Below are 57,671 nucleotides of genomic sequence, written 5' to 3'. Positions count from 1 at the left end.
TCGCGCCCAACGGCTTCCTTGCCGAGCTGATCGCTAGCGCGATCCGCTTCATCGCCGTCGTCGGCGGGCTGGTAATCGCGCTCGACATGATCGGGGCGACGGCCTTGCTCGGCGCGGTTCTGGGCGGTGCGGGCGTCATCGGCCTCGCGCTGGGCTTCGCCATGCGCGAGACGGTCGAGAACTACGTCGCCTCGCTGATGCTGAGCCTGCGCCAGCCGTTCCGCGCCAACGACCACGTGCTGATCGACGATCTGGAAGGCCGGGTCATCCGCCTGACCAGCCGCGCGACCGTGTTGATGACGCTCGACGGCAATCACCTGCGCATTCCCAACGGTCAGGTCTTCAAGGCGGTCATCACCAATTACACCCGCAATCCGCAGCGCCGCTTTGAGTTCGACCTGGGCGTCGATGCGGATGACGATGCACGGGCCGCGCGAAAGCTCGGCCGCGATACGCTAGCGGGGCTGGACTTCGTGCTCGCCGACCCGCCGCCCGAAGCGCGGATCATCGAAGTTGGCGATTCCAACGTGGTCATCCGCTTTCTCGGCTGGATCGACCAAAGCCGGACGGATTGGTGGAAAGCGAAGACCAATGCCATCCCGGCGGTCAAGACGGCGCTCGAAGATGCCGGATTCGGCCTCCCCGAGCCGATCTATCGCCTCCGCTTCGACCCGCGCTCGGCCAGTGTGCCGTTCGACAGCGGCACGGCAGCGGCTGACGCGAAGCCGCGCGACGAGCAGCCCAGCCAGCCCGTCCGGCAGATCACAGTCACCGAAGAGGACGAGGACGTCCGCCCGACCGACGAGATCGCGCAGATGGTCGATGCGGAGCGGCGCCAGGGCGGCAGCGAGCAGGAAAAAGACCTGCTCGATCACAGCCGCCCGGTCGAGTAGCTCCTACTTGTCGTTTTCGTATCGCTCGATGCTTTCGAGCACGATCCGGCGTGCTTCGGCGGCATCGCCCCAGGCACCGACGCGGACCCACTTCTCTTTTTCGAGATCCTTGTAATGGGTGAAGAAGTGCTCGATCTGCTGGAAGATGATGCTCGGCAGGTCCTTGGTCTCGCCGACATCGGAATAATAGGGGAAGGTCGTGTCGACCGGCACGCAGATCAGCTTCTCGTCGCCGCCATGTTCGTCTTCCAGGTTCAGCACGCCGATCGGCCGGGCACGCACGACGCAGCCAGCGATGAAAGGCGAACGGGCAATGACCAGCGCATCGAGCGGGTCGCCATCGGGGCTGAGCGTGTGGGGCACGAAGCCGTAGTTCGCCGGATAGCGCATCGGGGTATGCAGAATCCGGTCGACGAACAGCGCGCCGCTGTCTTTGTCGAACTCGTACTTCACCGGCTCGCCGCCGGTCGGCACTTCGATGATGACATTGAGGCTTTCGGGCGGATTGTCGCCCACGGGGATCATGTCGATGCGCATTGATGCTCACTCTTTGTAGGTTGCCGCACCGGCCCTCTCCCCAGAAAGACTTCGCGGGGGCCTCTAGCCTTGTGTGTATATTGCGGCAACCGCCTTCCTCGCCTAAGCGCGCGCCATGTCGAAAACACCTCAAGCTATCCGCGGAACGCAAGATATTTTCGGACCCGACGCCGAGGCTTTTGCCTTCGTGGTCGAGACCTTCGAGCGCGTGCGCAAGCTCTACCGCTTCCGCCGGGTCGAAATGCCCGTGCTCGAAATGACCGAGGTGTTTGCCCGCTCGATCGGTGAGACGACAGATGTCGTCGGTAAGGAAATGTATTCATTCGAAGATCGAGGTCGTGACCAAGTGACGATGAGGCCTGAGTTCACCGCGGGCATTGCGCGGGCCTATCTTTCGAACGGTTGGATGCAGTACGCCCCGATAAGGGTAGCCACACACGGGCCACTGTTTCGTTTTGAGCGCCCGCAAAAGGGGCGCTACCGACAATTTCACCAAATTGACGCTGAAATCCTTGGCGCTTCCGAACCGCAAGCCGACGTCGAACTGCTTGCGATGGCGTATCAACTGCTGAACGAACTCGGGATCGAGGGAGTTACCTTGCACCTCAATACCTTAGGTGACGGTGACAGCCGCGAAGCCTGGCGCGCCGCATTGGTCGAGCACTTTCGCGCGGTGAAGGACGAGTTGAGCGAGGATTCGCGGGAGCGGCTCGAAAAGAATCCGCTGCGAATACTCGACAGTAAGGACCGCCGGGATCAACGCTTCGTCGATGACGCGCCGAAGATCGATCAATTCCTCTCCGACGACGCTCGGGCATTTTTCAATGCCGTCACAGAGGGTCTTGATGCGGCAAACGTGAAGTGGGTTCGCGCAGAAAGCCTTGTGCGAGGCCTTGATTATTACCGTCATACCGCTTTCGAATTCATTCCTGACGAGGGAAGTGCAGCGGCGAGCAAACTTGGTAGTCAGAGCACCATTCTGGGTGGGGGGCGTTACGACGGATTGGTCGAGAGCCTCGGCGGCCCGTCAACTCCAGCGGTCGGATGGGCCGCGGGCATCGAGCGATTGGCGATGCTCGTCGAAACGAAAGAAGAACCCAAATCGGACGCAGTCGTCGTTCTGGAAAACGAAGCCTACATGGAGCAGGCGCTTCAAGTTATCTCGCGACTGCGTGCGGCGGGTTTTTCTGCAGAACTCTTTGCCAGCGGCTCGCCACGGAAGCGTTTCGATAAAGCAAAGAAGATCCCATCGCACAGCCTCGTGTCTTTTCCGGTTTCGGAAAGTGGCGTGACCGTGCGCGTAATGGGCGACGGAGGAGATGTCGCGACGGCGGTCGAGAACTTGGTCTTGGGGGCTGAATGACCATCCCACGCGAACGCCTCGACCAGATTGCCCATCGCTTCGCCGAGCTCGAGGCGCGCATGGCGTCGGGCCAGCTTGAGGGCGAGGAATTCGTCCAGGCGAGCCGCGACTATGCCGAGCTAGAGCCGGTGGCCAGGGTCGCCGCCGAGGTGAAGGCTGCGCGCGAGGAGATTGCGAGCCTCGAGGACATGCTCGCCGATCCTGAGATGAAGGCGATGGCGGAGGAAGAGCTCGGCACCTTGCGAAAGCGCCTGCCCGAAGCCGAGCGCGAGCTGGCCGTCGCCATGCTGCCGCGCGACTCCGCCGACAACAAGCCCGCCATGCTCGAAATCCGTGCCGGTACGGGCGGGGACGAAGCGGCGCTGTTCGCCGGCGATCTTTTCCGCATGTACGAACGCTTCGCCGCCGAGCAGGGCTGGAAGGTGGAGCCGGTCAGCATGAGCGCCAGCGAAGTCGGCGGCTTCAAGGAAATCGTCGCCAACGTCACCGGCAGCGGCGTGTTCGCCAAGCTCAAGTTCGAAAGCGGCGTCCATCGCGTGCAGCGCGTGCCCGAGACAGAGAGTGGCGGGCGTATCCACACCTCCGCCGCAACCGTGGCGGTGCTGCCGGAACCGGACGAAGTCGATGTGCAGATCGATCCGGGCGATCTCAAGATCGACACCTATCGCGCCAGCGGGGCGGGCGGCCAGCACGTCAACACCACCGATTCCGCCATTCGCATCACGCATGAGCCGACCGGCCTGGTGGTCACCTGCCAGGACGGGCGCAGCCAGCACAAGAACAAGGAAAAAGCGATGCAAGTCTTGCGCGCGCGGCTCTACGAGCAGCAGCGCGAGGCGACGCAAGGGGCCGAGGCCGAAGCGCGCAAGGCCATGGTCGGCAGCGGCGACCGCTCAGAACGCATCCGCACCTATAACTTCCCGCAGGGGCGCGTGACCGACCACCGCATCGGCCTGACGCTGCAGAAGCTGCCGCAGATCATTGCGGGTCCTGGCTTAAGCGAACTGGTCGACGCGCTAATCGCCGAGGACGAGGCCAAGCGCCTCGCGGCGATGGCGGAGTGACCGTCGGCGACGCTGTTCGCGAAGCCGCACAGCGCCTCTCTGCCACCAGCGATACCGCACGGCTGGATGCCGAACTGCTGATGGCACATGCAACCGGCACAACGCGCTCGGACTTGCTGATGCGGCACATGCGCGAGCCGGCGCCTACCGGCTTCGCTGCCTTGGTCGAGCGGCGTTCGGCAAACGAGCCCGTGGCGCATATTCTAGGGCGGCAGGAGTTTTTCGGACTCGACTTCGCCGTTACGAAGGACACGCTGATCCCGCGCGGTGACAGCGAGACGATCGTGCAGGCCGCGCTCGATCATGCGAGGCTCGACGCGCGTGCGCTGGACATGGGCACGGGGAGCGGCGCGTTGCTGCTGGCGTTCCTCTCTGCGCGCCCGGTCGCGACGGGTATCGGGATCGATATTTCAAGTGCGGCGCTGGCTGTGGCGCAAGGGAACAGCGAAACGCTCGGGCTTCAAGATCGAGCGGACTTCCGCGTCACAAGCTGGCTGGACGATGGCTGGGCCGACGATCTCGGCAAGTTCGACCTGATCCTGTGCAACCCGCCTTATGTCGAGGACGATGCCAAGCTCGATCCCGATGTGCGCAATTTCGAGCCAGCCTCCGCCTTGTTCGCCGGTCCCGAGGGGCTTGACGACTATCGGGCGATCGCCCCGCAGCTTGGCAAGCTACTTTTGCCGGGCGGCATCGCAGTGCTGGAAATCGGCTGGAAACAGGCAGGCGCAGTGTCGGCAATCGCCCGCGAATCGGGGTTCGAAACCGAGCTTCGCCACGACCTCGCGGGCCGCCCCCGGGCATTGATTCTCAGATAAGGGTTGGCAAAGCCGATTCGACCCTTTACCTCTGGCCACAGGCCAGTGGTGCGCGGCATGTCCGACCCGGTGGCCTAAGCCCCGACATATGCAGTTCCGGTGCGCGGCCCTTAAAGCCTCGCATACCATGCAGGAAAACGGGGCACGCGCCATGCGACAAGCGCGGGCGCGCAAGGGGCAAGCGGCCATAGGCGGACCGGGGGTCCGCGCCGCGCCATGAATGAGGATTACCTACCCTTGAACAACAATCGCAATAACCGCCGTCGCGGTCGCAACAACCGCAATCAGGGCGGCGGCAACTCGGCCAACCGGATCGACAGTCGCGCGCGGGGCAATGCGCCCCAGCTGCTCGACAAGTACAAGAAGCTTGCCCAGGACGCCCAGCACAATGGCGACCGGGTGCAGGCGGAATATTATCTCCAGTTCGCCGACCATTATTTCCGCGTGATCGCCGACAACAAGGCACGGCAGGACGAGCAGAAGGCCAAGCGCCAGGACGATCGCGGCCAGAACCAGTCGGACGATGACGACGGCGACGACAATGACGATCGCCGCGACAACAACCGCCGCCAGCGCTCGCGTCGTGACGATCAGGACGAAGGCGGCCGGAAGGATCGCGGGGACAAGCCCCCCAAGCGCTCGCGCAAGAAGGACGCCCAGGACGACTCCAACTCCTACGAGCCCGACGAGAATCCCTTCGTTCGCCGCGACGAGGACGACCAGCCCAAGAAGCGCCGGGCTCCGCGCAAGGCCAAGAAGAACGAAGAAGGTCAGGCCGGTAGCGAAGGCGAGATCGACGCGACCGTGCTGCCGCCCTCGATAAGCGCCGCCGACGAGGGCGAGGCCAAGCCCGCTCCGCGCCGTCGCCGCAAGAAAGATGCCGACGAAGAGGCCAACGCAGCCTGATCGCGCTTGATCGGCGGGACCGATGGAATAGGGCGAGACCGATGGATTCGCTTCTCGGTTTCGCCCGCCGTCATCCCAATGTGACGCTGCTGCTGCTCGGCGCGCTGGCCGCGCTCGGCTACCCGCCGCTCGGCCTGTGGCTCGTCGCTATTGTCGCTACGGGGGCCTTCGCGCTGATTGTTGCCGACAGCGCGACTATCGGCATCGCCGCAAAGCGCGGCTGGCTGTTCGGCGTTGCGCATTTCACCGTCACCAACAACTGGATCGCGACGGCCTTCACCTATCAGGCCGAAATGCCGCCCGCGCTCGGGTGGCTCGCAGTGCCGCTGCTGTCGCTTTACCTCGCGGTCTATCCTGCGCTCGCAGCCGGTCTGGCGAAGGCGTTGGTTCGCAATGGTTCGGGTCCAGCCTTCGCGCTGGCACTGGGTGCCAGCTGGATCCTCGGCGAATGGCTGCGCAGCTGGGTCTTCACCGGCTATTCCTGGGGGCCGTTCTCGCTTGCACTGATGGGGCCGTGGGACCGCCCGGGATTTGGCGCGCTGTTGCCCTTTGCGGGAACTTACGCCCTTTCGGGCATGGCGGTCTGTGCTGCCGCTCTGCTGGCGATGCTGGTGGTCGCGAAGCGCTGGGTCCCGCTCGCCGCGGCGGCTGCGGCGTTGGTCGCCGGCATGTATTTGCCTGCCGGTGCGGGCCGCGAGGGCTATTTTCCTCTGACGCTCGTCCAGCCCAACCTGCGGCAGGAAGAAATCGACGACGCGTCGAAATATGAGAGCCAGTTTCAGACTATCGCCGGTCTCAGCACGCCGCAGCGACCGGTCAGCCAGCGGCTTGTCCTGTGGCCCGAAAGCGGCGTGCCGGACTATCTGCGCGACGGCTATCCGCAGCGCTATTATGACCGTATGACCGCTGGCGCGAACCCGGCTTTCGCCCGTGCCCGCATCGGCAGCACCATCGGCGAGGGATCGCTTTTGCTGACCGGCGCGCAAGATCTCGAACTCGAGGAGGTCGATGGCCTGCGGCGGGCCACCGGCGCCTACAATGTCGTGCTGGCAATAGATGGGCAGGGAGAGATCATCGACAGCGCAGCCAAGTCGCACCTCGTGCCCTATGGCGAATACCTTCCCATGCGCGCCCTGCTGGAGCCTCTCGGTGCAAGCCGGCTGGTCGCAGGTACGATCGACTTCCTGCCGGGGCCCGGGCCGCAGAGCCTCGACCTCGGCAGCTATGGCAAGGCAGGTATCCAGATCTGCTACGAGATCGTCTTCTCCGGCGAAGTGACAGATCGCGACAACCGGCCCGACTATATCTTCAACCCGTCGAACGACGGATGGTTCGGCGCCTGGGGCCCGCCCCAGCATCTCGGCCAAGCGCGGATGCGTGCGGCGGAGGAGGGGTTGCCCGTTCTCCGCTCCACCACCACCGGGATCAGCGCGGTGATCGACGCGCGCGGGGTGGTGCGCGAGCATATCGGGCGCAATATCGCAGCGCGGGTCGATACGCTGGTGCCGCCCGCGCACGAACCTACCTGGTTTGCGCGGCTCGGCCATTGGTTGACGCTCGCGTGGGGGCTGCTGCTGTGTGCCGGATCGCTGGTTGTAATGCGGCACCGGCGCGGCTAGGCCGACGCAAGCACATAAAGACATCTTTATATCGGGACGATCGGCTGCATGCGTAAAAGTTATCTCTTTACTTCGGAAAGCGTTTCGGAAGGTCATCCCGACAAGGTTTCCGACCAGATTTCCGACGCCATCGTCGATCTCATGCTCGGCAAGGATCCCGAGGCGCGCGTGGCTTGCGAAACGATGACGACGACCCAGCGCGTGATCCTGTCCGGCGAAATCCGTTGCGCTCCGATGTATGACAACAACAATCCAGACTGGGCCGACAATGGCGGCTGGGCACCGGGCGCGAAGGACGAGATCGAACAGGCCGTTCGCCAGACCGTCCGCGAGATCGGCTACGAGCAGGACGGGTTTCACTGGAAAACGCTGACGTTCGAAAACCACCTTCACGGCCAGTCTTCGGAGATCGCCCAAGGCGTCGATTCCAGTGGCAACAAGGACGAGGGCGCGGGCGATCAGGGCATCATGTTCGGCTTTGCCTGCGACGAGACGCCCGATCTCATGCCGGCGACGCTAGACTACAGCCACAAGATCCTCGAGCGGCTCGCCGCCGACCGCAAGAGCGGCGCGGCACCCTTCCTCGAGCCCGATGCCAAGAGCCAGCTCTCGCTGCGCTATGAAGGCGGTAAGCCGGTCGCCTGCACCGCGATCGTCGTCTCGACGCAGCACGGCAAGGGTTATCATGAGGGCGAGAAAGAGGCCGAGCTCAAGGCCTATGTCCAGAAAGTCGTCACCGAGATCCTGCCGGATGGCTGGATTTCTGGCGATACCGAATGGCACATCAATCCGACCGGCGCCTTCGAGATCGGCGGCCCCGACGGCGACGCAGGCCTGACCGGTCGAAAGATCATCGTCGATACCTATGGCGGCGCGGCCCCGCATGGCGGTGGCGCGTTCAGCGGCAAGGACCCGACCAAGGTCGACCGCTCGGCCGCCTATATCACGCGCTACCTGGCCAAGAACATCGTCGCCGCCGGCCTCGCCACGCGCTGCACGATCCAGCTCAGCTATGCGATCGGCGTATCCAAGCCGTTGTCGCTTTACGTCGATACCCACGGCACTGCCGCCGATGGTGTGTCCGACGAAGCTCTCGAGAACGCAATCCGCGGGATCGAAAAGCTCGGCGGCCTGACCCCGCGCGGCATTCGCACGCATCTGGGGCTCAACAAACCGATCTACCGCGAAAGCGCAGCCTACGGCCACTTCGGACGGCAGGCCGACGGCGACCGCTTCCCGTGGGAGCGCACCGATCTCGTAGAAGATCTGAAGGCGGCTCTAGGCTGAGCTAGACGTCGTGCTCTCCCTTGCGTGGGCTGGGGGCGTCTAAGGCCAGTTCGGCCTCGGAGAAGGTGAAGGGGCTACGCACGCCCGGGATCCCGCCGAGCTCGATCTGCATCTGCCGCGCCTGCACCTGCGGGTCTGCGAAGACCGCATCGATGGCGTTGATCGGGCCAGCCGGAATGCCATCCTCCGCGCAATCGCTTAGCAATTCGGCGCTTTCCCACTTGGCCGTTTCCGCCGCGATGATTTCGTCGAGTTCCGTGCGATTGGCGAGCCGGGCTTCGTTCGTTGCGAAGCGCAAGTCACCCAGCAGGTCGTCCCGCCCGAGCAGGGTGAGCAGCTTGCGGAACAGTCCGTCGTTCGCGGGCGCGAGCACGACCTCGCCATCGGCGGTCGGGAAGACCCCGTAGGCGCTCACCTGCGCATGTTCGTTGCCCATGCGCGGCGGGTTTTCCCCGGTGCTGAGGAAATGCGTCGCCTGACTGGCAAGCAAGCCGACCGAACAATCGAGCAGGGCCATGTCGACATGCTGGCCGCGCCCCGTCCGCTCCCGCATGGCGAGGGCAGCCTGAATGCCGATCACCGAATAAAGGCCACAAGTCAGGTCCGAGATCGAGATTCCCATTTTCATCGGCTGGCCCTGCGGTTCTCCGGTCAACGCCATGAAGCCGCCCATCGCCTGAATGACGAAATCGTAGCCCGCTTCATGCGCGCGCGGGCCAGTCTGGCCGAACCCAGTAATGGAGCAGTAGACCAGCCGCGGATTGGCCTTCGCCAGCTTATCGTAATCGAGCCCGAATTTGGCCAGCGCGCCGGTCTTGAAATTTTCCAGCACCACGTCGGCGTTGCCTGCCAATTCCCTCACTCGATCGAGATCGCTCTCGTCACGAAAGTCCGCAACGATGCTACGCTTGCCGCGATTGGTCGCATGATAATAGGCCGCTTCGCGATCGCCATTCTCCCGCTCGATCCACGGCGGCCCCCATTTGCGGGTGCCATCGCCATCGGGGCTTTCCACCTTGATGACGTCCGCGCCGAGATCGGCGAGAATCTGTCCGGCCCATGGCCCCGCCAGCACGCGGGCGAGTTCGAGGACCTTCAGCCCGGCGAGCGGTGCCTTCGGATTGCGCGGGGTATCGAGCCACATGGGCGTGCCGTGCGGGGCGGAGCGCGCCCGGTCAAGTCACTCCATGCCGACGCTGGCAGCGAGCGAGCCGACGGCATCAAGGAATTCCTCGCGGAAATCCTGCACCACCTGCCTGCTCGACCGCACCTGCTCGACCAGGCCGACGCCCTGTCCGACGAAATAGCTCACCAGCTCTCGCGCCTCCGCATTTCCGGCCGCCGCCTCGCGTTCGATGCGGGCGAAGGCGGGTTCGGATACCATGCCCATGAGCGGCATCGGCAGCGTGCCGGGGCCGTCGTTCGCGTCCCAGGCATCGTGCCATGCGGTCTTGAGCTGGCGCGCGGGCTTGCCGGTGCGGCTGCGCGAGCGGACCGTATCGCGGCTGCGCGCAGCGACCATCTTGTCGCGGAAGGCCTCGCTGGTTTCGGCTTCCGGCGTCGCCAACCAGACCGAGCCGGTCCATGCGCCCTGCGCGCCCGCGGCCATCATCCCGGCCATCTGCCCCCCGGTCATGATGCCGCCTGCCGCCAGCACGGGGATGTCGTGGCCTGCCCGCGAAAGCGCGCGGACGACCTCGGGGATCAGAACCAGCGTCGAGACTTCGCCGCAATGCCCGCCGGCCTCGCCGCCCTGTGCGACGATGATGTCGACGCCGGCCTCGGCCTGCCGGATCGCGTGTTCTTTCGCGCCCACCAGCGCCGCGACCGGCACACCGCGCGCCTTGCCCTCTTCGATCATCGCGGGTGGGGCGATGCCGAGCGCGTTGGCAATCAGCTTGATCGGATGCCGGAAGGCGACCTCCATCAGCGCCAGGCCGTTCTCGGGTGTGATCCCCATCCGCTCCTTCAGGATCGGCATTTCGGCTTCCGGCGAGATGCCATATTGGCCCAGCATCTGGTTGACGAAGCCCTGGTAGGACGGATCGATCGCTGCCGCACGGCTCTTGTTGTCGGCCAGTTCGCGCACGCTGGCATCGACGACCTCCGGCACCAGCACATCGACGCCGTAAGGGGCGCCATCGACATGCGCGTCGATCCAGGCGAGTTCTTCCTCCAGCTGGTCGGGGCTGAACCGCGTCGCGCCGAACACGCCGAACCCGCCCGCCTTGCTGACCGCCGCCACGACATCGCGGCAATGGCTGAAAGCGAATAGCGGAAACTCCGCCCCGGTCATTTCGCATACGCGGTTCATCGGCATATCTCTCTCCCTATTTCTCGGGAGCGAGAGTGCGAGATTGGACCGGGGCTGGCAAGTCCCGTTGCGTTACGAAACGTATTCCGCCGTCGTCTTCGCCGCGACTTCCTCTGCCGTCACACCCGGTGCCAGCTCGATCAGCTTGAAAGGGCTGTCGTGATCGGGGCGCTGGAACACGGCGAGATTGGTCACGATCATGTCGACCACGTTGGTACCGGTCAGCGGCAGGGTGCATTCGGGAATGAACTTCGGGCTGCCGTCCTTGGCGGTGTGATCCATCACCACGATAATCTTCTTCACTCCGGCGACGAGGTCCATCGCGCCGCCCATGCCCTTGATCATCTTGCCCGGGATCATCCAGTTGGCGATGTCGCCGTTCTGGGCCACCTCCATCGCGCCGAGCACGGTAAGGTCGATGTGACCGCCGCGGATCATGGCGAAGCTTGCCGCGCTGTCGAAATAGGCGCTATGGTCGAGTTCGCTGATGGTCTGCTTGCCGGCATTGATGAGGTCGGCGTCTTCCTCGCCTTCATAGGGGAAAGGTCCGATGCCGAGCATGCCGTTCTCGCTCTGCAGCGTCACATGCATGCCGTCGGGAATATGGTTGGCGACCAGCGTCGGGATACCGATGCCGAGATTGACGTAATAGCCGTCTTCCAGCTCCTGCGCGGCGCGGGCGGCCATCTGGTTGCGGTCCCAGCCGATTGTTTCTGCGGTCTCGCTCATGCTTATTCGCTTTCGTTCATGATATTCGGTGCGGTGCTCGCGTCGGACGGCATCCAACGCGTTTCCGGCGGGAAGACCTCGTCCAACGAGCCTTTCTGCCATGCCCCGTAAACGGGGTTGGGCATGAGGAACCAGCCATTGCCCCAGAGCTGTGCATATTCTCCGCGCGCGACCATGGCGCGGCGGGCTTGGATCGCATCCTCGTCGGCATTGAAGACGTCGGCGAAGTCGCCGAGATTGTCGCCAGCGAGCGCGATGACGCAGAACCGCTCGGCGATGGTCGCGCGGCGGCCGTCCTTGCGGCTGCCCATGGCGTCGTCACCGCGCAGGAAGAGGTTGTCGAGATGGACGGCAGGTCCGGCACCGACGGCCTCGATCGCGGCGGCGGTCCCGGCAGCATTCTCGCTGTTGCGGTTGGTATTGAAAATCACCGTGATCCCGGCTTCGCGCAGGCGGCGAAGGCCGGTGACGGCACCCGGCACCGGCGCGGCGATCCCGGCACCGCCATCGGCCCATTGCGCCCATTCCTCGGGCACGAAGGGTTTGCCCGAATAGGCCGCCCAGTACTCGTAGCCATTGTTGAGCAGCACGGTCTCGTCGACATCGAAGACGGCGGCGAAGGGCTTCATCGTGCCATCGGCAGCGACGCAGGACGGGGTGCCGATGCCCCCTTGCACATCGGGCAGGCCCATCGGAACCGATTGCGGGACCTTGCGCTGGCGGCTCACGGCGATCGCATAATCGGCCAGTTGGCGCCACGTCTGGATCGACGCACCGGCCGCTTCGCCCGAGGCATAGAGCCAGCGCATCCCGTCCGGTGCGGCGCGTTCTCCTGCCGGGAGAGAGGGCGGGACATCCGCCGCGACTTGCGGCGCGACCGGTTCCGCGACCGTCGTGGCGCAGGCCGATAGCGCCAGCGCCGCAACCGTGACGAGCAGGCTCCGCATCATGCCGTCTCCCGCTCGCGCGTGGTGACGAATTCGATCTTCTTGTCGTAGGGCGCGCCCACGATCATGCGCTGGACGTAGACGCCCGGGAGATGGATGCAGTCCGGATCGAGGCTGCCGGTCGGCACGATTTCTTCGACTTCGACGACGCAGGCCTTCCCGCAGGTCGCGGCGGGCAGGTTGAAGTTGCGCGCGGTCTTGCGGAAGACGAGGTTGCCGGTTTCGTCCGCCTTCCATGCCTTGACGATGGCGAGATCGGCGAAGATGCCGTGCTCGAGGATATACTCTTCCATCTGCCCGTCCCGGTTGGCGAATTTCTTCACCTCCTTGCCCTCGGCCACCTGCGTGCCGACGCCGGTCTTGGTGTAGAAGCCGGGGATGCCCGCACCGCCGGCGCGCATGCGTTCGGCGAGAGTGCCTTGGGGGCAGAATTCGACTTCCAGCTCGCCGGAGAGGAATTGCCGTTCGAACTCCTTGTTCTCGCCGACATAGCTGGAGATCATTTTCTTCACCTGCTGCGTGCGCAGCAGCATGCCGATGCCTTCATTGTCGATGCCGGCATTGTTGCTGGCGAAGGTCAGGTTCTTCACGCCCGAATCGCGAATAGCCTCCAGCAACCGTTCGGGGATGCCGCAGAGGCCGAATCCTCCGCTGGCGATCAGCATGTCGTCCTTCAGAAGCCCGTCGAGGGCGGCGGCGGCGTCGGGATAGAGCTTGTTCATGAGCCGAGCGCTTAACCGCTTCGCGAAGCCCTGTCACCTGCATGCCGTAGGGTCGTCGATTGCGAGTAAGCTGACATTGAAGATTCGTTCGAGGCACCTGTTGCGATCCGCGCAACACAGCTTGTTCTTTTCGCATTTGCACAATCCGATGGTGCAGTGCACATAGAGCGTGCCTTTTAGGCATCCTCTCCCAAGACTTTCATAGCCCGACTGGTTTTCCAGTCGGGCTTTTTTCTGTCTGCTGCGGACCTCTCGCAGGGGCTCGTTCATTGCATCGAAGAGGTCCAGTTCCCAGCTAGGCCCGGTTACGACAATGGACGAAGGGAAATCGCCCACATGGCAGATGCGGACGCCGCACTAGCGGACAAGACGGTCAGGTTGCAGGTAGCAGCCGCGCGGAACGAGGAAAGCGGACAGGGCATCGCCCGCATGCCGCGCACCACCTTCCAGGCGCTCGGCATCACCGAAGGCGATGTCGTCGAGATTACCGGCAAGCGTTCGACCGCCGCCGTCGCCATGCCCGCATATGACGAGGACCAGAGCCTCGAGGTTATCCGCCTCGACGGCCTGCAGCGGGGCAATGCCGAAGTCGGCTCCGGCGAGCATGTGAAGGTTGCTGTGGCCGAATCGCGCCCCGCCACCCGCGTGGTATTCGCACCGGCCCAGCGCGAGATGCGGCTGCAGGGCCCGGCCCAGGCGCTCAAACGCAATTTCTTCCGCAAGCCGCTGGTTGCAGGCGATCTCGTCGCCACCACTGGCCAGCAGCCGGTGCAGAACATGCCGCAGGAAGTGCGCCGTATGTTCAACGCGCCTGCCTACGCGCTCACCCAGATCCGCCTTAGCGTCGTCTCCACCACACCCAAGGGCATCGTCCATATCGACGAGAATACCGAGGTCGAGCTGCGCGCCGAATTCGAGCAGCCGCGCGATGCGCGCGCGATCATCAATTACGACGACGTCGGCGGCATGGGCGAGACGATCCAGCAGCTGCGCGAGATGGTTGAGCTGCCGCTGCGCTATCCCGAACTGTTCACCCGCCTCGGCGTCGATCCGCCCAAGGGCGTATTGCTGCATGGCCCGCCGGGAACCGGCAAGACGCGGCTGGCGCAGGCGGTCGCGAATGAGAGCGACGCCAACTTCTTCACCATCAACGGCCCCGAAATCATGGGCTCGGGCTATGGCGAAAGCGAGAAGGCGCTGCGCGAAGTGTTCGAGCAGGCGAGCAAGTCCGCCCCCGCCATCGTCTTCATCGACGAGATCGATTCGATCGCGCCCAAGCGCGACCGCGTGCCGGGTGAGGCGGAAAAGCGCCTTGTAGCCCAGCTGCTCACGCTGATGGACGGGCTGGAGGCGCGCTCCAATCTCGTGGTCATCGCGGCGACCAACCGCCCGGATGCCATCGACGAGGCGCTCCGCCGCCCGGGCCGCTTCGACCGCGAGATCATCATCGGCGTACCCGACGAAAAAGGTCGCCGCGAAATTCTCGGCATCCACACGCGCGGCATGCCGCTGGGCGACAAGGTCGACCTCAACGAGCTGGCAAAGGGCACTTACGGCTTTGTCGGCGCGGATATCGCTGCTCTGGCGCGCGAGGCGGCGATCGATGCCGTGCGCCGGATCATGCCCAAGATCGACCTCGACGAGCGGACCATACCGCCCGAAGTCCTCGACGAGCTCTACGTCGGCCGCGAGGATTTCCTTTCCGCGCTGAAGCGCATCCAGCCCAGCGCCATGCGCGAGGTGATGGTCCAGGTTCCCAATGTCGGCTGGTCCGACATCGGCGGCGTCGGCGAATCGATCGAGAAGCTGAAGGAAGGTATCGAGCTTCCGATGAAGAACCCGGATGCCTTCCACAGGCTCGGGATCCGTCCCGCCAAGGGGTTCCTGCTCTATGGCCCTCCCGGCACCGGCAAGACGCTGCTGGCCAAGGCCGTCGCCAAGGAAGCGGAAGCGAACTTCATTTCGATGAAGAGCTCCGACCTGCTGAGCAAATGGTATGGCGAAAGCGAGCAGCAGATCGCCCGCATGTTCAAACGCGCGCGTGCCGTCGCCCCGTGCGTCGTATTCATCGATGAGATCGACAGCCTCGTGCCCGCCCGCGGGTCGGGGCAGGGCGAACCGCAGGTCACCGGCCGTGTCGTCAACACCATCCTCGCCGAAATGGACGGGTTGGAAGAGCTGCAATCGGTCGTCGTCATCGGCGCGACCAATCGCCCGACGCTGGTCGATCCGGCGCTGCTACGCCCGGGTCGCTTCGACGAGCTGGTCTATGTCGGTACGCCGGACAAGGCTGGGCGCGAGCAGATCCTCGGCATCCATACCAAGGACATGCCGCTGGCAGAGGATGTCAGCCTCGCCGATGTCGCAGGCGAGACGGCGCGCTTTACCGGAGCCGATCTCGAAGATGTCGTGCGTCGTGCGGGCCTTAACGCGCTCCAGCGGGCGGGCGGGGACGTGCAGAACGTCACCGCCGCCGACTTCACCGAGGCGCTGAAAGACAGCCGTGCGACCGTCACCAGCAAGATGGAGGCGGAGTACAAGAAGATGCGCGGCGAGCTGAAGAAACGCGCCGCCGACATCCAGCCTATCGGCTTCATCCACGAAGGGATGGTCGAGCCGACGCGCGACCGGAAGCATGGCGTCGAGGTCGATGCCGACGGCAGCGAAAACGCTGCAGACTAACCGCCCGTAACGCGCTGGTTCGCCGCCTCGACTTCGAGCCGGTGGCGGATCAGCGCTTCGGGCTGGTTTTCCTTGAGCCAGCCGAGCATGTGCTCGCGCACGTCGCAGCGCAGCGTCCACAGATCGCCGATCGTCGCCGAACTCATTGCCAGGCGCAATTCGATGCTCTCGGGGTAAGCTTCGGTCATCTGCAAAGCGAGATTGCGCCCGTCCCATAGCGGATGATTGGTCACGAACCGCTCGAATTCCTCGCGGATCGGCGTGATCTCCGTAATCGGATCGAGATGCAGCATCACCGGAGCCGTGAGTTTTTCGCTCACGCGCGACCAGTTCTCGAAGCTCTGGTCGAGAAAGCGGCTGGTCGGCACGACGAGGACCCGTTCGTCCCAGGTTCTGACAGTCACGAAGCTCATGCGGATTTCCTCCACTCGCCCTGCCTGTCCGTCGACCTTGACGAGGTCGCCGATCCGCAGCGGCTGGGTCAGCGCCATTTGCAAGCCCGCGATCAGCGATTTGAGCGCGGGCTGGGCAGCTGCGCCGACCGCGAGGGCGGCGAGACCGGCGGAGGCCAGCATGGTCGTCCCCACATCGCGCACGCCGGGGATGTTGAGCATGATCAGCGAGATCGTGATGATGATGATCGCGACGCGCAGGGTGCGCGACAGTATCGCGATGCGCGTCATCCGCCCGCGCTGGGCAACCGGGTCCTCGCTTTCGAGCGACTGTTTTTCGTAGCCGAGCGCCGCGCCCTTTACGGCGGCAAACGCGAGCCACCCGACCAGCGCCGGAACGATGAAGGATGCGAAGATGTCCCACCCGCGCCCGACCAGCGCATCGTTCTCCGCGGCGACGGATATCGCGAAGCCAACCATAGCCCAGCGCAGCGGGCGGCGGACTGTATCGAAAACGATGTCGTCCACTTGGCTTGACGATTTGCGAACTATCCGCCGAAGCAGGGCGAACACGACCCAGTGCACGATCAGCGCAATCGCCACCGACCCGCCGAGCACGATCAGATGCTCGAGCATGGCCTCGTAGGAAATCGGCCAGTTGCGTGGGTCGAAGCGTTCAAGCATTGGGCGACCGCTTATGACCCGCCGCGCGGGCTGACAACCCCGACCGGTCAGGCGTCGTCGAGCGGGAGGTCGATATCGACGACAAGCCCGTCGGCTCCGAACTCGCGCTCGACACAGCCGCCGAACTGGCGCGCCGCGCTGTTCATCAGCATGCTGCCGAAGCCGCGTCGATCGGGCTCGCCGTCGATGGCTTTGCCCGTCTCTCGCCAGGTAATGAAGACGCGCCCGTCGCGCTCCTCCCAGCTGACCCGCACCGTCCCCTTGCCGCTCCAGGCGCCGTATTTGACGGCATTGGTGGTCAGTTCGTGCAGCACCAGGCCGAGCGGGGTGACGTGCTTGGCCGGCAGCAGAACTTCGTTCCCCTCGATCTCCGCAACCTGAGACGACGAACGATAGGGCGCGAGCGAGGTTTCGACGAGCTGGTAAAGCGATGCCACCGGCCGCTCCAGCTCGCCTTGGCTTACTTCGTGTGCGGTCAGCAATGCGCGAATACGCTGGGCGATGCTGTCGGTGACCTCTTTCGCTTCCGGCTTGTCGCGCGCGCTCATCTGCACGATCGCGAGGACCACTGCGAACAGGTTCTTGACCCGGTGGTTGAGTTCGCGCGCCAGGAGATCGGCCCGGTCGCGCGCTTCGCCGATGGCGGCGGCCTGGGCAGCCTGGGCTTCGGCCAGGGCAGCGCGCGACACCACCCGCATGCCGAACAGGATGGCGACGAGGATCAACAAGATCAGCCCGGCAAGCAACGGCAGCACGCGGGCCTCCAGCCTTGCGGTGTCCGCAGCCTGTTCGCCAAGGATCTGCCGTTCGATCTCCCGCATCTCGTCGAGCGAGCGGCGCAGGCGCTCCATCGCTTCCTGCCCCTCGTCGGACAACACAGCGCGGCGAGCGTCCAGCAGTCGGCCCTCCTGCACCAGCCCGACCGTCTCTTCCATCTCGTCGAATTTCAGGCGGGCAAGCATGTCGATCTGGTCGACCAGCTCTTCCTGGCGCGGTGTGATCTCGGTCCCGAGCAGACGCCGCAATTCATCGAGCGCCGGATCGATTTCCTCGCTGCCTTCCTCGTAGGAAGATCGGTATCGCCGATCGAGCGTGATGATATAGCCGCGCTGGCCGGTTTCGGCGCGCAATGCGGCGCGGTCGATCTCTTCGAGAACCCGCACGACGGCGGCAGTCTGCGTCGCCTGCTCGCGTTGGCGGCGTTCCGCCTCCAAGGTCTGGTAGACGAGGTAGATTAGCCCGACCATCGCCCCGAAGAGGACCAGAAGAATGATCGCATTCGGCCAGCGCCGCGTGCGCTTGAGGGCCTTGGCAAGCTGTCTCAATGCGCTGCGCCCCAGCTCTTGCCGGTGCCTATCTCGACGCCCAGCGGCACGGTAAGTTCGACCGCAGGCTGCGCGGCCTCTGCCATGACGCGTTCTATCACCGGTTTGGCCTGGTCGAGATCGCTTTCGGGCAGTTCGAAGACCAGTTCGTCATGCACTTGCAGCAGCATGCGGACATTGCCGAGGCCTGCCTCTTCCAGCGCGGGCATCATGCGGGCCATCGCGCGCTTGATGATATCGGCGCTGGTCCCCTGGATCGGCGCATTGATCGCCGCGCGTTCGCTGCCTTGCCGCTCGTTCGGGTTTTTGGAATTGATTCGCGGAAACCATGTCTTGCGGCCGAAGAGCGTCTCCGAATAGCCGCGCTCGCGCACCCGCTCGGTGGTTTCGAGGATGTAGCGCTGGATGCCGGGAAAGCGCTGGAAATAGGTGTCGATCATGTCCTGCGCCTCGTCCGCCTCCACGCCGAGCCGACCCGCAAGGCCCCAGCGGGAAATTCCGTAGAGGATGGCGAAGTTGATCGTCTTGGCCCGCCCGCGCGTGTCGCGATTGACCTCGCCGAACATCTCCTTCGCCGTGCGCGAGTGGATGTCCTCGCCCTCTTCGAAGGCTTCCTTCAGGCTCGGGACGTCCGCCATGTGGGCGGCAAGGCGCAGCTCGATCTGCGAATAGTCGGCTGCGAGCAGGACGTTGCCCTCTTCGGCCACGAAAGCCTCGCGGATCTGGCGGCCGATCTCGGTACGGATCGGGATGTTCTGGAGGTTCGGATCGGTCGAGGACAATCGCCCGGTCTGCGCGCCCACCAGGCTGTAGCTGGTGTGCACGCGGCTGGTTTCGGGATTGATCGCTTCCTGCAGCGCGTCGGTATAGGTCGATTTGAGCTTCGCCAACTGGCGCCATTCGAGCACCTTCTCGGCGATCTCCGCCCCTTCGCCGGACAGGCGCTCCAGCACGCTCTGGTCGGTCGAATATTGGCCGCTTTTGCCCTTCTTGCCGCCCTTGTAGCCGAGCGTATCGAACAACACCTCGCCGAGCTGCTTGGGGCTGCCGACGGTGAATTCGGTCCCGGCGATCTCGTGGATTTCGCCTTCGAGCCGGCCGATTTCCTTCGCGAACTCCTCGGACAGCTTGGCCAGCCGCGCGCGGTCGACCTTGATGCCATAGCGCTCCATCTGCGCGACGACCGGGACGAGCGGGCGATCGACCCGCTCATAAACCCGCGTCCCGCCTTCGGTCGCCAGCCGGGGCTTGAGTATGGTGTGCAACCGCCAGGTCACGTCGGCATCCTCGGCGGCATATTCGGTCGCCTTGTCGAGCGGGACTTCGCCGAAGGGGATCGCCTTCTTGCCGGTGCCGCACAGCTCCTTGAAGGTCAGGCATTTGTGGCCGAGGTGTCTTTCGGCCAGCTCGTCCATGCCGTGCCCGCCGCCGATCCCGTCGAGCGCGCGGCCGGCGTCGAGATCGAAGCTGATGACCATGGTGTCGTCGATCGGATGAACCGCGACGCCATTTCGCGCGAGGACATTGAGGTCGTATTTCCCGTTGTGGAACACCTTGAGCACGGCATCGTCCGAGAGCAACGGGCGTAGGGCATCCAGCGCTGCCGACACCTCGATCTGCTCCGGCTTGTCGGCGAACATGTCGCTCCCGCCGTGCCGCAGCGGGATGTAGCAGGCATCGTTCGGACCGAGCGCGAGGCTGACGCCGACGAGATCGCATTGCATGCAGTCGAGCGAACTGGTTTCCGTGTCCACCGCCACCAGCCGCGCAGCCCTGGCGCGCTCGATCCAGTGCTCCAGCCGCTCCATCGTCTGCACGCATTCATAGGCGGACCGGTCGACCTCCGGCATGGCCGGCAGCGGCTGGCGATTGCCGTCGCTGCTCGCTTCCGCGCCCTTCGTGTCCTGCTTCGCCGGATTGAGATCGTTGGCACGCGTCGGGCTGCCGGTGCCTGCTTCGAGGCGCTTCAGCAGGCTGGTAAAGCCATGCTTTTCGAGGAAAGCGGCCAGAGGTTCGCTCGGTACGCCATCCAGCTTCATGTCGTCGAGCGCGACAGGCAGTTCGCAATCCTCCTTCAGCGTCACGAGCACCCGGCTGAGTTCGGCATCCTCGCGATGCTCGATCAGGCGCTCCTTCAGCTTGGACTTCTTCATGCTTTCCGCGGAATCGAGTGCAGCCGAGAGGTCGCCATGTTCCGCGATCAACTTGCTCGCAGTCTTCGGGCCGACGCCGAAGATGCCGGGAATGTTGTCGACCGAATCGCCCATCAGCGCGAGGACGTCGCCCACCTTCTCGGGTGGCACGCCGAACTTCTCCTCGACCTCCTCGATATAGATGCGCGCGCTCTTCATCGTGTCGAGCATGTCGATTTTCGCACCGTCTTTATCGCCGACGAGCTGCATCAGATCCTTGTCGGAACTGACGATCGTTACATTCCAGCCCTGCTCCTGCGCGGCGCGGGCGTAGGAGGCGATCATGTCGTCTGCCTCGACATCCGGTTCCTCGATGCAGGGCAGGCTGAAGGCGCGGGTGGCATCGCGGATCAGCGGGAATTGCGGGACGAGGTCCTCCGGTGGATCGGGGCGATTGGCCTTGTACTGGTCGTAAATCTCGTTGCGAAAGGAATAACTCGATTTATCGAGGACCACCGCCAGATGCGTCGGGCCGTCGGCCTTGTCGAGATCCTCGGCCAGCTTCCACAACATTGTCGTGTAGCCGTATACAGCGCCGACCGGAGTGCCTTCCGGGTCGGTCAGCGGCGGCAGCCGATGGTAGGCTCGAAAGATGTAGGCGGAGCCATCGACGAGATAGAGGTGCGGTTGAGCGGCCATTGGGGCGACTTAGCAGCGTGACTGCGGCATGGGGAGAAATTTCACGCCTACCAAAATATGGCAGAAATTCGGCATTTTCGACAAAATAAGGCAGAAAAAAGGCGAAACTGGTCGCTAATCGCTTGCGCTGCCACATTGTCGCCCTTATTTAGACATCGTGAGGCCTGATTTGGGACTCGCGCAGAGGGTCGGCCAAGGGTCGCCCCGATGCTCCAAACTCGCTGTTTGAGGAATTATATTATGCGTAAGATCGCTCTTGTTGCTGCCGCTTCGGCCGCTGCTCTCTCGCTCGCTGCTTGCTCGGAAGCTACCGAAGATTCGGCTGAAACCACCATGGATTCGGCTGCTGCCGACACCGAAGCCAACATGGAAGCCGCTGGCGACTCCATGGAAGCTGCTGGCGCCGAAATGGAAGCCGGTGCTGAAGAAATGGCTGCCGACGCCGACGCAGCTGCTGCTGAAGTCGAAGCTGAAGTCGAAGGCGAAACCGAAGCTGAAGCACAGGCCGACTAATCGCGCCAGCGCTTCGGAACGGTTTATCGTTTCGAAACAGGAAAGGGCGGTGCCGCAAGGCGCCGCCCTTTTCCTTTGTCATCACACATGGTCGAAGAGGTCCGGTAAGCTGACCTGGCGAGCCTTACTCGCCGCCATACTCCGCATTGGCCCAGGCGCGGCCATCATTGGCTGCGCGCCCGAACCCGCGATACAGCGCATCGGTGATCGTGGAGATACGCCCGTCGCGCAAGCGCCGCGCTTCCAGCTTCTGCGCCCGGCTGCCGTTCTCGACCGCCATCGAAGGACTTTGCCCGGTCACGTAGATCGCAGCTGCGATCGCGCGTCCATCGGGCGTATGGAATATCCCGATATCGCTCGCGGTGCGGCTGAGCGTCCCGGTCTTGTGGGCGAGCATGGCGCTCATCGGCAGGACGGAGCGCATCCGCCGCTTGCCGGTCGTCGTCTCCAGCATGGCATCGACCAGCACGCGGCGTGAATTGTCGCTCAGCCAGCGGCCCTGGTATATCCCCGCGAGCAGTTGCCCCATCGCGCGCGGAGTCGCGCTGTCGCGGATGTCGATCGAGGATGCCGGATCGCTTCGCCCGTCTTCGCGGATCAGCGTCTTGATATCGCGCGAAAGCGTAAAGCCCTCGATCCCGGCCTTCTGCATCCAAGCATTCACCGCAGCAGGGCCACCGACGGCATTGAGCATGGCGTCGGTGCAATCGTTGCAGCTCTTGCTGATCATAAGGCTGATATGGCGGGATGCAGGCATGTAAGCACCGCCCGGACGTGGCAGCCGCCATTCGCTTGTAAGGCTCCATTTGCCCGCATCGACGCCTGCGAGATAGGTCGCGGCGATCGCGACCTTGCTGGTGCTGGCCATCGGAAAGCGCTGGTCGGCGAGAACGCCGACTTCCCGACCCGTCGTCAGGTCGACCGCGTAAACGCCGATGCGCCCGCGTGAACCTTCTGCGAGACGCGCGATCTGCCGCTCAAAGTCGGTCTCGTAGCGTGCGACCATCGACGAAGGTTCGCGAACTTCGGTCCCGAGGGTCCTGTCGAAGGCTGATTCGAACGCCTGCGTATCGCTGTTGGCAATAGCGGGAGATGCCAAGGCGATGGCCCCGGCCGCAATAATCTTTCCGAAAAGTCCTGTCCGCATCCCGTCCTGTTACCCTTTACGTGGTTTACCGATGCTTAAGATGGCTCAAGCGTCAGCAACAAGGGATATAGCGACAGAAAGTGGCGCGAATACGACAATCGATTCGCTACCGCGGGAACAAACGGGATGCGGAGCGAAAGCTAAGCGTCGGCGATGGCCTTTTCGATCCGGTCGACGGGTTCGCCCGTCATCGTCTTGTCGATCTCGCCGACCAGCTTCTTTTCGAGTTCGCCGTGATAGTGGCGCCGCATTTCGCCCAGCGTCTTCGGGTCGGCAATGACGAGCACATCGCTGATCTCGCCGGAGATGGCCTTCGCGTTCAGCCATTCGGCAGCAGCCGCGCCATGGGCGAGTTCTTCTAAATCCGTCCGACCATGCTCCTGACCGATATCGTCCTGGTGCTTGACACCGGCGCTGTAGTTGGTCGCGGTGAGATCCGGCTTCTGGGCGTCCTCCAGCTTCGGTTCGAACATCTGCCCCGAATTGCGCATCACCGTAAAGTTCTCGCCGTCCACGATTGCGACATGCGCCTTGTTGGGTAGCTTCATCGAATTTTCTCCTGCTGTTTTTAGTTCTGCACCACCAACGAGCGAGGCCGGGGAGGGGTCCGGGCTTGAGCGGCGAAGCGTTTGCCTGCAAGCATGGGCTGCATGGGAACGGATGACAGCCGAAGCGCGATCGAGCGCGGCTTGAACGAGGCGCTCGCACGGGCGGGGATGGGGGAGGCCAGCGGGCTCGCGCGCCTGACGGGCGGAGCCACGATGGAGAGCTGGCGTTTCGCCTGCGGCGGGGAAGACTACGTCCTGCGCCGCGCGCCGAGCCTCGAGTTCATGGAGGGCCGGCCCTACGGTCATGACAGCGAAGCGGCAATCATCGGCGCGGCGTTCGATGCCGGGGTGACGGCGCCTGAAGTCGTTCTGGTGCTTGAGCCGGAGGACGGGATCGGCAGCGGCTTCGTGATGCGCGCGCTCCCTGGCACGCCCGACCCGCGCGCGATCCTGGCGATGGACGAGCCCGCCGGGCTGCTACGCGAAGTGGCCCGCGATCTGGCCCGCATCCATGCGCTCGATCCGGCGACGCTCCCCGACAACGTTCCCGAGATGGACTATGCCGAGGCCGTCGAAGGGTTGGCCGAACAGTTCGAGGAGGCGGGCGGCGACCGGCCGATGATCGCGCTGGGCCTCAAATGGTTGCGCGACAATCTGCCCGAGCGCGTCGAGCCCGTCCTCAATCATGGTGATTTCCGCCTCGGCAATCTGCTGGCCGAGGATTCGCACCTCACCGGCGTGCTCGACTGGGAGCTGGCGCATCTCGGCGACCGGCACGAGGATCTCGCTTTCGGCTGCATGGCGGTCTGGCGCTTCGCCCGCGTCGACCGCCCGGCGCTGGGTCTCGGCTCGCTTGAAGACTATGTCGAAGCCTATGAGGCGGAAAGCGGCGTGTCGCTGGATGCTGCTCGTTTCCGCTTCTGGCTGATCTACCGCACCGTGTGGTGGGCGCTCGGCTGCATCCGCATGGCCGATTTCTGGCGCAGCGGCGAAGACCGGATGCTGGAGCGCGTGGTGATCTCGCGCCGCACCAGCGAACAGGAACTCGATCTCCTGCTGCTGCTCGAAGACGACGCGCCGGAGGAAGAACAGGCGCGGCCGCTGCCGCCAAGCGACGTGAAGCTCGATCCGCTGGGCGAAGCGAGCGTCGGCGAGATCGCCGAGGCGGTTTCCGAATGGCTCGGCACAATCAAAGACCGCATGGAAGGCCACGACCGCTTCCAGCTGGCGGTCGCCCGCAATGCGCTGGGCATGATCTCGCGCGGCGACCGGGTCGATGTCGAATTCGCCGACGATCTGCTGGCGCAGGAACTTTTGGACGGGGAACGCTCGCTGGCGACGCCCGGCCTGCTCGCGCTGCTGCGCCGCTCTGCGCTCGACAAGCTGGCGGCCGACGTGCCCAAATACCCGATGCTCGCGCTGGCCCGCGCCAAATGGACTGGAGAGGACTGATGGACTTCACGATCCCCGAGGATCTCGAAAAGTATTACGAGGAGCTGGTCGGCTTCATCGAGACTGAAATCATCCCGCTCGAACAGCAGGACGACAATATCCGCTTCTTCGACCACCGCCGCGAATATGCGCGCACCGATTTCGAGAAGGGCGGCCTGCCGCGCGAGGATTGGGAAGAACTGCTGCGCGAAGCCCGCAAGCGTGCCGATGCCGCCGGCCACTGGCGCTTCAGTGCGCCGAAGAAATACGGCGGCAAGGACGGCTCGAACCTCTGGATGGCGGTAATCCGCGATCGCTTCGCCCAGCGTGGCCTAGGCCTGCACAACGATCTGCAGAACGAGCACAGCATCGTCGGCAACTTCCCCTTCGTCGAGATGTTCGAACAATGGGGCACGGAGGAACAGAAGCAGGAATTCATCCTCGGCGGGTTCGAAGGCAAGCGCCGCGTCGCTTTCGGCCTCACCGAACCGCATCATGGCTCCGACGCCACGCATATGGAGACCAAGGCGGTGCGCGAAACGCGCGACGGAGTCGACGGCTGGCGGATCGACGGGGAGAAGATGTGGATCACGGGCATGCATGTCGCCACCCACTGCGCGATGTTCGCCCGCACCTCCGGCGAGGATGGCGATGCCAGCGGGATCACCTGCTTCCTCGTCCCCAACCCGATCGAGGGGCTGGAGATCGAGGAGTGGCTGTGGACCTTCAACATGCCCACCGATCACCCGCGCCTCAGCGTGAACAACGTCTGGGTGCCCGACAGTGCCATTCTCGGCGTCGAGGGCAGGGGCCTTTCGCTGGCGCAGAGCTTCGTCCACCAGAACCGCATCCGCCAGGCCGCGAGCAGCTGCGGCGCAGCGCTGTATTGTGTCGAGGAAAGCGTGAAATACGCCCGCGAACGCAAGCCGTTCGGGCAGGAGCTGGCGCGCAACCAGGGTATCCAGTTCCCGCTGGTCGAGCTCGCCACCCAATGCGAGATGCTGCGCCTGCTGATCTACAAGACCGCCTGGGAAATGGACAACATGCCGCATGAAGAGATCGAGAAGACGATCTCCGACAAGGTCAGCATGTGCAATTACTGGGCGAACCGGCTGGTGTGCGAGGCGGCGGATCGCGCGATGCAGGTGCATGGCGGGATCGGCTATTCGCGGCACAAGCCGTTCGAGCACATCTACCGCCATCACCGCCGCTATCGCATCACCGAGGGGGCCGAGGAAATCCAGATGCGCAAGGTGGGCGCATATCTGTTCGGCTATCTCGGCCCGCGGCGCGGCAAGTTCGCATCAGGTTGATCCCAGACGGTTAATCAGGGCAAGAACGCCGTTCGCAGAACAATCGCTTGACCTTGCGCGCGCGCGAAGGGCTTATCGCACCTTCATACTTCGGGGACTGCACATCATGACAAATTCGCTCCGCGCGCTGGCCGCCGGCCTGCTGCTTACGACCTCCACTGCCGCACTGGCCCAGCAGGCGCCCATCGTGCTGCCCGGCGCGCCGGGCGAGGCGCCGCGCGTCATCGGCGAGGACGAGGCTATCGCCCTGTCGAAGACGGCCTACTCGCCGGCCGATGTTGCCTTCATGCAGGGCATGATCGTCCACCACCGGCAAGCCGTCGCCATGGCCGATCTCGTCGAAGGGCGCACGAACAATGACGCCATCGTCAAGATCGCCGAGAGGATCGATGCGAGCCAGAAGGACGAGATCGGCTTCATGACGACCTGGCTCGAGGAGCGTGGAGAGAAGCTCGAAGGCCCGCATTCGATGCACATGGGCCACGGCGCGCATAGCCTGATGAAAGGCATGGCCACCCCCGGCCAGATGCAGGCGCTCGCTGCCGCCAACGGCACCGAATTCGACCGCATGTTCCTCAAGCTGATGACCGCCCACCACCTCGGCGCGATCGATATGGTCGACGAACTGCACAAGGCTCCGGGCAGTGCTTACGAGCCGGTGATGTTCGAATTCACCAATGAAGTGGTGACCGACCAGCAGGCGGAGATCGACCGGATGAACGCGGTCGCGGCGAACCTTTCGACCGATCCGCGCGCGACGCTCGCCGCGGGCTTCCGCGACGCTGAAGAGGCGATCCTCAACCTGCGCCTCGTCGCCGCGCAGCCCAAGCCTGCCGGCTTTTTCGATCCTGCCAACCCCGCACAGCTCCAGCCGTTGATCGAGAACGACGAGGAGAACGCCGCCGATACCGAAGTCGAGGAACCGACCGACAGCGCCGAAGCCGATGCCGAGCCTGAGGAAGAAGAACCCCGCTTCGGCGAGCGCGGCTCGCTGCTGAGTTTCGCCAATACCGACATCGCTTTCTCCGGCGACGTGATGGTCGCGGGCAATTACCACGGCTTCAACGCCTATCGCCTCGGCGAGGACGGGGTGCCGACGCTGGTCAGCTCGACCGTGTGCCCCGGCGGGCAGGGCGACGTCTCGATCGCGGGCGATATCCTCGTGATGAGCGTTCAGGACAGCCGCGCGCGGATCGATTGCGGCTTGCAGGGGGTCACCGGCAACGTCAGCGAAGAGCGCTTCCGCGGCATTCGCATATTCGACATTTCCGACATCACCCGCCCGCGCCAGATCGGGCAGGTGCAGACCTGCCGCGGCAGCCACACGCACTCCATCGTCAGCGCCGACGACACGCGCCTGATCGTGTACAACTCGGGCACGAGCTATGTCCGCGATGCCGAGGAACTGCCCGGCTGTTTCGACACGGCCGGCGACGAGACTGCGCTGTTCAGCATCGACGTGATCGAGATCCCGCTGGCCGATCCTGCCAAAGCGCGCATCGTCGACAGCCCGCGCGTCTTCGCCAAGGACGGGCAGATCGCCGGCTTGTGGCGCGGCGGTGACCATGGCCTGAACCCGGACGGCAGCCGGACGCAGGAAACCAATGACACCAACCAGTGCCACGACATTACCGTCTTCCCGGCCAAGAACCTGGCCGCCGGTGCGTGCTCGGGCAACGGCATCATCATGGACATCTCCGATCCACTGAAGCCGCAGCGTATCGACGACGTGACCGACAAGGGCTTTGCCTACTGGCACTCGGCCACTTTCAACAACGACGGTACCAAGGTGCTGTTCACCGACGAATGGGGCGGCGGCGGGCGGCCGCGCTGCCAGGCGGGCGACCCGATGAACTGGGGTGCCGATGCCTTCTATGCGATCGAGAATGGCAAGCTCGAATATCGCGGCATGTACAAGCTGCCCGCGCCGCAGGGCGACAAGGAGAACTGCGTCGCGCACAACGGCTCCATCATCCCGGTCCCGGGCCGCGATATCTTCGTGCAGGCCTGGTATCAGGGCGGGTTGTCGATCATCGATTTCACCGATGCCACCAATCCGTTCGAGATCGCCTATTTCGACCGCGGTCCGGTGGACGAGGACCAGCTGGTCACCGGCGGCTACTGGTCGGCTTACTGGTACAAGGGCCGCATCTACGCGACCGAGATCAGCCGCGGGCTCGACGTCTTCGCGCTCGAGCCGAGCGAGTTCCTGACGGCTGAAGAGATCGCGGCGGCGGAGGCAGCTGTCTACGAAGGCGACGTCTTCAACCCGCAGACGCAAACGCAGGTGACCTGGCCCGACGAAGTTGTGGCCGCGGCGGAAGCGAGCCGCATGGGCGGTTGACCCGCATCCTGTAACGTCGTTTACGGAACATGCACGGGCTGCAACGGTATGACTGTTGCGGCCCTTATGCATGGGGCCGGGGGCAAGACAGGACCAAGTCGATGAAAACGCGATCTATCGCGGGCAAGGCCGTTATCGGCCTCCTCGCTTTGTTGGCAGTCGCCGCGATCATTTCCTTGTGGGGCACCAATCGCGGGGCCGTGCGCGTGCTCGACACGCTGCGCGAACCGACGATCTATCTCGCGGCGATACTGGTGGTGGCCGGAATCTTTCTCGCTCGTTCGAAAACGGTCTGGGTGCTGGCCCTTGGCGCCCTCGTGATCGGCATCAATCTGTGGCGCATGTGGCCGTACACCTTTCTCGCACCCGCGCAGGTTCCGCTGCCTGAAGACGTCGATGGGATGAGCTGCGCGAAAGTACTGTCGTTCAATGTGCTTCAGACGAACGATCGCTACGATGCGACGGCTCGGCTGATCGAGGCGGAGCAACCCGACATCCTGCTGCTGATGGAGACGAACCAGGTGTGGCTCGATGCGCTGCAGCCCCAGCTCGCACGTTACGGCTATACGCTGACCCGGCCGCTGGAGAACAAATACGGTATGGTTTTTGCAACCACGCTGCAAGTCGACCGTGCCGAGATGGTGGCCAACACCAGCTCGAACACACCGACGCTCTATGCGACCTTGCGGATGGGCGACGGCGCGCGGTTCGAATTGATCGGCCTGCACCCGCGCCCGCCGCTGCCCGGAGAGAGCACCGCGCAGCGCGATGCCAACATCGCCCGCGCCGGGTCGCGCACGCCGGACATGCTGTCCAATGTGCTCGCGATCGGCGATTTCAACGATGTGCCGTGGTCGAGCACCACGCAACAATTCGTCCATGACGGCGGTTTCAGCGACCCGCGCGCCGGGCGCGGCAGTTTCGCGACGTTCCCGGCGGACTTCGCCGTTGCCGGCTGGCCTTTGGACCAGATCTTCGTGAAGGATGGCGTGAAGGTGGAGGCGCTCGAGATCGGCGAGAGTGTCGGGTCCGATCATCTGCCCGTTCTCGCGAAGGTCTGTGTCGATCCGGCTTCGACCGATGCGGACGTTTCCGGGATTTTCCCTGCGGGACAGGAAGAGTGACGATGCGGCAGGTGGCGCCCTATTCGGCCGCCATTCTCAGCATTTCGACTTCGCGACGCAGGCGGGCGATTTCCATTTCATAGAGGCGAGAACAGTCGATCCGGGTAGGCTTCTTGCCGAGCGGCACCGTCACTCTCATGTAGACGAGCCCCTCGCGGTCCCGGTCCTGCTGGAGGAACACGAGACCGTTCGTAGCGCTGTCGCGCGGCAGGGGGCTGGCTGCCTGGCCTGCGGCGCCTACGTCGAGATAGGGACCATTCGAATTTATCGACTGCCGGCACCGAGTACCGTCAGCGGTCTCGATCGAATCCTCGCCGCCGGGCCCTTGCGGCGCTGGTGGCAGATAGACGCCGTCCCCTGCTTGGGCTGGCATGCTAGCGAGCAGCGATACGACGAGCGCTGAGCTTAGAACATACGCGCGCATGGATCACCCCCTCTTCCTTATCTTTCTCCGTACACACGCGAAACTCGCGCGTTTCGCCCGGCGTCAGTTCGTCGACGACCACGAGAACGCGGCGTTGCCGGCCGGCAGCCAGGACGAAGCGTTCCGGGCGTACGGTCACGGCTTGCGGTGCATCTTCCCCGCCGAGAACCGCCGGAAAAGTCCGGAAAGTCTCAGGCTTGTCGTAAGGATTGAGCACGGTGAGATAGAACCCCTTCTTGGGCCCATCGGTAATGCCGCTCTTCTCGAGCGGTCCCATACCCACGGCAAGCGCCGGTCCGGCGGTGGCCGCAAGCGCGCATGCCCAAAATGCGTACGCCTTGATCATGGCTGACCGCAGGTGACGATCGTGCTCACCGTATAGACACCTGAAGGGAAGCCTGCCGCGTTATCGACCTTGGCATGCACCGTGAATGTATCGAGCCGCGCGGCAGAAGCGGTCGAGCTGGTCGCGGTAAACGGTTGGCTGGCACCCGATCCGGTGTAGCGTATCTGGGTGGTGGAGCCGGTCGCTGGCCCGGACAGGGTGGGGGCGCCGAAGGTCAATGTCGGCACCGAGCCGGTGGCTACGACCGCCAGAGTGGCGGGCGCTGCGCCGACACCGGATTCAGTCGTCATCACGGTCCCTGTACTGTCGGCGACCATTGCCCCGCCAACCGGCGTCAGCACGCATTGGTTGAGGATGGTCCTACCGTGGCAGCGTTCGCTGGAATGGCAAACAGGCCGAAGCCCACAACGGCCATTCCAAAAATCAATACATGTCTCATCGTCGATACCCTCCGGACTGCGTCGTCCCGAGGTTCGGTTTAACCATGAGCAATGAAGTCGAAGGTTCGAAGGGCATCCGTTAAATTACCTAGCCACTGGCAGGCGATCATTATGCATAGAAAAGCCCGGCGGATTGCTCCGCCGGGCCCTTCTGTTTCTAGCCGGTAGGCCGGGTAGCCGAGCCCTTCGGCAGGGCTCGGGACAGGCTTAGAAGCCCATGCCACCCATACCGCCCATGCCGCCCATGTCGGGCATTGCGGGCGCAGCGCCCTTGTCTTCCGGCTTGTCGACGATCGCGGCTTCCGTCGTGATCAGCAGACCGGCGACCGAAGCTGCGTTCTGCAGGGCAGTACGCACGACCTTGGTCGGATCGATCACGCCGGCCGACACCAGGTTTTCATACGTGTCGGTGGCTGCATTGAAGCCGAGACTTTCGTCGTTGCCGTCGGTCAGCTTGCCGGCAACCACTGCGCCGTCATGGCCGGCGTTGCTGGCGATCTGGCGGACCGGAGCGGCCAGCGCGCGGCGAACAATGTCGATGCCGCGGGTCTGGTCGTCGTTCACGCCGCTCAGGCCGTCGAGAGCCTTCGAAGCGTAGAGCAGCGCGGTACCGCCGCCCGGGACGATGCCTTCTTCCACGGCTGCGCGGGTTGCGTGCAGCGCATCGTCGACGCGGTCCTTGCGTTCCTTCACTTCGACTTCGGTCGCACCGCCGACCTTGATCACGGCAACACCGCCGGCGAGCTTTGCGAGACGCTCCTGCAGCTTCTCGCGGTCGTAGTCGGACGAGGTGTTGTCGATCTGCGTGCGGATTTCCGAAACGCGAGCCTTGATGTCGCCTTCGTCACCGGCACCGTCGACGATGGTGGTGTTGTCCTTGTCGATGGTGACGCGCTTGGCTTCGCCGAGCATGCCGAGCGTGACGTTCTCAAGCTTGATGCCGAGATCTTCGCTGATCATCTCGCCCTTGGTCAGGATCGCGATGTCCTGCAGCATGGCCTTGCGGCGATCGCCGAAGCCCGGAGCCTTAACCGCCGCAACCTTGAGGCCGCCGCGCAGCTTGTTGACCACGAGGGTCGCCAGCGCTTCGCCTTCGATGTCTTCCGCGATGATCAGCAGCGGACGGCCCGACTGGACGGCCGCTTCGAGCACCGGCAGCATCGACTGCAGGTTCGACAGCTTCTTCTCGTGGATCAGGATGTACGGGTTCTCGAGTTCGACCGTCATCTTGTCCGGGTTGGTGATGAAGTACGGGCTGAGATAGCCGCGGTCGAACTGCATGCCTTCGACGGTTTCGAGCTCGAATTCGAGGCCCTTGCTCTCGTCGACGGTAATCACGCCTTCCTTGCCGACCTTTTCCATGGCTTCGGCGATCTTTTCGCCGACTTCACGGTCGCCATTGGCGGAGATGATGCCGACCTGGGCGATTTCGCCCGAGCCCGACACGTCCTTCGAACGGCCCTTGAGGTCCGCAACGACCTTCTCGACTGCGAGGTCGATGCCGCGCTTGAGGTCCATCGGGTTCATGCCGGCGGCGACCGACTTCATGCCCTCGGTCACGATCGACTGGGCGAGCACGGTGGCGGTGGTGGTGCCGTCACCGGCGGCGTCGTTCGACTTCGAAGCGACTTCCTTGAGCATCTGCGCGCCCATGTTTTCGAACTTGTCCTTCAGTTCGATTTCCTTGGCGACGGTGACGCCGTCCTTGGTGATGCGCGGTGCGCCGAAGCTCTTGTCGATCACGACGTTGCGGCCCTTGGGGCCGAGCGTGACCTTGACGGCATTGGCGAGGGTGTCGACGCCGCGCTGAATACCTTCGCGCGCGTCGCGGCTGAACTTTACGTCCTTGGCTGCCATTGGTGTTTCTCCTGGAGTGTGTTTCGGTTGGAAAAGCGTTCAGGGTCGGCGATCAGCCGATGATCCCCATGATGTCGCTTTCCTTCATGATCAGCAGGTCTTCGCCGTCGATCTTGACTTCGGTGCCCGACCATTTGCCGAACAGAACGCGGTCGCCGGCGCTGACGTCGAGCGGGGTGACCTTGCCGTCATCCGCCTTGGCCCCGTTGCCGACGGCGACGATTTCGCCTTCGCTCGGCTTTTCCTGGGCGCTGTCGGGAATGATGATCCCGCCGGCGGTCTTCTGATCGGCTTCGATGCGACGGACCAGTACGCGGTCGTGAAGCGGACGAAATGCCATGTGTGTGACCTCTTCTGTAGAGTGTGAAACAGGTGTTGGCACTCACTCGGCGAGAGTGCCAGCTCGGCGCATTTGGGGTTGCACCTTCGGGGAGTCAACGGGGGTTCATGCAAAATTTTCCGCTCGCCCGGACGAGCCGTGCCCGAGGGTGGCCAAACGGTCTCGGGTTCCCTAATGGCCGCGCAAATCCGACGTTCTTAGATGGCGAGACCGATTTCGATGACGACCGACCAGACCGTATCCGCCCTGACCGTACCCGAGCAGATCCTGTTGTGGCTGCGGCTGAACATGATGGACATCGCCGGGGCCTTCGCCGTGCTCGTCATCGGCCTGATCATTGCCAAGCTTGTGTCGGGCTGGGTCGAAAGGGCCCTCACGAAATCGCCGCGCTTCGAACCGACGGTGGCGAACTTCCTGTCGAACCTCGTCAAATACGCGCTGTGGGCGCTGGTCCTCATCACCGTCCTCGGCCAGTTCGGCGTCGAGACCACCAGCATCCTCGCCGCGCTGGGTGGCATGGCGCTGGCCATCGGCCTCGCCCTGCAGGGCACGCTCAGCAATGTCGCATCGGGCGTGATGATCCTGGTGCAGAAGCCCTTCAAGGTGGGCGAGGGGATTTCCGCGGGTTCGGTCACCGGCACCGTCATGCAGATCGGCCTGTTCACCACGGAGCTGAAGCAGTTCGACGGCTTGTTCGTGATGGTCCCGAATTCCGAGCTATGGAACCAGGCCATCGTCAATTTCAATCGTCATCCGATCCGCCGGTTCGAGCTGGTGGTGGGGATCGGCTACGACGACAGTATGGAGCAGGCGCGTACCGAACTGCTGGCGCTGGCCGCAGCGGACGAGCGCATTATCGACGATCCGGCACCTGTCACCTTCGTCGCGTCGCTCGATGACAGTTCCGTCGGTATCGGAATGCGCGTCTGGTGCGCCACAGGCGATTATCTGAAGTTGGGTTGGGATCTCACAGAAGCCGCCAAGGCGCGTTTCGACGATGTCGGTATTTCGATCCCGTTCCCGCAGCGCGAGATCACGCAGCGGGCGGCATAGAGGGCGCGCCTGCTGGCCTGACCGTAAGGCCCAGCGCATCGCGCCGGTGCCAGCGCAAGCCGAGCAGCAGCGCGGCGACCGTGAGGCCCGTCGCAAGCCCGATCCATATGCCCACGCCTTCGAGCGGTGTGGCGAAACCGAGCACCAGCGCTGTGCCGATGCCCGGTACCCAATAAGCAAAGGCGGCAATCCACATCGGGATGCGCGTGTCCTGTAGCCCGCGCAGGGCACCGGCAGCGACTGCCTGCATCCCATCGAACAGCTGGAAGGCCGCGGCGACCACGATGTAGGTGAGCGCGAAGCCCACCAGCTCCGCATTGGCCGGGTCCCACGGGTCGATATAGATCGCCAACAGCGGCTTGGGGATCGCGACCATGGCAATCGCCGTCAGCAGCATGAAGCCGGTACCGATCGCGATCGCGCTCCACCCGGCGCGCTTCATGCCGTCGGTGTCGCGCGCGCCATAGAAGTAGCCGACGCGGATGGTCGCGGCTTGGCCCACGCCGAACGGCACCTGGAAGGCGAGCGCCGCAATCTGCAGCGCGACCGTGTGCGCGGCCAGTTGGGTCGCGCCGATATTTCCCATCAGGAAGGCGGCCGCGCCGAAAATCCCAGCCTCCGCCGTGATCGTAAGCGCAATCGGTGTGCCCACCCGCACGATCTGCATGAAGCGCGGCCAGTCCGGCGACCACCAGCGCCCGAAGATGCGATAGCGATGCAGTCGCGGGTCGAGGCGGATCGCGATCACATAGGCCAGCAGCGTCACCAGCGTGGTGATGATCGTCGCCACCGCCGCGCCGCGCAGGCCCAGCTCGGGCGCGCCCAGATTACCGAAGATGAAGGCGTAATTCGCCAGCGCGTTGACGAAGATGCCGCCCGCCGTGATCGCCGTCGCGAAGATCGGCCGGTCGAGCGTCGAGACGAAGCTGCGCAACACGTTGTTGATCAGGAACGGCACCATCGAGATGACGAGGATGGTGTTGTATTCCAGCGCCAGCGCGATGATGCGCGGCTCCTGACCCGTGACCCGCATCAACGGGCCGAGCAGCAGGCATAGCGCGACGCCGCCGAGGCCCGAGAAAACGGCCAGCCACAGGGCCATGCGCACCGTCCGCCGGACGGGCCGCAATGCCGGGGCACGCTCGCCGAGTTCCGCCGCCGCGACGGGTGCGACCGCTCCGGTAAGGCCGGACAGCGCCCACATGACCAACCCGAACAACGCGATTGCCAGCGCCGAAGCCGCCAACTGTTCCTCTCCCAGCCGCGCAATGAAGATCACGTCGATGGCATAGGTGAGCATCTGGAGCAGATTGGCAGCCGCCAGCGGCCAGCTCAGCCGGAAGGTTGCACGGATCTCGTCGCGCCAGCCGTCGCTGCCGGTATCCGGATCGGACGGCAGGGGCTCTGGGGGCAGGTCGTAGGCCATGCAGCCGGCCCGGATAGGCGCAGTCTTTCCTCTGCGAAAGCGTGGCGCGCAGGAACAGGCATTTTCTCAGTCGGAAGAGGCGGGCCGGACACAGGTTCAGGCGTTAGCTCAAGTGTCCTAGTCGGGTGGTTTCCCCGTGATTTCGCTTTAACCACCGCCGGTTAAGGTCTACCTGTCCATGCAACGACGGGAGTCGCAAAAAACCAAAAATTAACGATGCCGGGTTAACCCGGACGAGAAAAGAGGTCGCAATGTTTCACTCCTTCCCGAACGGGAAAGGCGGTTTGCTCATGCTCGGGCGTTTGGAAGACAAGTCAGAAGTTTCGGCAGAGACAGGCCAGTCTCGCGCCGCGCCGCGCCGTCGCCTGTATCTTGCCACCGCCATTTCGCAGGCCGAGGCCGGTTGCGATGTCGACGTGTTCAATATCTCCGAAACCGGAATTCTGCTCGGGACGTCCGGCACGCTCGCCCTCGACGAACCCATCACCGTGGTCCTGCCCGATATCGGGGAGAGGATGGCGACGATCGTGTGGCATTCCGAAAATCTCTACGGATGCCGTTTTGCCGAGCCTCTCGACAGCGCGGAGGTAGCAGCCTGCCTCGCCTATTCGATGCCCGAAGGCCCCCGCCGGTTGCCGCCCCGCCAGGAGGAACCTACCCTAGGTGAGAGACTGAAGCTGCTGCGGACGCGGTCGAAATTCTCCATGGTCGAACTGGCCCGTCAGGCAGGCGTAACGAAACCGACCCTTTGGAAGTGGGAAACCGACAAGGTCCGGCCGCGTGAAGCCGCTCTGCAGCGGCTCGCCGCAGCGCTCGAAGTGACGCCGACCGAACTGCTTTATGGCCAACCGGTTGCTCTGGACGCTCCGCAGGGCGGCCATTCGCCGCAAAACCCCGGCAATCCTTCGACGAACGACCCGACCGAGACGCTGGCGAAAGTCATCTCGCAGAGCCGCGCCAAAATCGCACGGCTCGCGGGAACCGAAGAGTCGCAGGTTTCCATCGATATCGACTGGGACTGATCCCGAAACAAGACAGCCTGCCGGTTGCGATTCGCGAAACCGCAGTTTCCATGATATTGGCTTGGCCCTGCATCCGGAGGGGGAAGCTGTCATGGGGAATGCAAATATCGCCTTCGGGCTGATCGGCCTTGCGATCACCTACGGTCTGTCCGCACCCGCTGCCCTTGCGGAGGAGGGCGAGGAGGCAGGGGCGGCAAGCGGGGCTCCGCAGGTCCAGCAGCAACCCTTGCAGCCGCCCCCGCGCCCCGCTGTCCGTTTCGGTCGCGCCGTCGATCTCATGGGTGCGGATATCGAGCCCGAGTCGTCGGCCATCGGGGGGCCGGAATTCGAAGCGGGTGCCATGCCGTCGGGACGGCCGCTCGCGGCGGCACGGCTGACCAGCGGCTTCGGCATGCGCGGCCATCCCGTGCTTGGCGGCAGACGCTTTCATGGCGGGATAGACCTTGCCGCGGCCACGGGCACGCCGGTGGCCGCGACATCGAGCGGGGTGGTACTTTCCGCAGGATGGCGTGGGGGTTACGGCATCCTCGTCAGGCTTTCACACGGTGGGACGGTCGAAACCCGCTATGCCCACCTGTCCGCCGTTGCGGTGAGGGCAGGCGATCGCGTCCAGGCAGGGCAGACGATTGGTTATGTCGGCTCCACCGGGCGCTCGACCGGGCCCCATCTCCATTACGAAACGCGGGTGGACGGTCGTCCCGTCGATCCTGCTTCCCTGAGATAAGCGCCGGTCGTCCGGATCACCCGGCGGTCATCACGAGACTGTCGCTGTTCGGGTCGTAGCGCAGGTCGACACCGTCGTTTCGCAGCTCGGTGAAAGTGAGCAGATTGTCCGCCCTGCGCGGTTTCCGCACCGTGCGCGGCCGGCCGGCGCGTTCCAGCATGCGAACCAGTTCCGTGGCATCGACCAGCAGGCGCGAATCGCCATCGATATGGACGGGCAGGCTGCCGATCTCGCGCGCGCCGATCCTGAGCGGCTTGCGCACGATGACGGCATCGGCGCTGACGCTTTCGCCGGAGGAGCCCGGCCGGACCAGATCGAAACTCAGCGGAATCAGGCCTTCTGCGGTCCTTGTCGGACCGGCTGCCATCCGGTTGCCTTCGGAAGCGGCGGCCATGTCCGGCGCTGCATCTGGGTTCTGCAGCAGGGCGACCACGGCGTCCGCGGCATCGCCTGCGTCCAGACTGGCCAGGGCTTCTTCATCGACCGGGCGGGCTGGCGTCGTCTCTGGCAGTTCTATTCGGGTGAAGTGGGGTATGGCTACCCGCATGACGGGGCCGGTCGAGATCGCCCGGTCGATCGCGATCCAGACGCCGACGATGGCCGCCGTAGCGGCCAAGGCAACCGCCAAAGGGTGCTTCACTCCCCTGTTTCGAACCCTGTCCATTCCCCGTGCCCCACCGAAATGAGGGGCCGCTGTATCACCGATTCGCGCGGCAGGCGAATCGGGAAGGGGCTTGGCTCAGCCGGGCAGGCGGCTGCGGTAGGTCACGTTCACCCGGTCCGACAGCAGCAGATAGGGCAGCCAGATCATGATGCTGATAAGCACCTTGGTGATATTGCCTTCCAGCAATCCTGCGAGCGAGGTGGCGACTTCCGGTGGCAGGCCGGCCTGCGCTTTCACGACGCTCGCGGTCGTCAGCTGCAGGCCGATGTCGAAGGCCCAGGTGAGGGCCAGCATGCGCGGGAACAGCGGGATCGTGCGCAGCGCCATCACGAAGCAGACGACATAGAGGAAGTTCATCGCGATGGCTTCGAAGGCCATGGCGAGAAAGATGGCGCGAGCCCAGTCGGGACCTGCGGCGGTAATCGCCGGGACCGCAAGCAGGAACTCGCCGCTGCGGATCACGACGTTGAGCAGCATGCCGACGAGCAGCGATGCCATGAAGCCCACCGGCCCGAACATGCGGTGGCCGCGGGCAGCTTCGCGATCGACCTTCGTCCAGCGGCCGACAAAGGCCAGGCTGACCCGGTCGTCCCACTTGGTTTCGTTTTCCGGAAAGGCGGCTTCGGCGAGGCGGAAGGCCATCGGCGGGGCGAGCGCGATAAGGGCATAGGGCAGGAAGATGCTGGCGAAGTCGACGATACCGGTGACGGGCGAGGGGCTGAACGCGATGCGCAGGCTGGCGAGCGCGAGCCAGCCGACGATCCACCAGGGAATCGCGCGATCCACGAAGGGGCGCAGGTTTGCGACGATGGCGCGGGATTTCGCTTCCAGCATGTCCGCAAAGCATGAAAACGCTGCAATTAATGCTTTTCTGTGTCGTTCTGGAACCATGTTCAAATCCAACGCCGAAACTTCGATCGGGTTTCGCAGGCTGCAACTTTTCAGCGAAACCGCCGGAAATCTGCGGGAATTTAGTTAACAAATTGCGAATCAGGGAGGAATTTTCGATTCGCTCATGGTGGCGGAAATATACAAATCCTGCGCCATTAACCGTCGTTTTTAACGTTTATCGGCGTCATCATTCTGAAATATCATCGGAAATTTTACTGGTTGCCAAATTCTTGACTAAGGTTGCCATAAGATGGATTCTTAGGGCGTTCCGTGAGGGAGCAGGCGTCTGATCCGGCGTAACCGTCGGAAAAACATAAACCAAGGTCGCGCCGGTTCCAGAGCATTTACCCGCACGGACAGGGCAAGCCGGAAATAGAGGCCGGAGCCCTCATGTGAATGAAGGGGGGACGATCCCCGCTTGGACTAGGGTAGAAACATCATGACCAATTTCCTGAAGACTTTCGCTGCTGACGAATCCGGCGCTTCGGCTGCCGAATACGCACTGATCCTCGTCGTCGTTGGCCTGGCCATCGTCGGCGCTGCGGCCGCTTTGTCCGGTGCAATCGCCGGTGCAATGAACGACACCGCGACGATCATCACCACCGGCGAAGAATTGCCCGCAGACGGTGGCTAATTAACGTACCGGCCTCGGCTTCAAGCCGGGGCCGGACTTTACCCGGCGCAGCGGGGGTTTCTGCGCTTGTGAGGAGCTATTCGGGGGGAGCGGCGCATGGAGCGGCGCAATATCATCATCATCGGCGCGGCCCTGGTTCTGGGCGTGCTGGCTGTTTATCTGACCAACGCCTATTTTTCGGGCGTGGAGGCAGAGCAGGAGCGGATCGCCGAAGAGCAGCAGCTCGTTCGCGTCGCGGTCGCTTCGCAGGATCTTCCGTTCGGCGCACCGCTGACGCCCGACACCGTCAGGCTGGTCAACTGGCCCGCGCAATCGGTGCCCGCAGGCGCCTTCAACGATCTCAACGGTCTTGCCGGTAGCAATGTCGCCATTCGCCCGATCGCGGCGGGTGAGCCGATCCTCCGGTCCCGCATCTCGGCCCGAGCCATCCTGTCGGAGAACATTCCCGACGATATGCGCGCGACCACCATTCCCGTGAACGACGTGGCCGGTGTGGCCGGCTTCGTGACCCCCGGCGATGTCGTCGACGTGATGATGACACGCGAAATTCCCGGTGGAGACGACGATCTCGTCACCTCGGTCGTGCTGGAAAACGCGCAGGTGCTGGCCATCGACCGGCGCGCTTCGGAAGATAGCACCGAACCGCAGGAACTGAAGATGGCGACGCTGCTGACCAACCAGTACGATGCCCAGCGGCTGGCGCTGGCCGCGCAGAGCGGGCGGCTGACACTGGCGCTGCGCAATGTCGAGAACCAGAATGTCGGCAGTGCGCAAGTAGTGACCACACGCGACCTGCCCGGCGGCCGCCTGCGCTATGCCTCGCGCAACAGCACGGCCCGGCCCGCCCCTGCACCCGCACCGCGGCAGCAGGTGGCCTATCGCCCGGCGCCCGCTTCGGCAGGAACATCGCAGCCATCCGCGCCCGTCTTCTCGGGCCCGACCATGACGATCTATCGCGGCACCGACGGTGCGCGCCAGGAGGTGTCCCGTGGCACGAACTGATTTCATGCGCCGCGCGCTTGCCGCGGCCCTTCCGATCGCCCTGATGGCCGCCAGCCCGGCGCAGGCGCAATTCGCAGGCACCGGAGAGATCCATGCCGGAACGCTGGAGATCCCGGTCAACAAGAGCCAGGTGGTCACTGCCGACCGGCCGATCGCCAAGGCGCTGGTGGGCAATGCCGATATCGCCGATATCGTCGCCCTGACCGAAAATTCGATCTACGTGCTGGGCAAGGGCATGGGGACCACCAGCCTGACGCTCTACGATGCGCGCGGCCGGGTGCTGTCGGTGATGGACATCGCCGTCGGCCCCGATGCGGAAGCTTTCCGCAGCCAGGCAGCCCGCCTGATCCCCGGCGGCCAGATCGACGCACATATCAGCGGCGATTCGCTGGTTTTGACCGGCCTTGCTACCGATGTCGGCATGATCGACCGGGCAGTGCGCCTCGCAGGCACCTACGCCGGTGAGAAAGTCGTCAACATGATCGCGCTCGGCAGCAGCCAGCAGGTCATGCTGGAGGTCAAATTCGCCGAAGTGAACCGCTCTATGGGCGAGAACATCGGCGTGCGCGGCTTCGGCTTCGACCGGGGCGGCGATTTCGGATCGTCCTTCGGCCCGGGAGCCGGGCTGACACCCGGCCCGAACGGCACCGGAGTTTTCGAGTTCTCGGAAATCCAGAACAGCTTCGGCGTGCTCGGCGCGACCTTCGGGGCGCTGGGTATCGATTTCGATGTCTTCCTGAACGCGCTGGAAGAGAAAGGCTTCGCCAAGACACTGGCCGAGCCGACGCTCGTGGCGCTGTCGGGTGAAAAGGCATCCTTCCTGGCCGGCGGGGAGTTCCCCATCCCCGTCGTCCAGTCGAGCGCCGGCGGCGGCGATGACGATAACGTCGCCGGGCGCATCACGGTGGAATTCAAGCCCTTCGGCGTGAGCCTTGGCTTCACCCCCACCGTTCTGGGCGACAACACTATCAACCTGGTGGTGGAACCGGAGGTCAGCCAGATCGATCCGGCGGCCTCGATCCAGATCAACGGCCTCGCCATTCCCGGCCTGCAGACCCGCCGCGCCTCCACCACGCTGGAACTGCGCGACGGCGAAAGCTTCGCCATCGCCGGGCTGCTGCAGCAGGATTTCCAGACCACGGTCAACCAGGTGCCCCTGCTCGGCAATATCCCGATCCTCGGCGCGCTGTTCCGCTCGACCGAATTCCAGAAGGGCGAGACCGAACTGCTGATCGTGGTGACGCCGCGACTGGTGAAGCCGATCCGCCCCGACCAGGTGCGCCTGCCGACCGATCGCGTGCGCGATCCGACGGCTGCGGGCACCGTGCTGACGGGCGAACCTTACGATCCGGTCCCGGCCAGCGAACTGGCCGCGCCGCAGACCCCCGTGACCATAGAGGAAGGCAGCGATTATGAATATTGAACGATCCGCCCGGCTGGCGATCTTCGCCGCCTTCCCGCTGGTGATGCTGGCAGGCTGTGCCGACAAGTCGATCTTCGAAGCGCCCGGCGACGCCTCCTTCGGGGAGGCCAACCGCCAGACCATGATGGCGCAGGTCGTCAATCCGGACCCGGTCTATACCGATGAGCTGGTGACCAGCGGCGAACACGCTGCCGATGCCGTCGAGCGCTATCGCGAGGGCGCGGTCAAGCAGCCGGAATCGATCCGCACGACCGATGTAGGCGAAGGGGGCGAAGGCCCGAACTGAGGGCCGGAAGAGGCGACGATGGGCATGTTGAGCGAGTTCCTACGAGACGAAAGCGGGGCCAGCGCGGCGCTCTATGCGCTCGCGCTGCCCGCCCTGGTCGGAATGGTCGGCATCGGGTTCGATTATTCGCGCCTCGTCTCGCTCGATACCGAACTCCAGAACGCGGCCGACCAGGCTGCGCTGGCCGGGGCGACCCAGCTGGACCAGCTGCCCGGCTCCATCGCGCGGGCCACGGCGCAGGCGCGCAGCCTGGTGTCCAACGATACGCGCTTCGCCAATGACGATGGCGCTGCGACAGTTGGCATCCCCGAAGGCCAGATCTATTTCTACGCCAACCTTGCGGACGCCGAGAATGGCACCAACCCGCTGGCATCGGATGCCGACGAACAGGCGCGCTTCATTCGCGTGCAGGTTGAAACGCGCACGGCGAATTACGCGTTGACGCCGATCGCCGGGGCGATTTCCGATACGATCGACGCCGAAGCGGTGGCGGGCATCGGATCGGCCGTATGCCGCATCCCGCCGCTGATGATCTGCAATCCGGACGAGCCGCTCAACAACACCGATCCGACGGTCGATTTCAACGCCAACAACTACATTGGCGACGGCCTGCTGGTGGTGCAGCAGGGCCAGTGGGATCCGGGCGCGTTCGGTTTCCTCGACCTGGGGCTGGGCGCGAACGGCGTGGAAGAGGCGCTCGCCTGGGTCTCGCCGACCGGAAATTGCGTGCCGGTGAACGGGCCCGAGGTGATCGATGTGGAGATCGAACCCGGTCTCAAGACCTCCACCATCGATGCCATCAACACCCGCTTCGACCTTTACGACAATTGCCCCACCGGCGGATCGTGCCCGGCGTCCATCAACTCGATCAAGGACGTGACGCACAAGTCGGACGCTGCGGGCGTGCCGAATATTTCGGCCAACAAGGCGTGCACGTTCGGCACCAACGGGCAGACCGACGGCTGGAGCGTGCCCGCCAATCCCTACGCACCGACGACCGACGCCGCGCTACCGGCGACGACCACGCCGTCACCCATGGGGCACCCGCGCGATGTCTGCCATTCGCTCGGCCCGGACGACAACACCTGCGGCCGCTTCGGCGACGGGTTCTGGGATCGAGACGCCTATTTCCGCTCGCGCTACGGTTGGGATTCCGCCGCTTGGCAGACGAACACCGGCTTCACCGCCAGCGGGACGCGCCCGGACCGTCCGACCCGCTACGAAGTGTATCAGTGGGAGATCGCGAACAAGGGCAGCGTCATCGACGGAGCGACGATCCTCGGCCGATGGACCAACGGTACGCGCGGCAACTATGCCCAGCCGATCTGCAGCGCCAGCAAGGGCGGTGCCCCCGGCACCACACCGACATCGACCGTGGCCGATCGGCGCCGAATGTCGGTGGCCGTCATCAACTGTCATGCCGAAAATGTGAGAGGAAAGAGCGGGCCCTACGCCATCCGCCGCTTCATCGACATCTTCCTCGTCGAACCGAGCCTGAATCGCCCGGACCGGACCGACAAGAAGGATATCTACGTCGAGATCATCGGCGAATCCGATGCTGGCGGCGCAGGGGAGACGGCGGGTACCGTGATCCGGCGCGATGTTCCGTTCTTGGTGAAGTGATGCGACTGCGCGATCTCTGGACATGCCGCAGGGGCGCCGCTGCCGCAGAGCTTGCACTGCTGCTCCCGCTGCTGGCGGGCATGCTGTTCGGGGCGATCGAGGTCGCCTACTATTTCTACAACCAGCACCAGGTGGTGAAGGGCGTGCGCGACGGCGCACGCTATGCCAGCCGGCAGAGCTTCGCCGCGATCAATTGTGAGAGCGGCGCCACGATGGACAGCGGCGTCCAGACGGCGATCCAGGAAGTGACCCGCACGGGGCGCCCCTCGGGCGGCACCACGCGTGTGCCGGGCTGGGAAAATGCCGAGGTGACCGTGGCCGTGTCCTGTCCGACGACGGCACTGACCACCGGCATCTACGACGGGCAGACCAACGCGCCCGTTGTGACCGTGACGGCGAATGTGAACTATCAGAGCTTGTTCGACGGCGTCGGCATCATCACCGACAGCTATACGCTGAATGCCACCCAACAATCGCCGGTGATGGGCATATGAGCGGCGCGGCATTCCTCGCACGGTTCTGCCGGGACCAGCGCGGTTCGGCCGCGGAGTTCGCGCTCGTCCTGCCGCTGATCGTGCTATTCCTGGTCGGCATCATCGATGCCGGCCGCTACGCCTATGATTTCAACCGCGGAGAGAAAGCCAGCCAGGTCGGCGCGCGCTTTGCCGTGGTCACCGATCCGCTGGTGCAGGAACTGGCGACCTACAGTTTCTCCGGCCAGACTGTCGGCGGAGTCCAGCTTGGGCAGGGCGACCGGATTCCGGTCGATGCGCTCGGCACGATCAGTTGCACGAGTACGGAGTGCCAGTGCGTTTCCGGCACCTGCCTGGGCGGCAATCTGAGTATCGACGCCACGGCCTTCGCTACGCTCGCAGATCGCATCCAAGACTTCTGGCCGGAGGTAGCGGACGAGGACATTACGGTGGAATACACCGGTTCCGGACTGGGCTTTGCAGGCAATCCCAACGGGATGGATGTTTCTCCTTTCGTCACCGTTCGCCTGACGAACATGGAATTCACTTCGATCCTTCTCTTCGGCTCGACCGTCGATTTTCCCGGCTTCGATTACACGCTGACCATGGAAGACGGCGCAGGAACGGTGTCGAACTGATGGGCCGCGACCACACGATATTCGGCCAAAGGAAGGGGTCCGAGTTGCAATTGAACGCACCGCTGACGGTGATCGCATCGGAAGGCCAGCTTGAGGAATTGCGCTCTTCCTCCGGGGCAGGCTGGATAAGCGATGCGCAATTCATCTCGTTGCGGCCGGACGAGCCCATTCCGGGCGATACGCTTGATGCAACCGGTGTCGTGCTTTTCGAAGTCGACCCGGCCAGCCCCGCTAGCATGGACCGAATCCGCAATATTCGCCGGATGCATCCGGAAATGCCGCAGATCGTCGCCATGCGTGATGTCGATATGCGACTGGTAAGGACGCTGATCCGCGAGGGTGTGGCCGATGTCGTCGAACTGCCCTTCAACGCCGAAGAGATCCTGCAAACCGTTATCGCCGTGCTCGAAACGCATGCGGGATCGGTCGGGAAGGACGTTTCGCTCGCGCCGCTGATTGCGGTCACCAAGCCGATCGGCGGGGCCGGCGCGACGACGATTGCCAGCCATCTGGCAGCGGAACTGGCGAGCGAACCGGGCGAGCCGACCGTCTGCCTGTTCGACCTCGATATCCAGGCCGGGCGGATCTGCGAAGTGTTTGGCGTTTCGCCGCGCCGGACCCTGACCGATCTGCTCGAAGCTGGCGCAAGGCTCGATGCATCGATGCTCGATACGGTTGCCGAACGTCACGAATGCGGTGTCGACCTGATTGCAGCGCCCAACGAGATAATCCCGATAGAGGCGCCGAAGAGCGAGGATCTCGCCCGGGTTCTCGATCTGGCGCGTGCCGAATACGATTACGTGGTTGTCGACATGCCCTCCGGCTTGACCAATTGGGGCCTCGCAATCCTCGCGAAAGCCGACAGCATCCTGATGCTCGTCGAGCAGTCCCTTCCCAGTCTGCGCCAGGCGCGCCGCAGGCTGGACCTGTTCAAAAACCTCGGCCTCGATCACCGGCTCGTCTCTGTCGTGGTCAACCGGGTGGAGAAAAAGCTCTTCAAATCGATCGGGATCGATGACGTGGAGAAGGCGCTCGGCCGCCCGGTGACAGCCAAACTGGCACGCGACACCCAGACGCTGGAAGCTGCGCAAGACCGCGGTGTGCTGGCCGGACATATCCGTCGCAAGAGCCCGTTCGTCGCCGATGTCGCTGCGCTCGCAGATGCGATCACCGCGCGTATGGATGGAGGCGAGCAATGAAGTGGCAGTTCGGATCGCAGGACGGCGCAGCCTCCGAAGTCGAGATCGAAGAGGAAGGCTTCGCGCCGCAACGCATAACCACTTTCGAGGTCGACGAAGAAGCCGAGAAGCTGCTCGACCTGAAGACCACGATCCATCGCAAGCTGCTGGACCGGATCAATCTCTCGCTGCTCGAACGGATGTCTCGCGAGCAGATCGAGGAAGAGATCGGCGATATCATCCTGGCGCTATTGCTCGAGGAAGACGCTGCGCTCAACGGGGCCGAGCGCAAACGGCTCACCGGGGAAGTGCTGGACGAACTGCTGGGGCTGGGGCCGCTCGAGCCGCTGCTCGCAGATGAGTCCATCACGGATATTCTCGTGAATGGCCATCGCGACGTCTTCGTCGAAAAATTCGGCCTGCTCGAACGAGCCTCCGTGCGTTTCCAGGACGAGCGGCACCTGCTGCGGATTATCCAGAAGATCGTCAGCGCCGTCGGCCGGCGCGTGGACGAATCCTCGCCTTTCGTCGATGCTCGCCTTGCGGACGGTTCGCGCGTCAACGCCATCGTCGCACCGCTGGCCATCGATGGTTCGCTGCTCTCCATCCGTAAATTCGCCAAGACCCGGATCGACATGGCCAAGCTGGTCGAGCTCGGCAGTGTTCCGGAAGCGGTCGCGGACGTCCTTGCAGCCATCGTCAAATCGCGGCGCAACGTCCTGATTTCCGGCGGTACAGGTTCGGGCAAGACCACGCTGCTGAACGCTCTTTCCGCGAATATCGACGGGCGAGAGCGTATCGTCACGATCGAGGATTCCGCAGAACTGCAGCTGCAACAGGAACATGTCGCCCGGCTGGAAACCCGCCCTGCCAATATCGAAGGGCGGGGCGAGGTTACGCAGCGCGATCTCGTGAAGAACGCCCTGCGTATGCGTCCCGATCGTATCATCGTGGGCGAGGTTCGCTCAGGCGAGGCATTCGACATGCTCCAGGCGATGAACACGGGCCACGATGGATCCATGACGACGGTTCACGCCAATACCGCGCGCGACGCCCTGTCGAGGGTAGAGCAGATGATCGGCATGAGCGGCATCGAGATTTCGCCCACTTCGGCCCGTGCGCAGATCGCCTCGGCGATCAATGTCGTCGTGCAGATCGGGCGCCAAGCCGACGGCAGGCGGCGTCTGCTGAGCCTGTCCGAGATCGTCGGCATGGAAGGCCAGACGATCACGATGCAGGAAATCTTCCGCTTCAAGATGGAAGGCCGCGGCGAAGACGGAAGCGTGCTTGGGCGGCATGAGGCAACCGGCATCCGTCCCAAGTTCCTCGATACCGCTGCAGATCACGGCATCGCCCTTTCGCCCGAACTGTTCCGGCCCAACCTCGATCTGGGGAGGGTCTGATGCTAAGCGCCGAGGTTACCCGAATTCTCGTGCTGTCGGCGGTGTTCGCCTCGATATTCCTGATCTCGCAGGTTGTGCTGAGGTTCGGTATCGAAAACCGGCAGCATGCCGGCGCGGTGAACAAGCGCCTGAAGCTGATCGCAACGGGCAAGCGCCGCGAAGACGTGCTCGGCAGCTTGCGCAAGCACGATCCGCTCAGCAATCCCGTGAGCGCTGGATTTCTCACGGCGCCGTACAACAGCTTCCGTCGCAACCTGATGATGGCGGCGGTGCCGTTCAACTTTTCGCAGATCGTCTTGGGCATGGCGGCGATTTTCGCCCTGGTCGTGCTGGCCGTAACCATGCTGGCCATATCGTCCGGCTTCGCGCTGTCATTCGGCGTGATCCAACTGATCGTGGCAGTCGCGGCGGCCGTTGCCATCGGTCTGCCGGTGATGGCGGTCGGCTATCTCGCTCAGCGACGCCGCAAGAAAATGCAGGAACAGTTTCCGGTGGCGCTCGACATATTCGTGCGGGCGTTGCGCGCCGGCCATCCGGTTGCCTCGGCGATCGACCTGCTGACCCAGGAGATGACCGATCCGATCGGATCGGAATTCGGCCTGATTTCGGACGAGATCGCTTACGGTGCCGATCTCAACGAAGCGCTGGAAGACATGGCCGAGCGCTGGGACCTCGACGATATGCGGATGTTTGCCGTTTCGCTGTCGGTCCAGAACGAAACCGGCGGCAATTTGGCGGAGATACTCGACGGCCTGTCGAAAGTGATCCGGGAGCGCGCCAGCCTGTACCTCAAGGTTCGGGCGTTGAGTTCGGAAGGGCGGATGACGGGCTGGCTGCTGACCGCCTTGCCGATCATTACATTCGTCCTCCTGTTCTCCATGAACCCGCAATTTTACCTCGAGGTCGCGACCGATCCGATTTTCATGTTCGGATTCCCGGCGATGATCGTGTGGTTCCTGATCGGCGTCTTCGTGATCAAGAAAATGGTCAATCTGAAGGTCTGACATGTTCGATTTTCTCGTCACCAACCAGCTGGCACGCTTTGCGGTTCTCGCTCTCATCTTCGCGGTGGTCATCATCGGCGTCGTCTCGGTAGGCCGCCTGTCCGCTCGCCGGGTCGAGGCGCGGCAGAACATTCGCGAGATTGCAGGAGGCGGGATCGGTCGCCGCGAGACGCTCCAGGACAAGCGCACCAATGCCTGGGCCGAACTTGCGGAACGGGTCGAGCGTGCGGGATTGAGCCTCGCCGATTCCAAGGGCGATGTGCTGCGCGACAAGCTGCGGGCAGCGGGGTACCAGTCGGCAGCGGCGCCGAAAATCTTCACCCTGCTGCGCTTCATCCTGGTCTTCGCGGTCCCGCTGCTATTCCTTGCCTATATGCGGTTGCTCGACGCGGAGCTTTCGGCATTCACGCTCTATCTCGGCGCAGCGTTCTGTGCGCTGCTAGGATTGTATCTCCCGAACCTGGTCGTCACCGCCAAGGCGGACCGGCGGCGCGAGGCCGTAACGCATGGCTTCCCGGATTGTCTGGACCTGATGCTCGTCTGCGTAGAGGCCGGCCTCGGTATGGAAGCGGCGATGGACCGGGTCGGCCGCGAGATGGTCGAGTCGCACCCCCTGATTGCCAAGATCCTGTCCGAAGTGACCTTGCAGTTGCGTGCCGGTGCACGGCGCGAAGACGCGCTTCGCAAGATGGGCGAAAGCAGTGGCGTCGTCGAAATCAGAAGCTTCGCGACGCTGCTGATCCAGTCCGACAAGCTCGGCACCAGCGTCGCCGATACCTTACGGGTCTATTCGGCCGAGATGCGTGAGAAACGCAGACTGCGCGCAGAGGAAAAAGCGCACCGTCTGCCAGTGCTGATATCGATCCCGTTGGTGGTGAACATGCTGCCCACGATGATCGGCGTACTCATGATGCCCGGGATGATCCGGGTCTTCCGTGAATTGATACCTGCGATGGGAGGGGGTTGAGATGACGAAGATCGCCAAATTCGGAACGATTGCTGTTGCTGCCATGCTGTTGGCGGGCTGCCAGTCCTCGCCGTTTTCCGGTTGGGGTTTCGCCAAGAAGCAGAACAAGCGGCCTGCTGCGGAAGCACCGCCCGAGATCGTCGGAGCCCAGCTCATCGAGGAAGGGCGAGCGCAATTGCGCGACGGGCATATCTCGGCCGCAGTTGCGACGCTGCGCCTTGCACGGCTCGACCCGGCAACCGCCGCCGCAGCGGAGAACGGCCTCGGCGTAGCCTACGCAAAACTGGGACGGTTCGACATAGCGGACCGGTATTTCAGGGCCGCGGTGGCTCGCGATCCGCAGGACATGCGTTTTACGGCGAACCTGCTGCGCCTGCAACGCCACGTGATGCTCGCGCGCAAGGCGACCGGGCCCGCAGAGAGGGTGGCTGCAGCGCCGGCGCCGAAAACCGATCCGGCGCCTCTGGCCATGCGGCCCCATCGAATTTCCGACGGTATCGTGAAGATCGCGACGCGTGAACAGCTGGGCGAAGGCCCGAAGATGACTGTCGCGTTCCTGGAAAAGCCCTCGCTCGAGCGCGAAACCAAGGCCGAGCCGGAATTGCAGGACGAGCAGACCTCGGCAACCGACCTCGGCAGCGAAGACGAAGGCAAGCAGAAACTCGTTTCGTTTACACAGTGACGCCCGAAATCGTTTTCCTGCCTGCCGCGCTTATCGCGGTGCTCGGCGCTGCGCTGGATGTTCGATCCCGTCGCATACCCAACCGCCTGGTCGTTGCGTTGGCTATTGCCACAGCAGGGGCGACACTTGTCAGTTTCGGTTGGGCCGCCCTTGGCTCGGCGGCATTGCACGCGCTCATCGCTCTTCTCGTGGGAATGGCGCTTTTCGCCCTTCGCGCGATCGGTGGCGGAGACGCCAAGTTCTATAGCGCTGCCGCGTTCGGGGTGCCGCTGTCCGGCGCCCTGGGCATGCTGGCTTTTACAGCGATCTCAGGTCTTGTTGCCGTTGTCGCGATGCTGATCTGGTATCGGGGTTTCAAGATGTCGGCGGGCCAAGAGAGGCGGAGCTGGACGCTGCCATACGGGCTTCCGATCTGCTGCGGCTTCCTGATCCAGGTCTATTCTTTGACGGGGTTTTTCTGAATTGGCGTTTTCTGGCTGCAACCAGGTTAACCGAAAGCTCTACATTTTCGTCAAATCCCGAAATGGGACTGTTACGTTCGATCGGCTTGCGCTTCAAAAACGATGAGAATTCCAAGGGTTGAAAGGCTATCTCGTCTTTTTGCCCGACCGAACACTTCGTTTCCAGAATAGGTTAATTGAATTGCAACAACCTCTGAAACGATGTTTGAACGGACTCAATTAAACGCGATTCGGGCTCGACTCGTCTCGCCAAAACACAGGGGCCGCGAAGCAGCTTCCGCAATTTGGATTGCGGGGGGTTGGTTCGAGCAACAAGTGCCGTTCCATCGTCTGCTTCGCGGGCCTCGCCGAGCCAGTGCTCGATTGCGAAAGCGGAGGTGACGTGATGGTTGATTTCGAAGGGCACGGCCAGGATGGTTTCATGGATCGTTCGACCGATGCGGACCCTGCGGATCTCCAGCAGGCGGACGCCGGTCGGTCGGGCTCAGTCTCCGATGTCGCACAATCCGAAATCACGAGCACCGAGGTAGTTCGCCTCCCGGCAGGCTCTGCTATCCAAGAGTTGCGGGCCGAAGGTAGCGACCTGATTGTCGTTCTCGATGATGGATCGGTCATTCGGGTGCCCGACGGGGCGATCATCGTACCGCAATTCGTGATCGGCGATGTGCAGATTCCTCCGCAGAACATCGCCGCGCTGCTGACCGGCAACGAACCTCAACCCGCGGCCGGCGCGCCGCAAAGCTCAGGCGGAAATTTCGGGCAGAACGTCGGCGATATCCAGGATGCCTTCGCGCTGGGCGATCTCCTGCCCTATACCGAACTCTCGTTCCCCGAACGGCGCGAAGAAGAGATCATTCCGAACCTTGCCGACGACGATCCGGACATCGTGATCGTTACGCCCGACAATCCGGTCGGGGCCGTGAATGCAACCGACGAGGTAAACGAGGCTGGCCTCCCGGCGCGCGGCGACGAGCCTGCCGGTACGCGAGCGGCGAGCGATGGCGAAATCACCAATGGAAGCATCGTCTACACGACGCCCGACGGGCTCGCTTCCCTCAGCATCAACGGTATCGAAATCACCCGCGTGGGCCAGACGATCGAAGGCGAGTACGGCACGCTGACGATCACCGCGATCGGTGCAGGCCGGGTCGAATACCGTTACGTCCTCAACGACAATACGATCGGCGTCGAGGTCGATAGGTTCGCTGTTACCGTGACCGACCTCGATGGCGACACCGCCGATGCCAGCCTGGACATCCGCATAGTCGACGACGCTCCGATAGCGCGGGACGACGCAGCCGATCAGGCATCGGAAGGCGCGCCGGTTACCATCGACGTTTTCGCGAACGACACTCCGGGGGCCGACGGTGTTGCAATCGGCACTGTTGCGCTGGTCTCAGGAACGCTGAGTGGTGCGGGTCTGCTGGTCAACAACGGCGACGGGACATTTACCTATCTCCCCGCTCCGGGCGAAGAAGGAACGGTTTCCTTCGATTACACGATCACCGACGGTGATGGCGATGTCTCGCGCGCGACAGCGACGCTCACCCTGGTCGACGATACGCAGCCCGACGGTGGAACCGCGACGGCGACGGTCGACGACGACGGGCTTGCCGGCGGCAATCCGGTATCGGACGAAGGCGATCTCGACGCGGATGTGGGCGACGATCCCTCCGACGTCGGCGAGGCCACCTTCACCGGTACGCTCGATTTCGATGTCGGCGGCGATGCTCCGGCGAATATCGCTTTTGCCGCCTCGCTGGACGGCAGCACCGCGATCATCGGTACCGAGACCGTTACATACTCCGTCTCCGGCAATGTGCTGACCGCTACCGGTCCGCGCGGCGTGCTGTTCACGGTCGAGCTGTTGGACGACGCCACCGGCGCCTATCGCGTGACGCTGGTCGATAACGTCCTGCACGAAGGCGGGCCGAATGCCGAAGCGGTGGATGCGTCCACCGTCGTTTCTTTCCTTGTCACGGACAGCGACGGGGACGAGGTCACAACCACGCTCACCATCGTCTTCGACGACGATGCGCCGACCGCTTACGACAATTTCGCGTCCACCGACGAGGGTGGCACGATCGGCGGGAATGTTCTGACCGACGGCACGGACGACATCGCGGGGGCCGACGGTTTTGGCGGCATCGTGGCCTTGTCGAGCGAAAACCAGCAGACCGATACGGCCACTCTGGTCGACGGCAACCTCGTGCTCGTCGGTCAATACGGTACCCTCACGCTGAATGCTGCGACCGGCGTCTATACCTACGTCGCCGCACCGAATTCGACCAATGCCGACGCGGTCGACGTCTTCACATATACGATCGTCGACGGGGACGGTGACACGGCCACCGCAACGCTCACGATCGATATCGCGAATATCGAAGGCACGGTCGAAGATGCCGATCTGACGGTCGACGAAGCCGGTCTTGCGACGGGCAGCAATCCAGGTTCGGGAAGCGAGACGGCAGGCGGGCAGATCGTCGTATCCGACGCCACCGGTCCATTCGTCTATGTGCTCACCGGCTCGGCCGATGGAACCTACGGCACGCTCACGCTCGACAGCGATACGGGTGCCTATAGCTATACGCTGTCGGCACCGTTCGGCGATGGCGACACTGGCGAAAATTCGCGCAATGTCGTGAACGGGGCGGATAGCTTTGGCTACGAGGTCTACGATACCGCCGGCAATCTTGTTGGATCGGGTACGATCGCGGTCAATATCGTCGATGACGTTCCCGATGCCGTCGACGAGGCTGCCCTGTCGATCGTCGAGGGCGCCAACTCCGGCCTCGCGGGCAATGTCCGGGCAAACGATGTCGAGGGCGCAGACGGTGCAAGCGTGACCTCGGTCTCGATCGACGGCGTCGACTATGTCGTCGCAGCCACCGGGACCACGACCGTGACAACGGATACCGGCGTCTACACGTTCGACGCTTCCGGCAACTGGACCTTCGACCCCGCAGCGGGTCTCGATCAATCCGATGGCCCGATCGATGCCTCGTTCACTTATACGCTGACGGATGGCGACGACGATTTCGACACGGCGACGCAGCCGATCACGATCACGGACGGTCGCGGCCCCACGGCCGGCGATCCGGCATCCCTGGTGGTCGACGACGAGAATTTGCCGGACGGTTCCGACCCGGCAACGCCGGTAAGCGATAGCGCGACGATTTCCTTTACGCCGGGGTCGGACGCCATCGTGGCCATCGCATTCGACGACACGGCCGGAGCCCTCGACAACCTCGGGGGCGGTCTCACCTGGGTGCGTATTTCGGATACGCAGATCGTCGGGCGAAGCGGCGGCGAAGATATCGTCACGCTCGATCTGACCGTCGATGGCGATAACGCTATCGTCACCATGACCCTGAACGATAATTACGCGGCGCATCCGTTGCTCGGCGACGATCTTTCAAACCTCGGGTCGGTGCTCGTCGTAGCGACCGATATCGATGGAGATCGGGCGAGTGCTTCGGTCTCCCTCGGCGTTTCGGACGATGTTCCCACCCTTGGAACCACGTCTCCTGCAACCGGCTCGCTCGAAGTCGACGAAAGCGACTTGTCCGTCGATGCCGTTGCCGGTTTCGCAGGTCTGTTCGTCCCCTCCTTCAACGCCGATGGCCCGGGTAGCGTATCGGATTACGTGCTCGGCATTACGGCCGGGTCGACAGGGCTCGTCGATACCGCGTCGGGCGAAGCCGTCGTGCTGTCGCTGGAGAATGGCGCGGTCGTCGGAAGAACCGAAGTCGGTGGCGATGTCGTCTTCGTCCTGACCGTCGATGCGGCAGGCACGGTCACGCTCGATCAGCAGCGCGCCGTAGTGCATGCCGACGGTTCCGATCCGGACGACGCGACCGGGCTCGCGAACGCTGGTCTCATTACTCTCTCGGCGACCGTTGCGGACGGCGACGGCGACACCGCCACGGCAACCGTCGCGATCGGTAACGCGCTGTCTTTCCGCGACGACGGACCGTCAATAGACGCGAGCGTCGTCGGTGGCGATACGATCCTGCTGACCACGCAGGACGCCGATACCATTGGCGCGGCCTTCGATACCGATACGACTACTGCCGATTTCGGCGGCGCATTTTCCGTCGCCAGTCAGGCCTATGGTGCCGATGGCGCCGGCTCCGTTTCCTGGGCCTATGCGCTGGTGATCGAGAACACTGCCTCGGGCCTGACCAGCAACGGCGCGGCCGTGACGCTGGCATTCGACGGTAGCGATGTTGTCGGCTCGGCCAACGGAATCGAGGTTTTCCGGCTCTCTGTCGATCCTGCGACCGGCGTCGTGACGCTGACCCAATATGAGGAAATCGATCATCCCTTGCCCGGCGACAACGGCGCGCCATACGATGATCAGTTCGCGATACTGGGCACAGGCATCCTGTCGCTCGAGGGTATCGCGACCATCGTCGACCGGGATGGCGACAGCGCGAGCGAGACGGTATCGCTGGACCTCGGCGGCAACATTCGCTTCGCCGATGACGGGCCGATGGTCGAACCGACCGGAGCCTCGCTCGCGCTGGTGGTGGACGACAGTGATTTTGCGTTCGATGCGGAGGCCGAGTACTCGGATGCGTTCGATTTTGCGTTCGGTGCGGACGGTGCGGCTGCAGGGGGCGGCGAGAGTTATGCGCTGGGCCTTGGTGCGGGTGCGAGCGGTCTGACCGATACGCTGTCGGGCGCGGCGGTGGTGCTGAGCCTGGAGGGCGGCCAGGTGGTCGGCCGGGCCGGTGCCGGCGGCGAGATCGTGTTCGTGCTGTCGGTGGATGGCGACGGGACGGTGACGCTCGACCAGCGGCGTTCGGTGGTGCACGACAATCCGAATACCGACGACGAGCCGACCGGGCTTGCCAGCGGCGATCTCATCACGCTGACCGCGACCGCGACCGATGGCGACGGCGATACCGACAGCGCGACCATCGCGATCGGCGGCGACCTCGTGTTCCGCGACGATGCGCCGGTGGCGGGGACCAATGACGATGTCCAGCTCGACGACGAGACGCTGGGTGGCGGGATCGCGGGCGGCATCGGCGATGTCGATCCCGATACGGCGAACACTAGCGGCACACTGGCGCACGACTTCGGCAATGACGGCGGCTCGATCGCCTTTTTGACCGGCGGCGCGCCGGCCGGCTTCCAGTATGTGGCGAGCGGCAGCGATATCCTGGTGCAGCAGCTGCAGGGCGGGACCTGGGTCACGGTGGTGACGGTGACGCTGGATGCGGCGACGGGCGCCTATACGGTCACGCAGAACGCCAATGTGCTGCATGCCGATGGCGGGGAGGAGAACGATACGTCGTTCACGCTGACCTACCGGGTGACCGATGGCGACAACGACACGGCCGACGGCACGCTGACGATCGATGTCGACGACGACACGCCGACCGCGACCCCGGGCGCGAGCCTGACCGGTTCGGTGGACGAGGATGCGTTGCCGGGCGGGATCGAGGGTGGTCCGGGCGATATCGGCGTGGTCGGCCTGACCACGGGCGGCAGCGTTGCAGCGCTGTTCGCGAGCGGCGCGGACAGCCCGCTGACCTACGCGTTCGAGACTGCGGCCTCGAGCACGGCCTATCTGGAAGGACTGGGCCTCACCTCGGGCGGCGTGCCGCTGAGCTATGCGGTGACCGCCGGTTCGATCGTGGCGACCGCGGGCGGCGCTCCGGTGTTCACGCTGACGCTGAGTGCAGCAGGCGCATGGCAGTTTACGCTCGAAGGCGTGCTCGATCACGACGTGGCCGGGACCGAGGACGACATCGCAATCGACTTCGGCGGCCTGGTAACAGGCACCGATGCCGATGGCGACAGCGTCACGGCTACCGGCTCGCTGACCGTGACGGTCGATGACGACAGTCCGGTGGCGGTCACGGGCGCGAGCCTGACCGGTTCGGTAGACGAGGATGCGTTGCCGGGCGGGATCGAGGGCGGTCCGGGCGATATCGGCGTGGTCGGCCTGACCACGGGCGGCAGCGTTGCAGCGCTGTTCGCGAGCGGCGCGGACAGCCCGCTGACCTACGCGTTCGAGACTGCGGCCTCGAGCACGGCCTATCTGGAAGGACTGGGCCTCACCTCGGGCGGCGTGCCGCTGAGCTATGCGGTGACCGCCGGTTCGATCGTGGCGACCGCGGGCGGCGCTCCGGTGTTCACGCTGACGCTGAGTGCAGCAGGCGCATGGCAGTTTACGCTGGAAGGCGTGCTCGATCACGACGTGGCCGGGACCGAGGACGACATCCCGATCGACTTCGGCGGTCTGGTAGTGGGCACCGATGCCGATGGCGACAGCGTCACGGCAACCGGATCGCTGACCGTAACGGTCGACGACGACAGTCCGGTGGCGGTTGCCGACAGCGCGGATGTGACCGAAGGCGGCGCGATCGCCCGCGGCAGCGAAGCGAGCGTGCTGGCGAACGACCCGGGCGGTGCGGACGGTATCGGCCGGGTGGTCGGCGTTCGTGCGGATGGCGATCCGGCGGATACGACCAGCAGCGTCACCGGCGGCCTCGGTACCGCGATCGCGGGCGATTACGGCACGCTGATGCTCTATGCCGACGGCACCTACAGCTATACGGCGAACAGCGACATCCCGGACGATCCGGCAAGCGATGTGTTCGTCTACACCTTCGTCGACGGCGATGGCGATATTGCGACTGCGACGCTGACCATCGATGTGAACCAGGTTACGCTGGTGGCCGACGATCGCGATGCGCTGGTGTTCGAAGCGGCGCTCGACCTGGTGCAGGATCCCGGCGATCTTGCGCCCGGTACGGTGGTGGGCTCGAACCCGTCTTCGCCCAGCGAGACGGTCGGCGGTACGCTGGCCGTGACCGGCGGCGTGGGGACGATCACCTATGCGCTCGATCCCGGACAGACCGGGGCCTACGGACAGATCTCGATCGATGCGAACGGCAACTGGACCTATACGCTGACGGGGCCGGTGGACGGCGATGCGCTGTCGCCCAGCCAGGGCGGCGACAACGGGACGAACGTCTACGACAATATCGAGACCTTCACCTATACCGCGACCGACGAGAACGGGAACACGGTGCAGGGCACGATCACGATCGACGTGACCGACGATGTGCCCAGCGTCACCGCGACCGGAGCCTCGCTCGCGCTGGTGGTGGACGACAGTGATTTTGCGTTCGATGCGGAGGCCGAGTACTCGGATGCG

At 64.0% G+C, this 57,671-nt stretch carries 49 protein-coding genes (1 of these 49 running past the window's edge); 30 read left to right on the top strand and 19 right to left on the bottom strand.

The features are described 5' to 3' along the window. Positions 1-893: the 3' portion of a mechanosensitive ion channel family protein gene (locus Q9K02_RS00245; protein ID WP_305931066.1), read on the top strand. Its footprint begins 493 nt before the window's first position; only the last 893 of its 1,386 coding nucleotides appear in the window; the start codon falls outside the window, past its left edge; its stop codon occupies positions 891-893. 3 nt (positions 894-896) lie between these two features. Here the strand turns inward: Q9K02_RS00245 and ppa are convergent, their stop codons facing one another. Next, a complete protein-coding gene (ppa, locus tag Q9K02_RS00240; protein WP_305931065.1) occupies positions 897-1,430 on the bottom strand; it encodes an inorganic diphosphatase in 534 nt (177 codons plus the stop codon). Between the two features lie 115 nt (positions 1,431-1,545). Between ppa and hisS the strand changes: the two genes are divergently transcribed. The 6 genes from hisS to metK all read left to right on the top strand — a co-directional run bounded on the left by hisS (position 1,546) and on the right by metK (position 8,487). Next, the gene (gene hisS, locus Q9K02_RS00235; RefSeq protein WP_305931064.1) at positions 1,546-2,793 is read left to right on the top strand and encodes a histidine--tRNA ligase; all 1,248 of its coding nucleotides are present in this window, start codon (positions 1,546-1,548) and stop codon (positions 2,791-2,793) included. After that, on the top strand, positions 2,790-3,857 hold the full coding sequence (gene prfA, locus Q9K02_RS00230; RefSeq protein ID WP_305931063.1) for a peptide chain release factor 1: 1,068 nt from the start codon (positions 2,790-2,792) through the stop codon (positions 3,855-3,857). Before hisS ends, prfA begins: the two co-directional genes overlap by 4 nt. Further along, positions 3,854-4,675 carry a peptide chain release factor N(5)-glutamine methyltransferase gene (prmC, locus tag Q9K02_RS00225; protein ID WP_305931062.1) on the top strand — a complete coding sequence of 274 codons (822 nt, stop codon included), beginning with the start codon at positions 3,854-3,856 and terminating at the stop codon, positions 4,673-4,675. Before prfA ends, prmC begins: the two co-directional genes overlap by 4 nt. Positions 4,676-4,912: 237 nt before the next feature. Next, positions 4,913-5,581: a DUF4167 domain-containing protein gene (locus Q9K02_RS00220; protein ID WP_305931061.1), complete on the top strand. Its 669-nt coding sequence runs from the start codon at positions 4,913-4,915 to the stop codon at positions 5,579-5,581. 41 nt (positions 5,582-5,622) lie between these two features. Then, positions 5,623-7,200: an apolipoprotein N-acyltransferase gene (gene lnt, locus Q9K02_RS00215; RefSeq protein ID WP_305931060.1), complete on the top strand. Its 1,578-nt coding sequence runs from the start codon at positions 5,623-5,625 to the stop codon at positions 7,198-7,200. A gap of 48 nt (positions 7,201-7,248) precedes the next feature. Next, complete coding sequence (metK, locus tag Q9K02_RS00210; protein ID WP_305931059.1) at positions 7,249-8,487, top strand: methionine adenosyltransferase; 1,239 nt, start codon at positions 7,249-7,251, stop codon at positions 8,485-8,487. Between the two features lies 1 nt (position 8,488). Here metK and Q9K02_RS00205 read toward each other — a convergent pair whose 3' ends face one another. The 5 genes from Q9K02_RS00205 to Q9K02_RS00185 form a co-directional block, all read right to left on the bottom strand. Further along, positions 8,489-9,631: a CaiB/BaiF CoA transferase family protein gene (locus Q9K02_RS00205; protein WP_305931058.1), complete on the bottom strand. Its 1,143-nt coding sequence runs from the start codon at positions 9,629-9,631 to the stop codon at positions 8,489-8,491. 36 nt (positions 9,632-9,667) lie between these two features. Further along, on the bottom strand, positions 9,668-10,807 hold the full coding sequence (locus Q9K02_RS00200) for an NAD(P)H-dependent flavin oxidoreductase (protein WP_305931057.1): 1,140 nt from the start codon (positions 10,805-10,807) through the stop codon (positions 9,668-9,670). Between the two features lie 66 nt (positions 10,808-10,873). After that, entirely contained in the window at positions 10,874-11,530 is a 657-nt protein-coding gene (locus Q9K02_RS00195; protein WP_305931056.1) for a CoA transferase subunit B, read from the bottom strand. A 2-nt stretch (positions 11,531-11,532) separates the two neighbouring features. Continuing rightward, positions 11,533-12,480, bottom strand: a complete 948-nt coding sequence (locus tag Q9K02_RS00190; protein ID WP_305931055.1) for a 5'-nucleotidase, lipoprotein e(P4) family — start codon at positions 12,478-12,480, stop codon at positions 11,533-11,535. Continuing rightward, on the bottom strand, positions 12,477-13,199 hold the full coding sequence (locus tag Q9K02_RS00185; protein ID WP_305931054.1) for a CoA transferase subunit A: 723 nt from the start codon (positions 13,197-13,199) through the stop codon (positions 12,477-12,479). The genes Q9K02_RS00190 and Q9K02_RS00185 overlap by 4 nt, the downstream gene beginning before the upstream one ends. 336 nt (positions 13,200-13,535) lie before the next feature. Between Q9K02_RS00185 and Q9K02_RS00180 the strand changes: the two genes are divergently transcribed. Continuing rightward, a complete protein-coding gene (locus tag Q9K02_RS00180; RefSeq protein WP_305931053.1) occupies positions 13,536-15,881 on the top strand; it encodes a CDC48 family AAA ATPase in 2,346 nt (781 codons plus the stop codon). Here Q9K02_RS00180 and Q9K02_RS00175 read toward each other — a convergent pair. The 3 genes from Q9K02_RS00175 to polA are packed head-to-tail and all read right to left on the bottom strand — an operon-like array spanning position 15,878 to position 21,113. Next, positions 15,878-16,957, bottom strand: coding sequence for a mechanosensitive ion channel family protein (locus tag Q9K02_RS00175; protein ID WP_305931052.1), 1,080 nt, complete (start codon positions 16,955-16,957; stop codon positions 15,878-15,880). The two genes, Q9K02_RS00180 and Q9K02_RS00175, sit on opposite strands and share 4 nt — an antisense overlap. 47 nt (positions 16,958-17,004) lie before the next feature. Continuing rightward, positions 17,005-18,282 (bottom strand): sensor histidine kinase, encoded by a 1,278-nt coding sequence (locus Q9K02_RS00170; protein ID WP_305931051.1) that lies wholly within the window; start codon positions 18,280-18,282, stop codon positions 17,005-17,007. Continuing rightward, on the bottom strand, positions 18,279-21,113 hold the full coding sequence (polA, locus tag Q9K02_RS00165) for a DNA polymerase I (RefSeq protein WP_305931050.1): 2,835 nt from the start codon (positions 21,111-21,113) through the stop codon (positions 18,279-18,281). Before polA ends, Q9K02_RS00170 begins: the two co-directional genes overlap by 4 nt. Positions 21,114-21,320: 207 nt before the next feature. On the opposite strand from polA, the gene Q9K02_RS00160 reads away from it, so the two are divergent. Beyond that, positions 21,321-21,626 (top strand): hypothetical protein, encoded by a 306-nt coding sequence (locus tag Q9K02_RS00160; protein WP_305931049.1) that lies wholly within the window; start codon positions 21,321-21,323, stop codon positions 21,624-21,626. Between the two features lie 124 nt (positions 21,627-21,750). Here Q9K02_RS00160 and Q9K02_RS00155 read toward each other — a convergent pair whose 3' ends face one another. Continuing rightward, positions 21,751-22,773 carry a serine hydrolase gene (locus Q9K02_RS00155; RefSeq protein ID WP_422785397.1) on the bottom strand — a complete coding sequence of 341 codons (1,023 nt, stop codon included), beginning with the start codon at positions 22,771-22,773 and terminating at the stop codon, positions 21,751-21,753. A gap of 140 nt (positions 22,774-22,913) precedes the next feature. Next, positions 22,914-23,321 (bottom strand): host attachment protein, encoded by a 408-nt coding sequence (locus Q9K02_RS00150; protein WP_305931047.1) that lies wholly within the window; start codon positions 23,319-23,321, stop codon positions 22,914-22,916. Positions 23,322-23,423: 102 nt separating this feature from the next. Between Q9K02_RS00150 and Q9K02_RS00145 the strand changes: the two genes are divergently transcribed. From Q9K02_RS00145 to Q9K02_RS00130, 4 genes are all read left to right on the top strand, one after another. After that, positions 23,424-24,773 carry a phosphotransferase gene (locus Q9K02_RS00145; RefSeq protein ID WP_305931046.1) on the top strand — a complete coding sequence of 450 codons (1,350 nt, stop codon included), beginning with the start codon at positions 23,424-23,426 and terminating at the stop codon, positions 24,771-24,773. Further along, complete coding sequence (locus tag Q9K02_RS00140; protein ID WP_305931045.1) at positions 24,773-26,065, top strand: acyl-CoA dehydrogenase family protein; 1,293 nt, start codon at positions 24,773-24,775, stop codon at positions 26,063-26,065. Before Q9K02_RS00145 ends, Q9K02_RS00140 begins: the two co-directional genes overlap by 1 nt. A gap of 106 nt (positions 26,066-26,171) precedes the next feature. After that, positions 26,172-28,409 carry a DUF305 domain-containing protein gene (locus tag Q9K02_RS00135; protein WP_305931044.1) on the top strand — a complete coding sequence of 746 codons (2,238 nt, stop codon included), beginning with the start codon at positions 26,172-26,174 and terminating at the stop codon, positions 28,407-28,409. Positions 28,410-28,510: 101 nt separating this feature from the next. Beyond that, the gene (locus tag Q9K02_RS00130) at positions 28,511-29,533 is read left to right on the top strand and encodes an endonuclease/exonuclease/phosphatase family protein (RefSeq protein ID WP_305931043.1); all 1,023 of its coding nucleotides are present in this window, start codon (positions 28,511-28,513) and stop codon (positions 29,531-29,533) included. 19 nt (positions 29,534-29,552) lie between these two features. Here Q9K02_RS00130 and Q9K02_RS00125 read toward each other — a convergent pair whose 3' ends face one another. From Q9K02_RS00125 to groES, 5 genes are all read right to left on the bottom strand, one after another. Further along, positions 29,553-29,906, bottom strand: coding sequence for a hypothetical protein (locus Q9K02_RS00125; protein ID WP_305931042.1), 354 nt, complete (start codon positions 29,904-29,906; stop codon positions 29,553-29,555). 1 nt (position 29,907) lies between these two features. Then, on the bottom strand, positions 29,908-30,234 hold the full coding sequence (locus Q9K02_RS00120) for a hypothetical protein (RefSeq protein ID WP_305931041.1): 327 nt from the start codon (positions 30,232-30,234) through the stop codon (positions 29,908-29,910). Positions 30,235-30,299: 65 nt separating this feature from the next. Further along, a complete protein-coding gene (locus Q9K02_RS00115; protein ID WP_305931040.1) occupies positions 30,300-30,593 on the bottom strand; it encodes a hypothetical protein in 294 nt (97 codons plus the stop codon). A gap of 357 nt (positions 30,594-30,950) precedes the next feature. Beyond that, positions 30,951-32,600, bottom strand: a complete 1,650-nt coding sequence (gene groL, locus Q9K02_RS00110) for a chaperonin GroEL (RefSeq protein WP_305931039.1) — start codon at positions 32,598-32,600, stop codon at positions 30,951-30,953. A 52-nt stretch (positions 32,601-32,652) separates the two neighbouring features. Continuing rightward, positions 32,653-32,940, bottom strand: a complete 288-nt coding sequence (gene groES, locus Q9K02_RS00105; RefSeq protein WP_305931038.1) for a co-chaperone GroES — start codon at positions 32,938-32,940, stop codon at positions 32,653-32,655. Between the two features lie 219 nt (positions 32,941-33,159). Between groES and Q9K02_RS00100 the strand changes: the two genes are divergently transcribed. After that, positions 33,160-33,993, top strand: a complete 834-nt coding sequence (locus Q9K02_RS00100; RefSeq protein WP_305931037.1) for a mechanosensitive ion channel family protein — start codon at positions 33,160-33,162, stop codon at positions 33,991-33,993. On the opposite strand, the gene Q9K02_RS00095 is transcribed toward Q9K02_RS00100, so the two are convergent. Beyond that, the gene (locus tag Q9K02_RS00095) at positions 33,974-35,419 is read right to left on the bottom strand and encodes an MATE family efflux transporter (RefSeq protein WP_305931036.1); all 1,446 of its coding nucleotides are present in this window, start codon (positions 35,417-35,419) and stop codon (positions 33,974-33,976) included. The genes Q9K02_RS00100 and Q9K02_RS00095 overlap by 20 nt on opposite strands. Before the next feature lie 290 nt (positions 35,420-35,709). On the opposite strand from Q9K02_RS00095, the gene Q9K02_RS00090 reads away from it, so the two are divergent. Both Q9K02_RS00090 and Q9K02_RS00085 read left to right on the top strand, forming a co-directional pair. Next, the gene (locus Q9K02_RS00090; RefSeq protein WP_305931035.1) at positions 35,710-36,441 is read left to right on the top strand and encodes a helix-turn-helix domain-containing protein; all 732 of its coding nucleotides are present in this window, start codon (positions 35,710-35,712) and stop codon (positions 36,439-36,441) included. Between the two features lie 91 nt (positions 36,442-36,532). After that, on the top strand, positions 36,533-37,165 hold the full coding sequence (locus tag Q9K02_RS00085; protein WP_305931034.1) for a M23 family metallopeptidase: 633 nt from the start codon (positions 36,533-36,535) through the stop codon (positions 37,163-37,165). 16 nt (positions 37,166-37,181) lie between these two features. Here Q9K02_RS00085 and Q9K02_RS00080 read toward each other — a convergent pair whose 3' ends face one another. Beyond that, a complete protein-coding gene (locus Q9K02_RS00080; protein ID WP_305931033.1) occupies positions 37,182-37,781 on the bottom strand; it encodes a hypothetical protein in 600 nt (199 codons plus the stop codon). A 123-nt stretch (positions 37,782-37,904) separates the two neighbouring features. Continuing rightward, positions 37,905-38,663 carry a DUF2569 domain-containing protein gene (locus tag Q9K02_RS00075; protein ID WP_305931032.1) on the bottom strand — a complete coding sequence of 253 codons (759 nt, stop codon included), beginning with the start codon at positions 38,661-38,663 and terminating at the stop codon, positions 37,905-37,907. Between the two features lie 496 nt (positions 38,664-39,159). On the opposite strand from Q9K02_RS00075, the gene Q9K02_RS00070 reads away from it, so the two are divergent. From Q9K02_RS00070 to Q9K02_RS00005, 14 genes are all read left to right on the top strand, one after another. After that, positions 39,160-39,354 (top strand): Flp family type IVb pilin, encoded by a 195-nt coding sequence (locus Q9K02_RS00070; RefSeq protein WP_305931031.1) that lies wholly within the window; start codon positions 39,160-39,162, stop codon positions 39,352-39,354. Positions 39,355-39,450: 96 nt separating this feature from the next. After that, entirely contained in the window at positions 39,451-40,356 is a 906-nt protein-coding gene (gene cpaB / locus Q9K02_RS00065) for a Flp pilus assembly protein CpaB (protein ID WP_305931030.1), read from the top strand. Further along, positions 40,343-41,779, top strand: coding sequence for a type II and III secretion system protein family protein (locus Q9K02_RS00060; RefSeq protein WP_340309768.1), 1,437 nt, complete (start codon positions 40,343-40,345; stop codon positions 41,777-41,779). Before cpaB ends, Q9K02_RS00060 begins: the two co-directional genes overlap by 14 nt. After that, positions 41,769-42,065: a hypothetical protein gene (locus Q9K02_RS00055; RefSeq protein ID WP_305931029.1), complete on the top strand. Its 297-nt coding sequence runs from the start codon at positions 41,769-41,771 to the stop codon at positions 42,063-42,065. Before Q9K02_RS00060 ends, Q9K02_RS00055 begins: the two co-directional genes overlap by 11 nt. Before the next feature lie 18 nt (positions 42,066-42,083). Then, complete coding sequence (locus tag Q9K02_RS00050; RefSeq protein WP_305931028.1) at positions 42,084-43,688, top strand: pilus assembly protein TadG-related protein; 1,605 nt, start codon at positions 42,084-42,086, stop codon at positions 43,686-43,688. Next, entirely contained in the window at positions 43,688-44,182 is a 495-nt protein-coding gene (locus Q9K02_RS00045; RefSeq protein WP_305931027.1) for a TadE/TadG family type IV pilus assembly protein, read from the top strand. Before Q9K02_RS00050 ends, Q9K02_RS00045 begins: the two co-directional genes overlap by 1 nt. Further along, positions 44,179-44,799 carry a TadE/TadG family type IV pilus assembly protein gene (locus tag Q9K02_RS00040; protein WP_305931026.1) on the top strand — a complete coding sequence of 207 codons (621 nt, stop codon included), beginning with the start codon at positions 44,179-44,181 and terminating at the stop codon, positions 44,797-44,799. The genes Q9K02_RS00045 and Q9K02_RS00040 overlap by 4 nt, the downstream gene beginning before the upstream one ends. Positions 44,800-44,843: 44 nt before the next feature. Further along, positions 44,844-45,998: a CpaE/TadZ family protein gene (locus Q9K02_RS00035; RefSeq protein ID WP_305931025.1), complete on the top strand. Its 1,155-nt coding sequence runs from the start codon at positions 44,844-44,846 to the stop codon at positions 45,996-45,998. 179 nt (positions 45,999-46,177) lie between these two features. Further along, positions 46,178-47,380 carry a TadA family conjugal transfer-associated ATPase gene (locus tag Q9K02_RS00030; protein WP_278329669.1) on the top strand — a complete coding sequence of 401 codons (1,203 nt, stop codon included), beginning with the start codon at positions 46,178-46,180 and terminating at the stop codon, positions 47,378-47,380. After that, a complete protein-coding gene (locus tag Q9K02_RS00025; protein WP_305931023.1) occupies positions 47,380-48,384 on the top strand; it encodes a type II secretion system F family protein in 1,005 nt (334 codons plus the stop codon). The genes Q9K02_RS00030 and Q9K02_RS00025 overlap by 1 nt, the downstream gene beginning before the upstream one ends. Position 48,385: 1 nt before the next feature. After that, a complete protein-coding gene (locus Q9K02_RS00020; protein WP_305931022.1) occupies positions 48,386-49,351 on the top strand; it encodes a type II secretion system F family protein in 966 nt (321 codons plus the stop codon). Position 49,352: 1 nt separating this feature from the next. After that, positions 49,353-50,033: a hypothetical protein gene (locus tag Q9K02_RS00015; protein WP_305931021.1), complete on the top strand. Its 681-nt coding sequence runs from the start codon at positions 49,353-49,355 to the stop codon at positions 50,031-50,033. Next, on the top strand, positions 50,030-50,494 hold the full coding sequence (locus tag Q9K02_RS00010; RefSeq protein WP_305931020.1) for an A24 family peptidase: 465 nt from the start codon (positions 50,030-50,032) through the stop codon (positions 50,492-50,494). The genes Q9K02_RS00015 and Q9K02_RS00010 overlap by 4 nt, the downstream gene beginning before the upstream one ends. A 385-nt stretch (positions 50,495-50,879) precedes the next feature. Then, positions 50,880-57,671 (top strand): DUF5801 repeats-in-toxin domain-containing protein (locus Q9K02_RS00005; protein ID WP_305931019.1); only part of this gene is annotated, 6,792 nt, incomplete at its 3' end.

The sequence above is a fragment of the Qipengyuania profundimaris genome, assembly GCF_030717945.1.
In the GTDB taxonomy this organism is placed as follows: domain Bacteria; phylum Pseudomonadota; class Alphaproteobacteria; order Sphingomonadales; family Sphingomonadaceae; genus Qipengyuania; species Qipengyuania profundimaris.
The sequence above is the reverse complement of the archived record's forward strand: the minus strand, read 5'-3'. Positions and strand labels throughout refer to the sequence as shown.

Coding starts and splice junctions, on each gene's coding strand:
- ppa (WP_305931065.1), bottom strand. CDS start 1,430: ATGCGCATCGACATGATCCCCGTGGGCGACAATCCGCCCGAAAGCCTC.
- hisS (WP_305931064.1), top strand. CDS start 1,546: ATGTCGAAAACACCTCAAGCTATCCGCGGAACGCAAGATATTTTCGGA.
- prfA (WP_305931063.1), top strand. CDS start 2,790: ATGACCATCCCACGCGAACGCCTCGACCAGATTGCCCATCGCTTCGCC.
- lnt (WP_305931060.1), top strand. CDS start 5,623: ATGGATTCGCTTCTCGGTTTCGCCCGCCGTCATCCCAATGTGACGCTG.
- metK (WP_305931059.1), top strand. CDS start 7,249: ATGCGTAAAAGTTATCTCTTTACTTCGGAAAGCGTTTCGGAAGGTCAT.
- Q9K02_RS00205 (WP_305931058.1), bottom strand. CDS start 9,631: ATGTGGCTCGATACCCCGCGCAATCCGAAGGCACCGCTCGCCGGGCTG.
- Q9K02_RS00200 (WP_305931057.1), bottom strand. CDS start 10,807: ATGCCGATGAACCGCGTATGCGAAATGACCGGGGCGGAGTTTCCGCTA.
- Q9K02_RS00195 (WP_305931056.1), bottom strand. CDS start 11,530: ATGAGCGAGACCGCAGAAACAATCGGCTGGGACCGCAACCAGATGGCC.
- Q9K02_RS00190 (WP_305931055.1), bottom strand. CDS start 12,480: ATGATGCGGAGCCTGCTCGTCACGGTTGCGGCGCTGGCGCTATCGGCC.
- Q9K02_RS00185 (WP_305931054.1), bottom strand. CDS start 13,199: ATGAACAAGCTCTATCCCGACGCCGCCGCCGCCCTCGACGGGCTTCTG.
- Q9K02_RS00180 (WP_305931053.1), top strand. CDS start 13,536: ATGGCAGATGCGGACGCCGCACTAGCGGACAAGACGGTCAGGTTGCAG.
- Q9K02_RS00175 (WP_305931052.1), bottom strand. CDS start 16,957: ATGCTTGAACGCTTCGACCCACGCAACTGGCCGATTTCCTACGAGGCC.
- polA (WP_305931050.1), bottom strand. CDS start 21,113: ATGGCCGCTCAACCGCACCTCTATCTCGTCGATGGCTCCGCCTACATC.
- Q9K02_RS00160 (WP_305931049.1), top strand. CDS start 21,321: ATGCTCCAAACTCGCTGTTTGAGGAATTATATTATGCGTAAGATCGCT.
- Q9K02_RS00155 (WP_422785397.1), bottom strand. CDS start 22,773: ATGCGGACAGGACTTTTCGGAAAGATTATTGCGGCCGGGGCCATCGCC.
- Q9K02_RS00150 (WP_305931047.1), bottom strand. CDS start 23,321: ATGAAGCTACCCAACAAGGCGCATGTCGCAATCGTGGACGGCGAGAAC.
- Q9K02_RS00145 (WP_305931046.1), top strand. CDS start 23,424: ATGGGAACGGATGACAGCCGAAGCGCGATCGAGCGCGGCTTGAACGAG.
- Q9K02_RS00140 (WP_305931045.1), top strand. CDS start 24,773: ATGGACTTCACGATCCCCGAGGATCTCGAAAAGTATTACGAGGAGCTG.
- Q9K02_RS00135 (WP_305931044.1), top strand. CDS start 26,172: ATGACAAATTCGCTCCGCGCGCTGGCCGCCGGCCTGCTGCTTACGACC.
- Q9K02_RS00130 (WP_305931043.1), top strand. CDS start 28,511: ATGAAAACGCGATCTATCGCGGGCAAGGCCGTTATCGGCCTCCTCGCT.
- Q9K02_RS00125 (WP_305931042.1), bottom strand. CDS start 29,906: ATGCCAGCCCAAGCAGGGGACGGCGTCTATCTGCCACCAGCGCCGCAA.
- Q9K02_RS00120 (WP_305931041.1), bottom strand. CDS start 30,234: ATGGGACCGCTCGAGAAGAGCGGCATTACCGATGGGCCCAAGAAGGGG.
- Q9K02_RS00115 (WP_305931040.1), bottom strand. CDS start 30,593: ATGACGACTGAATCCGGTGTCGGCGCAGCGCCCGCCACTCTGGCGGTC.
- groL (WP_305931039.1), bottom strand. CDS start 32,600: ATGGCAGCCAAGGACGTAAAGTTCAGCCGCGACGCGCGCGAAGGTATT.
- groES (WP_305931038.1), bottom strand. CDS start 32,940: ATGGCATTTCGTCCGCTTCACGACCGCGTACTGGTCCGTCGCATCGAA.
- Q9K02_RS00100 (WP_305931037.1), top strand. CDS start 33,160: ATGACGACCGACCAGACCGTATCCGCCCTGACCGTACCCGAGCAGATC.
- Q9K02_RS00095 (WP_305931036.1), bottom strand. CDS start 35,419: ATGGCCTACGACCTGCCCCCAGAGCCCCTGCCGTCCGATCCGGATACC.
- Q9K02_RS00090 (WP_305931035.1), top strand. CDS start 35,710: ATGCTCGGGCGTTTGGAAGACAAGTCAGAAGTTTCGGCAGAGACAGGC.
- Q9K02_RS00085 (WP_305931034.1), top strand. CDS start 36,533: ATGGGGAATGCAAATATCGCCTTCGGGCTGATCGGCCTTGCGATCACC.
- Q9K02_RS00075 (WP_305931032.1), bottom strand. CDS start 38,663: ATGCTGGAAGCGAAATCCCGCGCCATCGTCGCAAACCTGCGCCCCTTC.
- Q9K02_RS00070 (WP_305931031.1), top strand. CDS start 39,160: ATGACCAATTTCCTGAAGACTTTCGCTGCTGACGAATCCGGCGCTTCG.
- cpaB (WP_305931030.1), top strand. CDS start 39,451: ATGGAGCGGCGCAATATCATCATCATCGGCGCGGCCCTGGTTCTGGGC.
- Q9K02_RS00055 (WP_305931029.1), top strand. CDS start 41,769: ATGAATATTGAACGATCCGCCCGGCTGGCGATCTTCGCCGCCTTCCCG.
- Q9K02_RS00050 (WP_305931028.1), top strand. CDS start 42,084: ATGGGCATGTTGAGCGAGTTCCTACGAGACGAAAGCGGGGCCAGCGCG.
- Q9K02_RS00045 (WP_305931027.1), top strand. CDS start 43,688: ATGCGACTGCGCGATCTCTGGACATGCCGCAGGGGCGCCGCTGCCGCA.
- Q9K02_RS00040 (WP_305931026.1), top strand. CDS start 44,179: ATGAGCGGCGCGGCATTCCTCGCACGGTTCTGCCGGGACCAGCGCGGT.
- Q9K02_RS00030 (WP_278329669.1), top strand. CDS start 46,178: ATGTCTCGCGAGCAGATCGAGGAAGAGATCGGCGATATCATCCTGGCG.
- Q9K02_RS00025 (WP_305931023.1), top strand. CDS start 47,380: ATGCTAAGCGCCGAGGTTACCCGAATTCTCGTGCTGTCGGCGGTGTTC.
- Q9K02_RS00020 (WP_305931022.1), top strand. CDS start 48,386: ATGTTCGATTTTCTCGTCACCAACCAGCTGGCACGCTTTGCGGTTCTC.
- Q9K02_RS00015 (WP_305931021.1), top strand. CDS start 49,353: ATGACGAAGATCGCCAAATTCGGAACGATTGCTGTTGCTGCCATGCTG.